Below are 57671 nucleotides of genomic sequence, written 5' to 3' on the forward strand. Positions count from 1 at the left end.
GAAAGCGGTAGTCGATAACCGATAAACCTGTTGCGGAACGCAACTTAGTTCAAGAGTCGTTACTTGCCGTAATTGAACCAAACTGTTGGTCTAAACCAGCTAATGTCAAGAACAATTGGCAGTATATTAAAAGTAAACATCAATGTTATCATTTTGATTTTTCTTCGAAAATTAAAATATCTGAATGCGGGATAGATCTCGTTAGGCTTTTAGCATGTAGTTATTTCGCAGTTACTCAGGGGCGAATTAGTTGGCTTTCTGCAAACCGAATTTGCGGTCAAAGGATAAACAAACAAACAGTAATTTGGATAATGTCTTTCTTGATTATGTTGCGTGTCGTAAGTTCCTCGGAAACTTGGCAATGCGAACATAGAACTCGGGATGATGTTCCCGAAATGCTCAATTACCTATCTGAGACATTATCAGTGTACGGAATAATTCATTGGACAAAACCATACATTCGAGGTCAGTTTTTAGAAGAATCGCATGCGCTCAACCCAGATGAATTTGGTTGGGTCGACATCGAAGACTTACGGCAACGCTTACTCATTTCTACTTCTGGTTTGCAAGCTTGGGGGAGACATGAGGGTTCCTCCGAGTATGATTCCCCTGATATTGAAAACGAAGACTCGTATGGTGACATTGTTGATGATTTGATTAATGAAAAGAAACGAACGGAAATTGACAATACCTTGGATTCCTTAATTACTGGTCGTAACTGAAATCAAATACTGATGAAGTCAAATACTGAGTTTTACGCATCAATTCGCGATCAATATCGTTCAGGTACTCACAATATTGGTAAAGACTTCTTTGTCCCGTGTATGTCGAGATGCACTGAATATTGCCGAGCGGTTGGATTCTTCTCGAGCACTGCATTAACAAATTGGTGTGCGTTGCTTGACAAACTTTTTAACAACGAAAAAATTCCGCTTCGTCTAATAATATCACCAGAATTATCACCTACTGACGCTGCTGTTTTACGGGATGTTGTAACTGATGAAGGTCGAAAACGAGCACAGAATTTGATTGTCGAAAGACTTATATCTGGGATTCTAAATTTGGAACACGGTAGCTTGCAAGATGAATATCGGGTAAAGATTTTTAGTTGGTTGATTGCTACAGAAACCCTTGAATTGAAATTTGCTTTTGCTAACCATGCGAAAGTTTCTGGGATCTTTCATGATAAGCTAGGTCTTTTCAAATTCAGTGATGGTGAGAAGATAGCGTTTTCTGGCTCAGCTAACGAAACCATTTACGGTCACGAAATAAACTACGAATCCATTGATGTATACCGAAGTTGGGTACCAGAGGATAAAAGTAGAGTTCTGAATAAAGAAAGAGATTTTGAAGAGGCGTGGTCAAATACCGCGAGTGGCTTAATTGTAAAACCATTAAGCGAAGATACCATTAGAATGATTAAGGTGCGCGCACCGTCACACAAACCAATTCCGCCTGATAAACCGAAATTAGATGTTCGTCCACGTTCGGTTACCTCGCCAGTCGAGTCAGCCTCAAGCAAAACAGATATTAGATGGTTGCATCAGTCTGAAGCTGTCGAAAGGGTTATTCAACTGCGGTCAGGAATTATTGAAATGGCGACCGGAACAGGGAAAACACACACAGCTTTACAAATCTTTTCGGTGCTTTTGGACAGAGATCAAATAGACAGTGCTATTGTCACTACCATAGGAAATGATCTCTTAGACCAGTGGAGTAGTGAAATATCAAGTTGGCTCCTAAACGAAAACAGAGACCTGGCTATTGTCAAGCATTACGATACTCACAAAAATTACGATACATTTGTGCTTGATCCGAGTGATTGCATACTTTTGATTTCTTTGAATCAATTAGGTGATCTATTTCAACGTTTGTCACCTGATAAACGCCACAGAACCATCATAGTACACGATGAAGTGCACGGGTTAGGAGTTCCTACAGCCCAAGAGCGACTACATGGTCAACACAAGTATTTTCCGTATCGATTGGGACTTAGCGCGACTCCTGAACGAGAATATGATGAACAAGGAAACAATTTTATAGAAAGTGAAATTGGTGAGATAATTTTTAGTTTTCCAATTGAGGCTGCAATTGCGCGCGGTACTCTCTGCGAATTTGATTACGTTGCCCTTGATTATGACTTAACACCGAACGATCAAGAACGTATTCAAATGGTATACAGGAAACAGGCAGCGAGAAAACACGCAGGCAATCCGATGACTAAGGAAGAACTGTGGATTGATATTGCCAGAGTACACAAAACGGCGGAAATGAAACCTGTAGTTTTTCGAGAATACTTACAAACACACCCAAATGTCTTAAACCGTACGATAATTTTTGTAGATACCAAAGAGTATGGTGAAAAAATATTGTCAAATCTACAGGAATACACACACCTTTATAGAACTTATTATGCAGAGGATGACCGTGACAATCTGGTTGCATTTTCCAAAGGTGAAATAGACTGTTTGATTACTTGCCATCGAATCTCACAAGGTATAGACATTCAGTCTCTTAAAAATATTGTTCTGCTTTCTTCTGCTCGAGCAAAACTTGAAACAATACAAAGAATTGGACGCTGTCTCCGGACCGAACCTTTAAATCCAAACAAAAAGGCAACAGTTATTGATTTTGTTCGTATCACTATTCCTGCATCTGACGTTCTTAGCGCAGATCAAACTAGGTGCGAATGGCTAAGTGAATTGTCTAAAGTAAAGAGAGGAGATCAAATTGAACATTAGCGATGAACTTATTGATTCGATTTACGAAGCAGTTGAATCTGTTGACCAACCTGAAACAGTAGCAAAACGGTTGGTTGCTTGGCTCAATGAAATGAGTTATCGAGAACTTTCTGCTGAAGAAGAAAGGGAATATTTGGAGAATTTAAAATCAGCAATTAGTGATTCTATGTCGAGTTAGGAGGTAATGCGATGCGCGTTCAAGTTATAGGATGGTCTTGTAGCGGGTTACGGTGCCCTGATTTTGACATTGATCTTGCTAGAAATGGCGATCCATCACAAATTTCATTAATACAAATGCCTAATGGAACAGGTAAAACTACAACGCTGGATATGCTGACGGCCACTTTAAATGGCGAGGCTCGTAACTGGTCACCTGAAGATATACGCGAACTAAAAGGAAGGGAATCTCAAACATCGATTGGGTCATTTAAAATCAATCTCAAAGCGGATAACGTTCCGATAACAATTGAACTTAGATTAGATTTCGATACTGGAACAGCACAGTATCGTACTACATCCCCTCAATCCGGGGGAGTGGAACCTGGTTGGGTACCTCCTGCCAATCTGTACCCTTTCCTTTCTTCTGAATTCATTCGACTGTTTGTTTTTAATGGAGAGTTTGCTAATCGATTACTAGATGATTCGGCATCAGAAGCCGAGAAAGCGATTGATGCTTTATGCCACCTGTATTTGCTGGAAAATGTTGCAAATGTCGCTACAAAGGATTGGGAGATGGCTTCCAAAAACTCAACTGGCAAGTCCAAAGCAAATTTAAGGACTTGGCAAAACAAACTTGATACAGTGAAAGATCGAATTAACAAAATTGAGCAAGCGAAGAACAAGGCGATTTTCGAATGTGAAAAACTACGGGAGCACAACAAAGAGCTGCATAACAAAATTTCATCAAGATTGAAGTCAGATGATTCAGTGAGGGATCAATTCCACGAAGCCGAAAAGAAAAGAAAAGACGCTCTAGAAAACTTGGAAACTTATAGAGACCGCTTGCTTGATAAACTTCGACAACCTCAACAGATTCACACGACTTTCGAGAAAAGTCTCGTTCAACTCAAGTCTAACCTTGACAGACTAAAGTTGCCTGACTCCACGTCAAGTACTTTTTTTAAGGAATTGTCGGAAGAGCTTTCTTGTATTTGCGGGCGGTATATTGGGCCCGCGGAGCGCCAAGAAATCCTAAAGCGATCGGAAAGTTATCTTGATGTTGATGAAACTGGAGTAATTAATACTATTAAACAGTCTATCGCCGATGCTGTTGAAAACCAAAATGACCAATTTGATGCGGTTCAACAGAAATTGACTCAGTCGATAAAGTCACTGAGAGTTGCGGAGACGCAAGTGGAGGCGTTAGAGAAAAAGAGCGAAAGTCAAGGTGATGATGAAATCTCATTGTGGCGGAATAGCATTCAAAAGAATGAAGACAGATTACGTAATCTTACGAATCTACTTGACGAAATAAATGGAATTGGAGATGGTATGGACGATAAGAATCAAAAAAGTCTCAAGGCTCTCAACAAAATCAGAATGAATTCTGAAACAAGAGTTTCAGAGATTACCGGAACAATACAACTGCGAGAGCAAAAAGAAATTATCACAAAGTTGTGTGAGAGTGTGCGTAGTAATGCAAGACAACGAATTAGAGCGAAAGTATTACGTGAGTGCAACAGTAGACTGCTAACTATTCTTGGGTCTGACCCGTTGCAACTCAAGAGTATCGATAAATGTCTAAAATTGAAAGGGCAGTCCAGTGGTTCTGTAGGACAAGTATTGTCTGTAGGATACGCATTCCTTCTAACAGCCTTACGCTACGGTGATAACGATTTTCCATTAATTGTAGATAGTCCCGCAGGTTCACTTGACGATAGTCGTAGAACTGAAATTGGTAGTCTGATTCCAGATAATTGTAACCAATTCATCGCATTTATGATTTCTACGGAACGAAACTATTTCTTGGACGCAATAGAAAGTGGCACAAGTGAAGCTATTCGGTATATTACAGCATTTAGGAAAACCTCAGGAGTTAAGCACTTAATTAATAGTCTTCCTAGTGGGAATGAAACGAAACAAACGGATAATTCAGTTATCGTTGAAGGGCGTGACTACTTCGTAAATTTTACTGCAGTAGAAGAGAAATAGGATTATGTTTAGACTAAGACAAGATGCGGAAGATTGGCTAAAACATATCGCATCAACTAAACCGCTGAAAACAAAATTTGACCTTAATTATTTGTGCCTTATAGTAGGCTTGGCTAGTGGATTTAAATCTGAACCTCAAAAGAACGGGAAAGTTGCCCAAGAATTTGTGGATTATTTCGTTGAAGATTACAAGGATGCTCAATATTTAATAATAGGGTTACTTGTCGTAGCTGAACTAGGAAAAAACGGAATTGATTTAGATGAAAAAAAATCTGTACGAGATCAGATAAGGAAATTGGTTAATCCCGAATCCCAGACTAAACTGACGTCTAAAGGAATTGATGAACTAAACCGGTACGCGAGCGGCGGATTCGATTTTCTCCGGCAGCAATATGGCATTTCAAAGCCTTACCATACGGCTGAATTTCTCTTGTTTATAGCTACGTTAACTAAGCAGACATTAGATGAGAGCCAAATTTGGAATTCAATGATAGGTTCCGAATAGTTGATAGCGTTATCGTCTAACCACGTCATAATGATGGGTTACGTGGAGTTTTACCTTAGGAGTCGGAACTGATTAGCGATGGCGTCCCAATCTACGTTTGGGATGTCATGAAACCATGATATTCTTACGGCGCCAGAAATTCGATTATCATCAAGCCCCATAGCATTTAGGACATGGCTTGGTTTATAGGATGAAGAAGTACAAGCTGAGCCGTTGGAAATTGCTGCTACTCCTTTTAGAGCAACCATCACCGCTTCTGCATCCAAACCCGGAAAGGAAACATTAAGTATGTGAGGTAGAGCAAGGGATTGGTCTCCGTTTGTTTTCGGATTAAGGTCGGAAAAAGCCTCATAAACTCTGTCCTTTATTTTGCTGCAATCTTGTTGTCGCTCGGCATGTTCATAGCTGGCAAGTTCCGCGGCCAATCCTAACCCGGCGATTAGAGGAACTGGCAACGTGCCAGGACGCAACCCTAATTCTTGTCCGCCGCCAAATAACAGCGGTTTCAAGGGCGGTAATTTATAACCTCGTCGCCTTGTAATCAAGGCTCCTATACCTTTTGGTCCGAAAATTTTGTGACCGCTAATACTCAGAAGATCGATTCTGTTTGATTTCAGTGTGTTTATCACCTTGCCAAACCCTTGAGCAGCATCGACGTGAAAATAAGCTTCATGATCACGTAGCGCCTCCGTAATCGTCTTAATCGGTTGTTGCACCCCAGTTTCATTGTTAACGTGCATTATTGAAACTAAGCCCGTATCCTCGCGAAGACTATTGTTGATAGAATCTATGTTTACAACTCCTCTGCGACAGACCGGAAGAAAATCGACATCAAAACCACGATTGTTTAATATTTGAACTGGTGCTAAAACCGACTTGTGCTCGATTGCACTTGTGATAATGTGCTTGCGGCCTGATTCCCTTAAATATTCCTCCAATCCAAGAATCGCTAAATTATTACTTTCTGTTGCTCCGGATGTGAAGACTACTTCCAGGGGGTCCGATTCAACTACATCAGCGATTTGAGTTCTCGCTTTCTGAACAGCACTCTTGGCACGCATTCCATATTCATGAGTGCGACTACCAGAATTGCCATATTCTTCCATAAGATAAAATCTCATGATTTCAAATACTCTACGGTCTAGGGGGGTAGTCGCCGCTGTGTCAAGATAGATCGTCATGTTTGATAAGTGATATTGATTAGCGAATATTGTTTGTATTATGGGTATATTGGTATGTAATTAATATAACAAACAATATATAATTGTATACTATACAATCAGATTAATAAATGGATTAAATCTAGTTTTGGTATGGAACAACATAATTTCGGATATTCATTTCCTGCAATTAAGGGATTTCAAGCTGGAAAGTCATATTTTATTACCATGTGCCCCTTGGGAGTCATTCCCAAAATTTTCCTATTTGACGAAGAGGAATTAGTTGCTGAAGTGCGCGCGCAGAGAACACTAAACCGTTCTAGAGTCCCTGAGATAGCTGACTACATTCTTGAAAAAAGAAATTCGTATGTCTTTTCTGCACTTACAGCATCGGTCGATGGGCCAGTGCACTTTGAACCAGTGAGCAACGTCAATGGTAACGATCAAATTGGAACACTACATATTCCAATGACCGCCAATTTTGTTATTAACGATGGTCAACATCGACGAGCGGCTATAGAAACTGCTTTAAAGGTTCAGCCAGATCTTGCCGATGAAACTATAGCTGTAGTTCTTTTCCGTGATTCAGGTCTGAAGCGGAGTCAACAAATGTTTGCGGATCTTAACCGATATGCCGTAAAACCTTCTCGCTCGCTTGGGTTGTTATACGACCATGGTGATGAAGGTGCCGAAGTGACTCGAAATTTAGTGTCGGGTTGTGTAGCATTTCGTGACGTTGTAGAAATGGAGAAGACCGCACTCGCTTCTCGTTCGCGTCGATTATTTACCTTTAGCGCAATATACGGGGCTACTAAACTTCTCCTAATCGAATTCAAAGAAGAGACTCTGGACGAGCGCACGAATAGAGCGATTCGTTTTTGGAGTGCTGTTGAAAGAGCGTTTCCAGAGTGGAAACGCGTTCGTGAGGGACGGTTAACCTCGGGTGAAGTCAGACAGGACTATATTCATTCACATGGTGTAGTACTCTCAGCGATTGGTCGAGCCGGTAGTGCTTTAATGACTGCTCATGATAAAGACTGGCCTTCAAAAATCGCGCCTCTAAAAAAACTTGACTGGTCTCGGAGTAATTTCAAACTTTGGGAAGGTCGCGCTATGCGCAATGGAAAACTCTCCAAAGCGAATGACAACATTGTCCTTACATCCAATGTCATAAAGAAAGTCTGGGGATTGCAATTTACTCCTGAGGAACGACGATTGGAAAATAAAGTACATAAGAGTGATTAGATGACTAAAAGCAATCTATTAAATAGCGTTCAAAATAAACAATTTGGGTTCAAAGCAGCAGTTCAAGAAAAAGTCGATGAGATTAAGAATCTCTACTGTAGCGACATGATTCCTTGGGTTATTGGTTATAGCGGTGGGAAAGACTCCACAGCTGTTACCCAATTGATTTGGATTGCTCTTTCTCAATTACAAAAAACAAAAAGAAAAAAAACGGTGTACGTTATTTCAACTGATACTCTGGTGGAAAACCCTGTAGTCGCACTATGGGTACAGAATTCGCTGAACAAAATGGAGGACTCGGCGAATGAGAATGGGTTGCCAATTGCTACATTTAATCTAACGCCAGATATCAAAGACACATTCTGGGTCAACTTGATTGGACGCGGCTACCCAGCACCTCGCCCTCGTTTTAGATGGTGTACAGAGCGAATGAAAATCAATCCATCGAATACTTTTATCAAACAAACTGTAGCCGAACACAATGAAGCTATAGTTGTATTGGGTACAAGAAAAGCTGAGAGTTCAGAGCGGGCTGCCCGTATCAATCGATTGCAGAAAAATAGTATTCGAGAACATCTAATTCCGCACACCACTATGCCGAATGCGTTTGTTTACGCACCTATATCAGAATGGTCGAATGATGATGTCTGGCTATTTTTGATGCAATTTGCGAATCCTTGGGGATACAACAATAAAGACCTATTGACAATGTACCAAGGAGCATCAACAGATGGTGAGTGCCCCCTTGTTGTCGATACAACCACACCAAGTTGTGGGAATAGCAGATTTGGGTGCTGGGTTTGTACTATGGTTGAGCAAGACAAATCCATGACAGCGATGATACAAAATGATGAAGAAAAGAGATGGATGGAGCCATTGCTAGCCCTTCGTAATGAACTTGATAAACCTGATCATAAAAAACGCGACTTTCGACGTATGGCTGGGCATGTTCAACTTTTTGATTCCAGGAAAAATCTACAAGGTGTCAAAACTGTACCTGGGCCATACACTCAAGAATATCGAGGTATATGGCTAAGGAAACTTCTTGAAGCACAGAAGTTCATTCAAGACAATCCTAACACACCGAAAGATGTCAAGGATATCGAATTAATCAAAGAGCAAGAACTTCATGAAATTCGCAGAATATGGATCCTCGAAAAGCATGAAATCGAAGATCTATTGCCGAAAATCTATTTCGAAGTTTTTGGAAAACAATTTCGAGTACAGATGCTTGATGACAGTCAACCATTTGATGACGCAGTTATGCATATTCTCGGTGAGGTATGTGAAGGCAACGATTTACACTTTGAGATGATGCGTAATCTACTTGATGTTGAGCGACGTTACAGATCAATGTTAAAGCGCACGAACTTGTTTAAGAAAATTGACGATGTAATAAAGCGTACATTTTACGAAGACGCTTCTGACGCAGTAAATTGGGTAACTCGCAAAGCAGAATGGCGCGATGAAATAGTCGACTCATATAGAAGGCTTGATCGTGAATCGACTACAAACAAACGCACCGGAGATCATCATGAGGTTAGCGAAAGTTCCACCTAATTGCTGTTGCTGAAACTTGTGCGAAATGGACAAGTCTAATTTCATTCTAGCAATTTAGGTTGTTAGAGCTCAATGATCATCCATAGACTTAAGCTCCACAACTTTGGAGTGTACATTGGTGAGCACACCTTTAATTTAACTCCTAACAACGAAATCCAGCCGATAGTTCTCATTGGAGCACTTAATGGTTCCGGTAAAACGACATTCCTTAACGCTATACAGTTTGCGCTATACGGTAAACTTGCTCCATTCGTCGTCGAATCAGGAAAAAGCTACGACAATTTTCTCCGAAAGATAATCAATAGACATGTTCCTCAAAATGTAGGAGCATCAATAGAACTAGATTTCTCAGTCGCAATTGAGGGAAAGACCCGACAAATCAGATTGGTAAGAACATGGTTTGTAGCTAAGAACAATAGAATATCCGAATCTTTTGATGTGTCATATCTTGCGGGTGGCACAGAGACATGTGACAAATTACTTGCTGATAGCTGGTTCGATTTCCTAGAAGATATTCTACCCAAACGTATCATGCCTCTTTTCTTTTTCGATGGAGAAAAAATTGAAGAACTAGCGGACGAATCATCGGCATCAAAGATTTTAGCAACAGCTATCAACGCTTTACTTGGTATGGATATCGTCGAACAACTACACCAAGACTTAAACGTGTATGCTAGAAGAAAACTAAATACTATACGCAATGACACAGAAAGGGAGGAATATGACACACTTGACAACGAAGCCAAACAAATTCGTATGGAGATCAACATACTTGAGGAAAGAGAATCCGAAGTTCGAGAATCTATAGCGAAATTACAAAAAGAACTTGACGAATTGCGAGCTAAATTCACTTCAGCTGGGGGAGAAATTTTTGAATCGCATTCAAAACTTGAAGAAGAGCGGAAGGAGTTACTATACCAGGCTCATCAACATTCTGAAAACATGGAGACATTCGTTGCCAAAGATGAAACTCCATTTTTGCTAATTTTACCGCTTCTCAAAAAGATAAGTACCCAGGTTGAAGAGGAGTCGTACGGTAAGCATTCAGAAATAGTATTAGAAATTCTGAGTCAGAGAGATGAGAATTTGATCACGTTACTCAAAACTCTAGATATAACATCGACTAATCATCAAGCTGTCGCCCAGTTTTTAGATCGAAGTCGTAAGGAGTTTGACGTTGCTACAGAACATCCAAGATACCTAAACTTCTCAGATAGAGCCTCGCAGACTTTGTCTATTCTCAATTCTCACTTGATAAGAGATAGAATTTCTGAAGTAGACGCATCTTTGAATGAAAACGCCTCTCTAGCGGCGAAGTTGCTACATATAGAGCGTCAATTAGCTAGCGTTCCTGATAAACATAAAATCCAACCAATTTTGGATAATTTGGAACAGTGTAATCAATCAATAAATGAGTTACACCAAGAGTCTACGCGTTTGTACGACGAAAAGTGCCGAAAAGAACGTGAATACGAAAAATGTTCTCGACAACTTAATCTATTTCTAGAACAGAAATCACTGGAAGAAGTTCGTCAAAGGGAGGTATCGAGATCAATAGAGTATGCGAGTAAAGCGCGAAAAACACTCCTTAATTTTCGAAATGCTGTAATCGCACACCATATAGCAGGAATCGAAAAACTCATCGTTACGTGTTTCGATGAATTGACAAGAAAGAGCTCGCTAATCACTAACGTGAGTATTGACTCCTCAAACTTTTCGATAGGGTTAAAATCGAGGAAACAAGAAATAAAGCCAAAAGACCTTTCAGCGGGTGAAAGACAACTATTAGCTGTTGCAATTCTCTGGGCTTTATCTCGATATTCGAGTCGTCCAATTCCAATGATAATTGATACTCCACTGGGGCGATTGGATTCAAACCATAGATCGAAACTTGTTAATGAGTATTTTCCTAAAGCAAGCCATCAGGTAATTTTGCTATCAACCGATGAAGAAATCTATGGCGAGTATCATAGAGATTTGCAAAGTAGCCTTTCTCGAAGTTATCTGATTGAATTTGACGAAGATAGTGGAGGCAGTAAAATTTCGGAAGGATATTTCAATAAATAGGTTTGTGATTTGGCTATCTCAACTGTTTACATAAACTCCAAAGGCAAGGACAACCTAGCCCGCCTAAAGAGAAACACCGGAGTGAAGAACTGGAACACTCTGTGTCGATGGGCGCTCTGTTATTCTTTATCTGAGGAAACACCGCCACCACCCATAGATAAAGGAGTAGAAATCGAAGGATTAATGACTTGGAAGGTGTTTTCCGGCCAATACGAGGAATTGTACCTTGGATTAATTAAGCTACGTTGCAAAGAGGAGGGGTTAGAACCGACTGATAAGATATGCGCAGAACAATTCAGGCTACATATTCACAGAGGATTGGCTAGACTGATCGAACTGGATGGAATCAAAGTTTCACGGTTACCACACCCTCGTTCACCAGTAGGATTAGTAGAATTGGCAAGTCAATTCGTGTCGTTCAATGGGCGTGACGATTAGCAATCGTCTTTGTTGTAATTTTAGAGTTTGTATAGGCTTTTATTTGGCGTGCTGACGCACATCAAATAAAAGCCTATACATTATGTTGAATTCAACATAAGGCCGGACTAAACGTAAAGTTTTAATCGGAAGTGACAAGGGCCGTTGCAGTGGCGGTGGTGCTCAAGCAAGGACGCCGGTCGTCGGACAGGGAGTTATCGAGTTTTGCGAAAGACAGCTCAGTAGGCTGATTCCCGAGCAGGCATGGGATGCAATAATTGCGCTCAACCAGTCTTCAGTTTTCCATGCAACAACGCCGGTGCCGCCAACGATGGTCAAACAGCGTTGGGCCGCATCGCCAACAACGATTCTGCAATTTCGATTGACTGCGGATGCTCTGCCCAGCAAGCCTGCCGTGCTTAGATTCATTCAGGAAAATATTGCGACTGCCAGGTGGCCGCTTTCAGACTCCGGATCGTTTTGTGGTTTCAGCATTATGGGCCGAGTACCTTATTGGAGTGTCTGTTCAGTCGAAGTTGAGGTGCTTGGTCCGGAATCTGGTGAAAAGATCGAAATCCCGGTCTTCTGTCAGTAGAGCGGTAACGCCATTGCCTCGACACACGGCAACAATTTGAGCATCATGTACAAGATTTCCAGTTGCATTGACTTCCGTCATGGCGACTGAAAGCAGTGACAGGTAGTCGGAAGTCGGATAGAGTAACTTTAGGCTCGGGGATTCAAGCAGTCGATTGAGAGCGGTGACTGCCTCATCGACAGTAAATGGGTTCTCAAAAACTTTGCGATGCGTTATTACACGAAGAAATTCCCCTATGCAATGCAACGGAATACCCCAACGAATCGATGATTCGGCGAGGAAGCATATCTCAGCCTTTGCTGTTTCGTGATATTTCGAAAACTTATTGTGAGCGTACACCAATATATTGGTGTCGACAGCAATCAATCTTTCGACTCCATTACGTCGTACAGCATGTTTCTGTCACTTACAACCAGGTCCGTGTTGCGCCCACAATTTTTCGTCAGCAAATTCAACTGAAAAGTTTCATTCGGGGTGTTTGCCGCATCCAGATAATCGCGAACTGACAACTCAATTAACTTGGTTAATGAAATACCTTTCTCGAGAGCTGCACTTTTAGCGTCTCGCATCAGTTCAGGGTTTAGATACAGTGTTGTTTTCATATGAGATTAACTATTGATATTTGATTTATGCACTATATGACAGAATTCTGTCATATTATATATTGTTTTGATTCAGCCAATGCTTCTTTAATTTCGATTGGCTGGCAGTGACGAGTGATTTCGGTTCCATCGCATGGTCCGCGAATCCAATGTGAGTAATCGCACGATAATTGAACATCGATCCACAGAACTATAAGGTTCGGCTTATGAAGCGTAAACTTTCTTGCCGTCCCGTTGGTCGCGAAAACTTCATCGTGCCAATGTTCGACTAGACGTGACACCCGGTCAGTTGGCTGAAGGTGGAGCATCGACGCGAGGAGAATCACAAGCGACAATAACAGTTCACGGAATAAAATCGTCTTCTGTTCGATCGGCAATATTCAATGAAAGATTCAGCACAGGTAGTGGTCATCGGAGGCGGCATTGTCGGGTGTTCTGTCGCTTACCACCTGGCAAAATACGGCTGGACCGATGTCGTCCTTGTAGAGCGGCAGGAACTGACGTCGGGATCAAGCTGGCATGCCGCCGGCGGACTGTTTACTGTCGTCCGGCCCAATGCTCCGGCCCGGATTCACAAGTACACGTTTGAGACCTATCGGGAGATCGAGTCGGAAAGCGGTCAGTCCTGTGGGTTCCATTTCACCGGAGGGATGAACATCTGTCGAACCATCGAGGAAGTCGACAGCAACCGGATGTTGCAAAGCGCTTGTCGGATTCTCGACATCGAAAGTTACTTCATCTCGCCCGAAGAAGCTCGTCGCAAAGCCCCAATTCTTGATACAACTGATGTGATTGCATGCCTTTGGGAAACCGACGGCGGACACGTAGACCCGGCGTCTGCGACCCAGGCATTCGCTCGCGCAGCCAGGAAGCTCGGGGTTGAGATTTATCGTCATACTCCGGTGATACAGACTGAACAGCGATCTGACGGGTCCTGGATGGTCGGAACCGAAAAAGGCAACATCATCGCCGAGTATGTCGTCAATGCGGCCGGTCTGTGGGGACGGGAAGTCGGCCGGCTGGCTGGAATCGAACTGCCACTGATGCCGGTTGAGCATCACTATCTGGTTACCGAAAGCATTCCCGAAATTGAACGTCTTGAATTTGAGTTACCGCAGATCAACGACAACGAAACGGGATGCTATGCGAGACAGGAAGGGCAGGGTTTGCTGCTTGGCGCATACGAAAAAGTCTGTACACATTGGGCCATAGACGGAACACCGCAGGACTTCGGGCACGAGTTGCTGCCGGATGATCTTTCTCGCATGGACTGGAATTTCCAGAAGTCCGTCGACATCATGCCATGCCTTGCACAAGCAGGAATCAAGCGGGTAATCAACGGTCCGATGATTTTCTCACCTGACCTGGGCCCCTTGATCGGTCCGCATCCCGAACTGCAAAACTACTTCTGTGCAAATGGGGTGATGGCAGGCTTCAACCAGGGCCCCGGTATCGGCAGAGCGCTTGCCGAATGGATGATTCAGGGGGAGCCGGAGTTTGACCTGTTCTGTTGGGATGTCGCCCGATACGGACATTGGGCAACCAAGTCCTATACACAGGAGACAACCCGGTACTTCTACGAAAACCGATCAGAAAAAATAGTTCCGTATCAGGAATTTGATGCGGGACGTCCGATACACAAACCACCAATCTACGATCAGCTCGAATCAGCCGGTGCTGTTTTTGGCGCGTCATTCGGGCTTGAGCATGTCAATTGGTTCTCACCGACGAAGGTTGGTGCAAGCGACTCCCTTACTTTCCGTCAGCCCAATTGGTGGCAACCTGTAATCGATGAGGGCAAGCGAGTGCGAAATGAAGTCGGGTTGATGGAATATTCCGCTATGGCCAAGTTCGAGGTGAGCGGTCCAGATGCCGAGAGCTGGCTAAACCACATCATGGCGAACCGAATGCCCGATACCGGTCAAGTGAGGTTGACGCCGATGCTGTCGGAACAGGGTCGGTTGATCGGAGATTTTTCGGTTTCCAGAATCGGGGAGGACCGGTTTCTGATACTGGGGGCTGACGTCATGCAACTTTCGTTTATGCGACATTTTGGCCGCTTTCTTCCATCCGATGGAGTCAGCCTGGAAAATCAATCCGCTGACTATGCGGGTCTGCACCTGTGCGGACCCAATGCACAGGAATTGCTGGCCCGCCTGGCGGAAGAGGAAATGGACACCTTGAACTTTCCCTTCTTGCATGCCGCCACAATATCAATTGGTGCAATACCGAATATCATTGCACTTCGAGTCTCGTTCACCGGTGAAACTGGCTACGAACTGTATCTGCCGTTGCGACATCAGCCCATATTGTTCGAGTTGCTGATGAAGGAGGGACGAAATCTCGGCATAGGACTTGTGGGCACACGGTGTCTTATGCAGACCCGCTTGGAGAAGAGTTTTCCGGCCTGGGGCCTGGAGCTATCTCCCGACTACACCGTGGTGGAAGCCGCAATGGAGCGATTTGTAAGACTTGACAAGGGTGAATTCGTCGGGCGCAGTGCGGTGTTGAGGCATGTACCTCCGAAATTGAAACGCGTGACCCTGGTTGTCGACGCCCGAGACTGCGCGATCTGGGGTGATGAGGCGATATTCCTTGATGGGGAACTGGTCGGCGCAGTGTCGTCCGGTGGATACGGACCGGAATCCGAGTGCCACATTGCCATGGGTTATATTGACGTTGATGCCGCGACCGCCAGCGGCCAGTTCAAGGTTGAAGTCCTGGGTGAGTTGTTGCCGGCTGAGCTTTGCAGTGAACCCATAGTTGATCCAACCGGTGCCCGAATGAGAACATAGCAACCGTGTGCTGACAATTTCAAACTTTGGTCTATGAGAATCTTTAATCTCAGATTTTGTGGTTCTGACCGGTGTTGCATTCCGTCAGGTTAGCTGAGTGGGCCGCCGTCAATCCGAAAGAAGAACCCGCCGCATGCTAAGCGGCAACCAGGGATTCGTACAACAGCCTTTCAAGGCGTTGCGAAATCCCTACCCGCCGATGGAAATTATTTCCGCCGATCAGGTTGAATCCATTCATCAAGCCAGTCTCAGGGTTCTGCGTGATGTCGGCATTCGGGTCGAAAGCGAGACTGCCTTGCGATTGCTGAACGATGCAAGAGCGGATGTCGATAAGGACCGCAGGCACGTCCGATTCGACCCCGATCTTGTCGAAGAATTGATCAGCGGCTTGCCTGAAGAATTCACCATCCATGCCAGAAACCCATCCAAGACTGTCACCATGGGTAAGAATTCAATCGTATTTGCGACAGTGACCGGTCCTTCTTTTGTGACTGACATGGACCGCGGGCGCCGGGCAGGCACTCAGCAGGACATGGAAAATTTCGTCAGATTGTCGGGTTCGCTGAATGTCTTCCATCATGAAGGCGGTAGCGGATTGGAGCCCTTGGACCTGCCGCCTGCCACCCGGCACCTGGAAATGATGTACGCCCAAGTCACCTTGACTGACAAGGGTTGGCAGCCATGCTGGATGAACACAGGTGAGCGGGCCAGGGACTGTATCGAAATGGCAAAAATCGCGTTGCAGACGGATGATGATGGGTTGCGAGACAAACCGGCCATCATCGGCGGCATCAACACAAACACACCCTTGTTGCTGGACGAGGGTCAGGCGGACGCCATGCGAGAATTCGCGTTGGCGGGACAGCCTGTACACATCACACCGTTCACATTGGCAGGCGCCATGGCCCCGGCGACGGTCGCAGGGGCGGTCACATTGCAAAATGCCGAAGTCCTCGGTTGTATCGCGCTGACTCAGGCCGCCGCTCCCGGTTCTCCCACATTCTACGGACACTTTACCTCCAATGTGGACATGAGGAGCGGCTCTCCGGCATTCGGCACGCCGGAATATGCGCAATCGCTGATCATGTCCGGTCAGCTTGCGCGCCGATACAAACTGCCGTTGCGCTCATCCAATACGACTGCTTCCGCTTGTGTGGATCTCCAGGCCGTCTACGAGAGTGACATGTCGATCAACGCCTGCATCCAGGCACACGTCAACAATGTCATGCATGCAGGTGGCTGGCTGGAAGGCGGATTGACCTGCTCATTCGAGAAACTGATACTGGATGCTGAATTGCTGCAGATGCAGTCCGCTTTTCTTGAGCCGGTGATTATCGACGAGGATACGCTGGCTTTTGATGCCATTGAGGAAGTCGGAGCCGGCGGACACTACTTTGGTGCCGCGCATACCCTTGAACGGTATCAGGATGCATTCTATCAGCCAATCCTGTCGGATTGGCGTAACTTTGAGACTTGGCGGGACGATGGCGGTCGAACCGCATTGGACCGGGCGAATTCAATCTGGAAGCAACTGTTGCGAGATTATGAGAAGCCTCCGATTGATCCGGCACTTGAAGAGGAGCTGCAGGCATTCATGGCAAAGCGTAAACAGGAGATTCAGTCCAAACGTGCCTGACGAGGCTTTCATCGAGGACGGGAAAGGCGGATCCCGAATTGAGTGAGATCTATGATCGATTGGACGGCACCTACCAGAAAATTCACAATCTCTATCTGGCATTTTCCCTGCAGCCGAAACCGCTGCTCGCCGCAGACCGGCATTTTCGGGACGTCATGCACAATCCGGACAATCAGTTGTCGATGTGGTTTCTGGAGTTATTGGCTTCCCAGGTTGCGATCATCGCCGAATGCCACTATGCATTGACGCATCACGGCGCAAACTTCAAGCATTTGCTCGGTGATGAACAGCTCGGAGAATCCATGCTGCAAGCGGTACGAGAGGATAACTTTGTCGATAACTCCCTGTTCACCCCGAAACACGCCGCCTTGCTGGTTTTCGGCGCAAAGCTGTCGCGTTGTCCACAAGACATGACTGGCGAGGATATTGAGTCACTCAGACAGGTTGGGGTGACCGACACTGAAATACTTGAAGCGGTGCAGGCGACGTCTTGTTTTGCCTACTGGGTGCGATTCATCAATGCTTTGGGCATCAAATCGGTGATGAATGACTTCATTGAAGACGCTGACTCCTCACCCCGATGTCGGTCGAGTGATACGACGACATCGTCTGAGGTCACAGTCTTACCGTTGTGGAACGTTACACCTTCTCGCAATGTGAAGATCCACTCTGAAGGATCCGCACCAGGCTCGTAGGACTCGGCCAGCAGAGGTTTCGTTGCTGTTGTGCCGTTCTTGAGCTGTCAATTCGGAATTTCCCCAACTCGGCAAGTCAAACGGAGATGATGGGCTCAATCAGATAAACGAATAGCCCTGATCAGGTTGCTTCGACAGGCTGCCGGGTTCGCGCATTGAGATATAATTCAGGTACTTCGATCATCGTTGCTTTCGTCTGATGCCAAGTTCCGAACCCCCTGATCCTGAACGTCTTATTGATGATGTAGTGCAACTGTCGATTGAGGCCGGCCAGGAGATTCTGCAACATTATCAGACTGATTACAGTGTTGAGTACAAGTCCAACAATACGCCTGTAACGATCGCCGATGTGCGTGCGAACGGAATCATCGTCTCGGGTCTCAAGCACCTTGAGCCATCCATTCCCATCATTTCAGAAGAGTCACCGCTTCCGGACTACGAAGAACGTTCGATGTGGTCATGCTACTGGCTCGTAGATCCGCTGGATGGAACGAAGTCATTCGTGCGTCAGGAAGATGAATTCACCGTAAATATCGCACTTGTGGACGGGGCATCAGTAATATTGGGTGTGGTGCACAGCCCGTGCGAAAATCGCACCTATTGGGGTGTAAGCGGTAATGGGGCACACTGCCTTGACAGCGAGAACGATGTGGTGCGAAAGATCAGCGTTCGTAACTGCTCGGAAGGTCGGGCGACGGTCATCACCCCGCGGTCCCGAGGGTTTGAGAAATCGAAGGTTTTCATTGATCACCTGGCGAGTGAGTCAATTGAATGTGATGTCGTTCGCGCTTCCAGTTCGATTAAGTTCTGCAGGGTTGCTGAAGGTGTGGCCGATGTCTTTCCCAGTTTTACCAATACATGTGAATGGGATACTGCAGCCGCACAATGTGTATTGGAATGTGCTGGTGGAAAAGTCGTGGACCCCGCCGGGAACACAGTTGTCTATAACAAGCCTGATATGCTGAACCCCAATTTTCTGGCTTCAGGCGATGCCGACATTGATTGGACAAGATTTGTTTGACTCATGCGTTGGTGCTTCGACTGCCTCTTCTCGCCCGGGCAACCCATCCCCAGCGTCTGACGCGGCGGACAAGCAGCTTGATATTGACATATAGGTAGCGGGCAAAACGATAGTCTGCGGACAGTACGATCAATCCCAGAGGAATCATCCAGAAGCCGATAATCGGCAGGAATCCGAGAAATCCAAGCAGGACCAACCCAATACCAATTATCTTGCGCAGCAGTGGCGGGAATGAATGGAGTCTTGTGATGTACTCCCTGATGCGATGTTTGCGCATGTCAGGTAGCACCCGTTGGTGAGATTTTGTCCATGTTCAATTTCACAAAAATGCACTCATTCGGCAATGATTTCGTAATCATTGTAGGTGATGACGGACTTACCGGTTTGACACCGGCTAGAGCGAAATCGATAGCCAACCGGAACAGCGGTATCGGCTGTGATCAGATTTTACTGGTGATTCCAATTTGCACTGAAAAGAACGTCTTCAAGTTTCGAATTTACAACACTGACGGATCTCAAGCCGCGCAGTGTGGGAATGGCGCCCGATGTGTTGCTAGATTTCTGTATGATCGCGGGCTGGCAAACGATGAGGATATTATATTGCGAACCCACGCTGACGACATTCGCTGCAAGATCAATGACGAGTCTACCGTAACTGTGTCGTTGGGCGTCCCCAATTTTGTACCGTCGGAAATTCCATTCGTCGCCGACACAATCGCGGATACATACGAATTGGAAGTTAAGGGGACTTTGCAGACTGCATCAGTCCTGTCGATTGGCAATCCGCATGCTGTCATTGTTGTATCGGATGTGGAATCGGCACCTGTGAGCGAACTGGGCGGTCCGATCGAGTTCCATCCCAGGTTCCCGCAGCGAACCAATGTCGGATTTATGGAAGTTGAATCCTCGGATTCGATTCGCTTGCGGGTGCACGAACGCGGTGTTGGTGAGACTCGTGCCTGCGGCAGCGGCGCGTGTGCCGCTGTCATTGCAGGACAACGCCTTGGGTTGTTGGACGAGTCCGTGACTGTCAATGTCGAGGCCGGACAGCTGTTTGTCGAATGGCATGGCGAAGGCGAACCGGTGTTGCTGACCGGGCCTACAACGTACGTATTCGAGGGCCGGTTGCTGGACTGATCGATTCGGTCCGAAATGGGAATGGGACATGTCAGCCACTGATCTTGTATATCGTTTTGTCAGTCACCTGGAGAACGAACGGAGGCTGTCACCGCACACAGTTTCGAATTACAGGCGGGATCTGCAGCGTCTGAACCTGTACCGAACTGAACATGAGATCAAGAGTTGGTCCCAGTTCACAGTGGTGCTCGCGCGCGGCTTCGTGGGAGATTGTCATCGTAACGGACTGTCCGGCTCGAGCATTGGCAGAATGCTGTCAAGTTCACGTTCGTTCTTCAGGTTCCTCAAGCGCGAGAATCTTGTCTCCTACAACCCGTTTGAGGGCGTATCCGCACCAAAGTCCCCGCGAAAGCTACCGAAAGTCCTGACTGCAGAACAGGCAATCAGTCTTGTGGACCTCAAGGGCGACGATCTGATTACCGTTCGCGATCGGGCAATACTTGAACTCGTTTATTCGACTGGTATCCGGTTGCAGGAACTGATTGGCGCGGACGTTAACGATGTCAACCTGTCAGAGAAGATGATTCGGGTGCTCGGGAAGGGCTCCAAGGAGAGAATTGTTCCGATCGGAACTCATGCATCACGGGCACTTGAGGAGTGGTTGACGAGGCGACACGAGTGGGCAGACACTGACGAGACCGCCCTGTTTGTCACTGCCAGGGGGAAACGCCCCGGCAGTCGGGCAATTCAGAAAAGAATTGAGGTCCGCGCAGTGGAGCAGGGCTTGCCTGTCAATGTGCATCCACACATGCTGCGTCATTCGTTTGCGACGCATGTCCTCGAATCGAGCGGCGACATCCGGGCGATCCAGGAGTTTCTCGGGCACGCCAATCTGTCGACAACCCAGATTTACACTCATCTGGATTTCGGCCATCTGTCGAGAGAGTACGATAGGGCTCATCCGAGGGCGAAAAAGAAACAGTCAACATAGGCCCCTGCACGATTTTGATGGAAGTTATAAATCATGGTGCCGGTGAATATGTAAGGGAGCAAGCACATACCAACGGAATCGAGTCTTTTTGGGCTACTCTGAAACGAGCTCATTTTTGTACATTCCACAAACTTAGCCCCAAACACTTGCAACGCTATGTTGATGAGTTTGCCGGTCGGCACAATGTACGCAGTCAAGACACCACTGCGCAAATTGAATCAATCAGGCGTGGTATGGAAGGCGAACGGCTTACGTACAAAGACCTTATCGCTGGGAATGGGCTTGATTCTTATTTAAGCGTAATGCACGGATATAGGGGTTTTAAAATATTTCATCAATAAAAACAGATAGTTGTTATTTAAGCGCAACATTGCATTGTGCGTATTGATCCGCGATGGGTTGGCCGTCGTCACCTCAACACCCAATACCGTTACGGGCCGATTCTGTCCCCCTCCCACCGTCCGGACTTGATTCATGCGGTCAACGTGTGTCTTCTTCCACATTATCGAGAGTCTCCCTCACCGACTCACATCTTGCCATGTTCCACCGTTCAGTTGTCGGTAAACGACCAGCCATGGCGCCAGTCAAGACTCTGCGACCATACCTGGCGAACAAGAATTGGCGGGGACCGCCGTAATGGCACAGCACCAATACAATAGGCGAACTTCGGTGGGAGGCAATTAAAGGCTGATATCGAAAATGCCTCTATATGAGGCGCTCGTTTATCTAAAAAGCCAACGCCAAACTTGAAGAATTAGCAAAATTTTGAGCCGTTAGGGAGCGAGTCGGCTTTCGGCACTCATCTATAACATTCCCCATTTTGATTGACAATTGAATTGGTGTCTGGTAATGTGGACTCAGACCAACTAATGAAGAGAGAGGAAAAAGGCTATGAAGCGATTTCTGATTCTATTGGCCTTGGCGGGCTCTATGTTTTCCACCGCAGTTTTAGCCGATCAAGCGGTGAAAATGGTTGCCATGGCTCACTTTGTCAACGCAGACGGCGACATGATTGGAGAAGCCAAGATGTGGCAGGGTCCCAAAGGTGTGGTAGTGCTGGTGGAGATTTCCGGGTTGGAGCCCGGTAAGCATGCCATTCACATCCATAGTGTTGGAACCTGCGAACCGGATTTCAAGGCTTCAAAAGGTCACATCAACATTTTAGGCGCTTCTCACGGGCTGTTGAATCCGGATGGCCCGGACAATGGAGACTTGCCGAATATCTATGTAAATTCCGATGGCAGTGCGATGGCGGAAATGTACACGACCGCCGTTCATTTCGGGGGAATGATGGACAATCCGCCCGACACGTCCGCCAACCTGATGGATGAAGATGGCTCCGCGCTCGTTGTACACGCGCAGGGTGATGATCATATTACTCAGCCGATCGGAGGTGCTGGCGGCAGGGTTGCCTGTGGAGTGATTACCGGAATGATGTGAGGTTTCACATAGACTTGTGAAACCGTATGGCTGCGTCCGCTCCTGACTGTGACGGAGTTTTCCGAGTCGCGGGCAACCGCTTCTGATGGTGCGAACTGGCGCATGGCTGAAAAATCGCCTCGGCGATATTTCCTCGTCTTTCAGTATTCTCGTCGACACTGATTTAAGTTACAATTAGCCCTTTTGTTCGATTATCTACGCAACAGATCACCAACTCTCAACTGACTCAAGGTGTCGGGTGGTTGTTGCGGAATTCTAGTCGATGAATTCGTTTTTGTCGCCGCTGTCGAGAGTGCGACTCTTGCCATTAACTCAAAATCAAAGAGTCTTTGAATCAGCGGTAATTTTTCTATGAAGTAAATTCAGGGAGATATACATGGATACAGGGGGTTTGATCCCGGTAAGCCTCGGAATCCTCGGGTTGGTATCTGCGTGGATCGTATTCGGTTTTGTCAAGCGCTTTCCGGAAGGCGAGGGCAAGGTTGTTGAAATATCGGCCGCAATCCATAAAGGCGCAATGGTTTTCATGCGTCGCGAATACACAATTCTGATTATATTTGTTGCGGTCGTTGCTGTTTTTATCGCGATTTCGGATCTTGGCCTGAACACAATGTACGCGTTCTTGCTGGGAGCATTCTGTTCCGGCAGTGCCGGATACATCGGAATGTATACCGCGACAAAGTCAAACGTCCGTACAACCACTGCCGCCCACACGCAAGGCGCATCCGAAGCTCTGACCGTAGCGTTTTTCGGTGGCTCGATCATGGGCTTGACCGTTGCGGCAATGGGACTTTTCGGACTGGGATTGCTCTATCTGTTTTTCGGTTCCGATCCTCATTCCGCCCATGCGATCCATGGCTTCGGGATGGGTGCCTCTTCAGTCGCACTGTTTTCCCGTGTCGGTGGGGGTATCTTTACCAAGAGCGCTGACGTCGGTGCCGATCTGGTTGGAAAAGTTGAAGCTGGGATTCCAGAGGACGATCCCCGCAATCCAGGTGTGATTGCAGATAACGTCGGTGACAACGTCGGTGACGTTGCGGGTATGGGCTCGGACATTTTCGAGTCGTATTGCGGCTCAATGATCGCCAGCATCGCCATCGCCGCAACACTGAGTCAGTCAGATCTTGGCGCACAGGATAGTCTCATGTTCCTGCCGCTCGCCCTGTCGTCGGCAGGAATCCTGTGCTCACTGGCAGGAATCATCCTTGTACGGATATTCACTTCCAGATCGGCGGAGGTTGCGTTACGAATCGGAACGATCGGCGCTTCAGTCATCTTTATCGGTGTTGCCGCGGTCGTTGTGAACTGGGTTGGTGTCGAAATGGCTGTATGGGGTGCCGTGCTGGTCGGCGCGGTCGGAGGAATCGTGATCGGTATGGTCACTGACTACTACACCAGCGGCAATCCAATACGAAAGATTGCCAAGGGTGGTGAAACCGGTCCCGCAACTGTGATGATCACAGGTCTGTCAGTTGGCATGCAGTCCGTAGTGGTGCCGTTGCTCATGCTCTGCACCATCATTGTCGTAGCGAGCTACCTTGCCGGACTGTACGGAGTTGGTGTTGCGGCAGTCGGTATGCTTGCGACTGTCGGTATGACCATGGCAATCGATGCATACGGGCCGGTGGCAGACAATGCCGGTGGTATTGCGGAAATGGCCGGCCTCGGCGAAGAGACGCGTGAAATCACCGACTCTCTCGATGCGCTGGGCAATACTACAGCCGCGATCGGAAAGGGTTTTGCGATCGGGGCGGCCGCGTTGGCAGCGCTTGCGATCATCACCGCGTATATCGAAACAGTGTCACTCAATGATCCTGAATTCTCATTGCAGATCAACGATCCGGTGGTTCTTGCAGGGATGTTCCTGGGCGGCATCTTCCCGTTTCTTGTCAGCAGTATGACGATGACGGCAGTCGGGGACGCGGCATTTGACATGATCAAGGAAATCCGCCGCCAGTTCAAGGAAATCCCCGGACTGCTTGAGGGTAAGGCGGAGCCTGACACCGAGCGTTGTGTGGATATTGCGACCAAGGCCGCATTGCGCAGAATGGTGCCACCCGGCGTACTCGCTGTCGCCGCTCCCGTTGCAGTCGGATTCTCACCACTTGGGCCGGAAGCGCTTGGTGGCATGCTGGGCGGCGCGCTGATTGGTTGCGTTCTGCTGGCATTGACAATGGCCAATGCCGGTGGTGCATGGGACAATGCCAAGAAGTATGTCGAGAGCGGCAATCTTGGCGGCAAGGGTTCTGATGTTCACAAAGCTGTTGTGGTCGGAGATACAGTCGGCGACCCGTTCAAGGACACTTCAGGCCCATCGATGAATATCCTGATCAACGTCATGGCGATTGTAAGCCTGGTCATTGCGCCATTGCTGTAACCGGCGCAAACTCACTTCGATGAGAAAACACTGAAGTTGGCGTCAGGCGCCGAGGCTGCTGGAAAAATCGATTCGTTCTGACTGTCGGGGTGAATTCGCACCTTGACGGGACAGGCGATTCATCGACTTATCCGGCAACAGGATCAGCCTGACTTGTTGTGCTGCCCGAAGCGGATTTCAAGGTTTTTCGATCGCCGCAGCAACCTTCAATTCTTGTGCGTGCTCCAGTCAGCGGGCAGTTTCGGCGCGATTGGAATATTGCGCAATCTGACATATTCCGGCAACCCATTGGAGTATGGCGGATAGCTTTCTCCGGCAATCAGAGGGGACAGATAGTCCCGGGCACTCTGAGTGATTCCGAATCCGTCGTCTGAAATGAAATCGCGCGGCAACATCTTCTCCGTATTCGCTATATCGGCCAGATCCGCTTCAACAATGTCCCAGCGATAAGGTGCATCCGACAGCCGGCGAATTGCCGGCATCAGGCCTGATTTTCCGCTGGCGGCATATTCGACTGCAGCCTTGCCCACCGCATAAGCCTGATCGAAATCAGTCTTTGACGCGATGTGGCGCGCCGATCTTTGCAGGTAGTCTGCGACAGCGTAGTGGTACTTGAATCCAAGGTCATCCCTGACAATCTGTGCAACAACCTGTGCGGCACCACCCAACTGTGCATGACCGAACGCATCGCGGGTGCCCTGTTCAGCCAAAAATCTGCCATCCTCGTAACGAGCGCCTTCGGATACTACGATCGAGACGTATCCATGAGTCTGTACGCAGTGCTTGACCTTGTGAGTGAAACTGGCGCGATCGAACGGCACTTCCGGAAAAAGAATCACGATTGGTATATTGGTTTCAGAATCGGAGGCAAGTCCGCCGGCTGCGGCGATCCACCCCGCATGCCGTCCCATGACTTCGATGATGAAGACTTTGGTCGAGGTGCTGGCCATGGCGGCGACATCGAAGCTGGCCTCTCGGGTAGAAATGGCAATGTATTTGGCGACTGATCCGAATCCGGGACAGCAATCGGTAACTGCCAGATCGTTATCAACAGTTTTGGGTATGTGATTGACCGTGACATCCCCGAGGCGTTTTTCCAGCTGGCGGGCAAGCTTCAGACAGGTATCTGCCGAATCATTGCCGCCGTTATAGAGAAAATGGCGGATGTTGTATTGCTCGAACACATCGACAACCCGGTCAAATTCCCGATGCTGTCTTTCCGGATCCTGAAGCTTGTAGCGACATGAACCGAATGCACCCGAGGGCGTGTGCTTGAGAGCGCGCAGGTTTCCCTCCGGCTCTTCAGTGACGTCGATCAGAGTTTCGTTCAGCACGCCGAGAATTCCGTCTTTTGCGGCGAAAACCCGACCGATTGCATCTGGATGCGCACGGGAGGTCTCTATGACAGCGGCCGCGGAAACGTTAATGACGGAAGTCACTCCACCGGATTGAGCATACAAGAGATTTCCAGAAATTGACATCAGTTGGTCAGGTAGTGTGGATTGAAATCATTATCAAATTGCACTGGTATTTTACGAACTGGCACAATGAGTTTCATGTTGTAAATTTTATAAAGAAGTGAATAATTCGGGTACGATCAATCGAAAACTTCTCCCCGGGCTTTCTTCAGTAGATTTTCGATATCGGCAGGTGGCTTGACGCAGGGAATGCTCAGATAAGCCAAGATTTCGCCGAATTTACGGTACCCATTCGGAGCACTCAATTCGATCCAGAATATATTCGCGCAATTCAACTGATTCTTATTTTGCTGAGACAACTTGTCAGCAACAAAAATCTGAGAAAGTCTCGGATAAACAGAATCTTCGCTCTCTGGATTACCTTTACCCATCAACTTGACTTCGGCAACTTTATTGAAAAACTCTATTGCATATCGGAGAAATTCGGCATCAAGCAGATTGATAATGTCAACTCTATTCTCACCAGCTCGGAACAGTTTTCGGATAATTTCTCGAATTACTTTGTCAGATGGCTGAAAATTTAGCTTGAGCAATTGAGAGAGTACCTGTTGTTGAATAGCAGTACAGTTATGGCTATGTTATACGTTTGATTCGATAACATGCCATTCTACAACATACCAAATGGTGAACGAAAAGTTGTACGAGACCGAGGGTATACGTCAAAGTCTTGGCATTTTTGAGATATAGCAGTTGGCATATTGTTTTGTCGGTCTTATCTGATGGTATATGCTGCCATAAGTCACGAGCCGCACAGGATTTTACCGGCCGGGTAGATTTCGAAGCGATTGAAGCGGCAGGCACCGCGGATCTAGACAAACAGACGGTCTGGGAACTGTCAAAGCTGATCTATGGCCAGGGTATCCTCATCGCCACGCAGTGGGCGGAGAACGCCAATGACATTCTCCCCCGGCTAACTTGGTTGAACCTGACGATTGTCATCGTACATAATCGAGCACACTAAACGATCATGATTAGCGTCAATCACCCCGTATCATGAAAAGTATTTTTCAAGGCAATAGCGGTGGCGGGCGATGATTTTTGATGTATGTTATTATGATTTCGATCCTACAATGGATCACGACACATCGGGTTATTGCGAATTGAGAGGGTATGGATCATGAGATTGGTGTTTCTGGGACCTCCTGGCTCAGGGAAAGGCAGTCAGGCTAAGTTTGTGGTCGAACGATATGGCGTAGCGCATATCTCGACCGGTGATTTGCTTCGAGCGGCAGTCAAAGCGGGCACCGAACTCGGACTGAAGGCGTCCGAGTTAATGCAGAAAGGGAATCTTGTACCGGATGAACTTGTAACTGAACTGATTGCACAGCATTTGGATGCAGGTGATCTTTGGTCTAATTTCCTGCTGGATGGGTTCCCGCGCAGCATAAATCAGGCAGAGGGGCTGGCCGCGATGTTGGAGCAAAGGAATTCGCCCTTGACGATGGTGGTCCATCTGCATGTTGAGCACAGTGCGCTGGTCAAAAGACTGTCCGGGCGCAGAACCTGCATCAAGTGCGGGGAAATCTATAATGTTTATTTCAATCCACCCAAGGTTGCAGGATTGTGTGACTGTGAACGTGCCGGCGAACTGATGCAACGCGATGACGATAACGAGAAATCAATCGTTAATCGTCTCTCGGTATACGATGAGAACACAAAGCCATTGCTTGCCTACTATGAACAGTCGGGTTTGCTTCGAACAGTCGATGCGTCCGGCGAGCTGGCTGGTATAGCACAGCAGGTTGAGCAGGTGCTCGGGAACCAGCAGACAGGAAGTGTCTGAAGCGACTTTGGATTGTTCAGCACCAAATCCATCAGGAAAATGTCCGAAATAGGTTACCCCGCAACTCGAATGCGGCGCCTGCGAAGTTGCGACTTCATACGACGCCTGGTCAGCGAATCCAGTTTGTCAGCGGCCGATCTGATTCAGCCGATATTCGTGTGCGAGGGAGAAAATTATCGGGAACCGATACCATCGATGCCTGGTATCGATCGTCTGAGCATTGATCTTCTGATAGAAAAATGTCGGAGACTGAGCGATCTGGGTGTGCCGGCCATTGCGATTTTTCCTGTAGTTGCGACCACGCGAAAGAGCAAGTGGGCTGAGGAAGCCTACAATCCGGATGGTCTGGCGCAAAGAGCAATATCTGCAGTGCGCGAGTCTGTTCCCGAAATCGGGGTGATGGCCGATGTGGCCCTCGATCCGTTTACCATCGACGGTCACGATGGAATTTCCGATGAGAATGGTTACGTGGACAATGACACAACAATCGACGTGATCGTCAAACAGGCTTTGTCACAGGCGCGTGCAGGTGTGCAGATCATTGCGCCGTCGGAGATGATGGACGGGCGCGTCGGTACCATCCGACAGGTATTGGAAGACGAGGGGTTCCACAATGTATTGATTCTCTCATATGCTGTGAAATACGCGTCGTCATTCTACGGACCCTTTCGAGATGCAGTCGGATCGGCGTCTGAGCTCGGTGGTCGGGACAAGCGCACTTATCAGATGGACCCCGCCAATACTGACGAAGCAATGAGAGAAGTCGCTCTGGACTTGGCCGAAGGGGCGGACATGGTGATTGTAAAACCGGGAATGCCCTATCTGGATGTCCTGAGCCGGGTCAAGTCTGAGTTTGGCGTGCCGACCTTCGCCTATCAGGTCAGCGGCGAATACGCCATGCTGATGGGGGCGATACAAAACGGCTGGCTGGATGAGCGAAAAGTCATTACCGAATCACTGTTGTCGTTCAAGCGGGCCGGGGCAGACGGCGTGCTCAGCTACTTCTCCGAACGTGTGGCTGAGTGGATTGCCTGAGAAGACGGACCTTTATGCCGACGATCGTGGACGACTACTTCACACCCACCGAGATCAAGCTTCGCAAGCAGTCTCGGATTTTGGAAGTCAGTTTCAGGGACGGCAGCACTTACGAGTTGGGTTGCGAATACCTGCGAGTCTATTCGCCGTCAGCTGAAGTCCAAGGGCATGGTCCCGGACAGCAGGTTCTTCAATACGGCAAGGAGCAGGTCAATATCTGGGCAATCGAACCTGTGGGGAACTACGCGGTTGTGCTGAAGTTCGATGACGGTCACGATACCGGGATCTATTCATGGGAACTCTTATACGAACTAGGTGCGAACAAGGACAGATACTGGCAGTCATATCTGGATAGGTTGCAGGATGCCGGATATCAACGAAGAGAATCGACGTAAATCGGACGGCGGCCGCACCGCAAAAACCGAGTTCGGATTTCGCCGGGTGATTGAGTCTGAAAAGGACTCGCTCGTGCACCAGGTCTTCAGCTCGGTTTCAAGTCGCTACGATCTGATGAACGACCTGATGTCGTTTGGCGCTCACAGGCTGTGGAAGCGTCTGGCGATTGCCTACGGTGGTATCCGACCAAACAGTTCTGTACTTGATGTGGCTGGCGGTACTGGAGACATCAGTCTCGCGGTAGCAAGGAAACTGGGAGCCGAAGGCCGTATCGTACTGACGGACATCAACGGCTCGATGCTGAAGCTGGGACAGGATCGAATGTTGGATCATGGATTTGTCGGACGGCTTCAGTGTGTGCAGACCGACGCTGAGAATCTCGCCTTTGCAGACGACTGCTTCGACTGCGTGATCATCTCGTTCGGGCTGCGAAATGTCACACGCATCGACGCCGCGCTGCGGTCCATGTACAGGGTCACTCGCATCGGTGGAAGAATGCTGATTTTGGAATTCTCAAAGCCCGTCATTCCATTGCTTGAAAGGTTATACGATCGGTATTCTTTCAGTGTGATTCCGAGGCTCGGCGAGGCAGTGGCAGGGGATCGTGCAAGTTACCAGTATCTGGTTGAGTCGATTCGTCGACATCCGGATCAGGATACGCTTGCGTCGATGATTGTTTCGGCCGGGTTCGAGCGCGTTGAATATCATAACCTTACCGGTGGAATTGTCGCACTTCATATCGGTTGGAAAGTTTGAGTTGATACGAGTGTCGAATCCATACACAAACTATATTGTCACCTCATTTTCGGATCGCTTGCTGGTCGCGATCGGCGAAGCCGCCCAATCCGATGAAGGCGTTCGAAGTCTGCTGCAAGAGCTGGACAATCGGATAATAAACTTGAGGTTCACCGACCTGAATCAGCAGATCGGCCTCAAGTTTTCAGATGCCGAAGTGTTCGAATGCGATGTGCCGGATGAGGAGGCAGATCTGGTCGTCCAAGGAACCTTGTTCGCTATCATCAAGGCGGTGTTTTCCGAGAATCGCAACCCCGCGAGACTTCAGAATGTGAAAGTCACAGGTGATTTGGGACTGGCGCAGCGTCTGTATCAGGTATTCGACCGGGCGGAATTTGACTTCGAAGAGATACTGGCGCAAAAAACCGGCGACATTCCGGCGCGACAGATCGGTAATCTGCTGCGCTGGGGCAGTCGGAATCTCAGGGGGGAAGACTCCACACTGGCAACTTCGATTCGAGAGACATTGATTGATCGCAAACAGCTATTGCCAACGCGGTCCAGGGTGGAGAAGTTCATGAGTGATGTGGACGGCCTGCAGGCGGATCTCGATCGGCTGGAGAAACGTACCGACCGCCTCAACAGACGTACCGGAAAATGATCACAGTCACACATCTTAAACGACTGCGGGAGATCATCCAGATCATTCGAAAGTATGGTCTGGACGAACCGCTCACCCGTCATCAGGGAATTCCATTGCTTGCGGGTGTCTTGAATATCGTCGGTGGCAAGCCGGCTTTTGATGATCAGCAACCCTATGGTGCCAGACTGCGCGAGGCCTTACAGGAACTGGGGCCGATATTTGTCAAGTTCGGCCAGATCATGTCCACCCGTCCCGATCTTTTCCCCGAAGACGTGATCGGAGACCTGAACGTTCTGCAGGACCAGGTCTCGCCATTCAGTGGCGTACTGGCGCGGAATATTGTTGAGCAGACCCTGAATTCTCCGATTGATGCGGTATTCAGTTCGTTTGATGAGATTCCGATCGCTTCGGCTTCGGTCGCGCAGGCTCACAATGCAGTTCTTCGAAGTGGTGAGGATGTTGTGGTGAAAGTACTTCGCCCGGGCATTCGCGATCAGGTCAACCTTGATATTCAGGTCATGTACTCCCTGGCCCGGCTGTTCAATCTGTTTCGACCGAACGCGGACAACTACCGTCCTCGGGACTTGGTGGGATATTTCGAAAACGTCATGTTGAACAGTCTTGATCTCACCGTCGAGGCGTCCAACGCCAATCGCTTTCGCAATCGCTTTGAGGACGATGACTTCATCTATGTTCCCCAGGTGCATTGGAAATACACGCGCTCGGATGTGATGGTGCTGGAGCGGGTTGGTGGATTGTCGGTTCGGGATGTTGAGGAATTGCACAGTGCCGGGATCGATCTGCAGCTGTTTTCGGAGAATCTGGTCAGGACATTTTTCGTCCAGGCATTTCATGATCGATTCTTTCATGGTGATCTTCACCCGGGCAATATGTTCGTGTCCGAGCTCGGCCAGTTACGCATGGTGGATTTTGGAATCATGGGAATCCTGTCGGAAATTGACTGCAAGTACCTGGTTGAGAACATACTGGCTATTCTTCGACAGGATTATCAGCGGGTGGTGGACCTGCATATCCGCTCCGGCTGGGCACCATCGGATATTTCAGCACAGGATTTTGAGATCTGTATCCGGTCAGTTTGCGAGCAATATGTGAACCAACCGGTTGGTGAGATTTCGTCGGGTCGGCTGATGGGTCGGCTGTTCCGGGTATTCCGGGAGTTCGGAATCGTTGTCCAGCCTCAACTGCTGCTGTTTCAGAAGACGTATCTCAATCTTGAGGGATTGGTGAAGACATTGTGCCCGGAGCTGGACATTGGTGCGACCGCGCGGCCGATCCTCGAAGACTGGGCCCGCAAACAGACGAGTATCTCGAATCTGAGCGAGAAGATCAGAACCGAGACACCCTATTTGCTGTCGATCGCGCCTGAGATTCCGCGCCTTGCCCACATGGTGCTTTCGTATATCAATGAAAACCAGATGCGGGGGCGGGCAATGGGTTCGGTTCAGGGACCGAGTGGAATCAGCAGCGAACTTTTCTTTACCTTACTCGGCAGCGCCTTGCTGATTGCGGCAGTGGTTGATTGGAGCAACGATGGATTCGGATTCCTGACGCTGATCCTGGGCGGCGCGGCTGCAATCTGTTTGCGTACCGCATGGCCGAACAGGCGCAAGTGATTCTATGGATTGCGGTTGCGCAGCCTGAGTGCGTTGGCGATCACCGAAACTGACGACAGGCTCATTGCCGCGGCGGCAATGACCGGCGAGAGCAGCCATCCGAAAAACGGAAAGAATACCCCGGCGGCAACGGGAACGCTGACAACGTTATAGGCAAAGGCAAAGAAAAGGTTTTGTCTGATATTGGCCATTGTCTTGCGCGCCAGCGAATGCGCCCGGACGATGCACTGCAGGTCGCCGTTGGGGATGGTGATGCCGGCACATTCCAGTGACACATCTGCACCGCCACCCATTGCGATACCGACATCCGCCTGTGCCAGTGCAGGGGCATCGTTGATTCCATCACCAGCCATCGCAATCTTGGCGCCATCGCGTTGCAGCTTCTTGACCAGCCCGAGTTTATTTTCCGGCAGAAGTTCAGCGTGTACGGTATCGATTCCACACTGTGCGGCTACCGCCTTCGCAGTCGCCTGACTGTCGCCGGTTGCCATGATGACTTCGATGCCGCTGGATTGAAGTGCCTGCACCGCGGCCGCGCTGGTAGGTTTCACAGGATCGGAAACTTCGAGCACGCCCGCGCAGGTGTTGTTGACGGCAAGATGGACTACCGTATTTGCACTGGCCGAGGCTTCTTTATGAATCCCCGGGTCCTCGTTTTTGATGCCGCGGTCCTGAAGAAAACGCAGGTTTCCGATCAGGATCCGATGATCGTCCACAGTGCCCTCGATTCCCATCCCGGGTGTCGCCTCAAAATCAACCACCACCCGGGGCTTGATGCCTCTTTCCTCAGCACATCTGACAATTGCTTCCGACAACGGATGCTCGCTTGACCGGGCCAGCGCCGCGACGCAAGACAGCACATCCACATCAAGTCCATCCAATGTCCTGACCTGGTTTACAACAGGCCTCCCTTCTGTCAGCGTCCCGGTCTTGTCGACGACCAGGGTCTGTATTTTCGGCAGAATTTCCAGCGCTTCGGCCTCCTTGACAAGAACACCATGCCTGACCGCCTGTCCCACCGCCACCATGACCGACATCGGTGTCGCCAGTCCAAGCGCGCAGGGACATGCAATAATCATGACCGAGACGAAAGCGATCAGGGCGAATGTGAATTTTGGCTCCGGTCCGATCAGGTTCCAAACCGCAAATGAGATCAAGGCAATCGCGATCACAATGGGAACAAACCAGCCGGCTACGGTATCAGCCAGCCTTTGGATCGGTGCCTGACTTCTTTGGGCCTTGCCAACCATTTGCACGATCTGTGACAGCGTACTGTCGCTGCGGGACCGTGCCACCTTCATCACAAACGAACCGGTACCGTTGAGCGTCCCGGCACGAACCGCATCGCCGACTGCTTTCTCTACAGGAATCGACTCGCCGGTGATTAATGACTCGTCGATGCCTGAGAATCCGCTGTGTATGACACCATCGAGCGGAATGCTGTCACCCGGGCGAATCTGCAGAAGGTCGTCAACCATGACCGTGTCAAGTTCGACCTCTTCGGTTTCACCATTCTCCTTCAGCCTGCTGGCCGTGGGCGGCATCAGACGCATCAATGCCCTGATCGCCCCAGCGGTTTTCTCGCGTCCTTTCAATTCCAGGATCTGACCGATCAGCACGAGCACGATAATCGCCGAAGCGACCTCGAAATACACGCCCAATTGCAATGTTTCCGCACCGACCAACGGCGAGAACACGGTGGGAAAAAGCACAAAGCAGACGCTTGCGATGTAGGCGACTGCCGTACCCAAAGAGATCAGGGTGAACATATTCAGTGAACGGTTGACGATCGAAGCCCAGCCGCGCTTGAAAAAAGGCATCCCGCAAAAAAGAACAACAGGCGTCGATAAGATCATTTGAAGCCAGTTTGATGTCTGGACCGAGATGAAGTCGTGAACTGGTATGCCGAGGTGCGGGCCCATGGCAATGACGATTACCGGCACGACGAACAACAAGCCTACCCGGAGTCTTGTGGTGAAGTCTACAAGCTCGGGATTCGGGCCGTCGTCGACCAGGGGTACATCCATAGGCTCGAGTGACATGCCGCAACTCGGGCAGTCGCCGGGGCCGACCTGAACGACTTCGGGGTGCATGGGACATGTGAACTTTGTACCCGGCGCAGTGTTGTCATGCTCGGCTCCGACCCCCTTGCCGAGACGGTCTCGATCCAGATACTTGGACGGATTTGAGGAGAATTTCGTCAGACAGCCGTTACAGCAAAACCAGTAGACGTGGCCTTCATGCTCAAAGCTGTGACTGGAACTCTCCGGATCGACCGACATGCCACAAACCGGATCCCTTGTAGTGTCAACTTTCACTGATTAGCTGATCAACTCATGCGTGGTATCTGACTGCGATTGAATGATAGCACAGCCACCGCGGAAGAACCTGAACCCCGAGCCCGTATGCCAGGTGTGTGCCGTGCCACTTGACGCACATGGGCGTCCGCAAGGGCTTGACGACTTGCAGCGGACACGAACCCGCCTCTTTTCGTTTGGGAATTATTTGCCGAACTTGACAAACAGCAATAAACCAAGTAAATTGGTTGGTAATTAATTTGCTGATCGGATTGTCTCGATGAAACTGACCACCAAAGGCCGCTACGCGGTGACCGCCATGATGGATCTGGCGTTACACCAGCCCGACCAGGACAGGGTATCGCTTAAGAGTATTGCTGAACACCAGGAAATTTCGATTGCATATCTCGAACAGTTGTTCGCGGGACTGAAAGCCAAGGGTCTTGTGAGTGGCGTACGGGGTCCCGGAGGCGGTTATCGGTTGACGAAACCGGCAGATGAGATTTCAATCTATGAGATAATCAGCGCCGTTGACGAATCGGTTGATGTAACCCGCTGTCACGGGCGGGAGGATTGCCAGGATGGAGAGATCTGTCTGACGCACGAGTTGTGGACTGAACTCAGTTCCCAGATTTCCGGCTTTCTTGATCAGCTGAAACTCGGCGAGATCATTCAGTCACAACGCGTTCGCGAAGTCTCAAGGCGACAATCGGCGCGATGCGAGTCGCTGCGGCACACCCAGCAAGTCGTCTTCAATTGAAACATGTAACAAACCAGATACCAGGGATCAAATCGTGAACGAATCTACTGCGGCCGATATCAGCGGTTTTGTCAAGCGGGAATATAAGGAAGGCTTCGTAACCGAAATTGAGTCGGATACGTTTGCACCAGGCCTCGACGAAGATGTCGTCAAGGCGCTGTCTGCCAAGAAAAATGAGCCTGATTTCATGCTCGAGTGGCGTCTGAAGGCGTATGCGAGATGGAAGAAAATGACCGAGCCGGTCTGGGCTCATGTCAACTACACTCCGATTGACTATCAGTCCATCAGTTATTACTCCGCGCCCAAGACCGATGCTGACCGACCCAAGAGTCTGGATGAGGTTGATCCGAAACTTCTCGAAACCTATGAGAAACTGGGCATCCCCCTGTCTGAACAGAAAATGCTCGCCGGTGTCGCGGTGGATGCTGTATTCGACAGTGTCTCAGTCGCTACGACCTTCAAGAAGACCCTGGCCGATGCAGGTGTGATTTTCTGTTCGTTTTCCGAGGCGGTCCAGGAACATCCGGACATTGTGCAAAAATATCTGGGATCAATCGTGCCATCCGGCGACAACTACTTTGCTGCCCTGAACTCGGCGGTATTCAGTGATGGATCTTTTGTCTATGTGCCGAAAGGTGTCCGCTGTCCGATGGAGTTGTCGACATACTTCCGAATCAACGCGATGAACACCGGACAATTCGAACGAACCCTGATTATTGCTGATGAGGGAAGTCATGTCAGTTATCTTGAGGGATGTACAGCTCCGATGCGGGATGAGAATCAGCTGCATGCCGCAGTGGTGGAACTGATCGCACTGAAGGATGCGGAAATCAAATACTCTACAGTACAGAACTGGTATCCGGGCGATGAGGAAGGTCGCGGCGGCATCTATAACTTCGTGACCAAGCGCGGTGCGTGCCGCGGCGAGAATGCAAAAATCTCGTGGACACAGGTGGAGACGGGATCGGCCATTACCTGGAAATACCCCAGTGTCATGCTTGAGGCTGACAATTCGGTCGGTGAGTTCTATTCGGTGGCTCTGACGAACAATTGCCAGCAGGCTGATACCGGGACAAAAATGGTCCATATCGGACGGAATACGTCCAGCACCATCATCTCCAAAGGCGTATCTGCAGGCCGCGGGCAAAATTCGTATCGCGGGCTGGTACGCATGTTGAAAGGCGCTGAGAATGCCCGCAACTATTCGCAGTGCGATTCGTTGCTGATGGGTGACCGGTGCGGAGCGCATACATTTCCATATATCGAGGTCAAGAATCCGACAGCAAAGGTCGAACATGAGGCGACCACCTCGCGAATCAGTGAGGATCAGATGTTTTACTGCCGCCAGCGCGGGTTGTCGGAAGAGGACTCGGTATCCATGATCGTGAACGGATTCTGCAAGGAGGTATTCAAGGAACTTCCGATGGAGTTTGCGGTCGAGGCGCAGAAACTGCTTGGCATCAGTCTCGAAGGCGCAGTCGGCTGATCGCCGACTGCAAATCAGCCGAACCACCTTTAACCATGTATGCTTAGGGAAAGAGAAATCATGCTCTCAATTGTTGATCTGAACGTTCAGATTGAAGAAAAGAATATTCTTGATGGAATCAATCTTGATGTCGCCGCCGGCGAGGTGCACGCTGTGATGGGCCCCAATGGGTCTGGAAAGAGCACTTTGGCCAACGTGATTACCGGCAAGGTTGAAGATGTGGAGCGGGGCAGCGTCACGTTCAACGGCGTGAACCTGTTGGAGCTCGACCCGGAAGAGCGTGCCCGCGAGGGGATTTTTCTTGCATTCCAGCATCCAATTGAGATTCCAGGGGTCAACAACATCTACCTGATCAAGGCAGCGGTCAACGCGATGCGCAAACATCGGGGAGAATCGGAGCTGGACGCGATCGATTTTCTCAAGGTTGTCCGTGAGAAAATGAAGTTGCTTGAGATCAATGAATCATTTCTGTATCGGTCCGTGAACGAGGGGTTCTCCGGGGGCGAGAAGAAACGAAATGAGATACTTCAGATGATGATGCTCGAGCCAAAGTTGGCGGTGATGGACGAAACCGATTCGGGACTTGATATCGATGCCCTGAAGATTGTTTCGAAAGGAGTCAACTCGCTTGCTGATGCAGGTCGGTCATGCATCATAATCACTCACTTTCCCAGGATTCTCGAGTACATCGTTCCGGATCACGTGCATGTTCTGGTCGGCGGTCGTATTGTGCGTTCCGGCGACAGGAACCTGGCTCACGAACTGGAACAGTTCGGTTACACCTGGGTGGTCGAGGAGACCGCGGCTGAAGTCGCATGAAAATCAGCCCGCTCGCCAACCATTTCGCTGAGCAGGGTCGGCGTCTTGCTCACAAATTACCCGGATCGTCAGTTGATTCGGTCGCCCAGCTGCGCAAGAGCGCGCTTGCCCGCTTCGAACTGACAGGGCTGCCGAGAATTACCGATGAACAGTGGCGATACACCAATATCCGCCTGCTGGAAAAACATCTGTTCGAACTGTCTCAATGTTCGCAGTCCAGTCCAGGCGATGTGGATATCAATCGATGGCGATTACCCGAAGCCGACACCTATCGGGCTGTTTTCCTGAACGGCTGGTTCAGTGCTGAGCTGTCCGATCTTGTGAATCTGCCGGATTCGGTCAGTGTCTTGAGCCTCGCTCAGATTCTGGATTCTTCAACCGATGCGGATTCTCATTGTTTCAAGTTCGCATTGCAGGAGTTGCAAACGATGTCAGCCAATGCGGAGCATGGTTTTGCCGCGTTGGGTGCGGGGTTGTCCGCGGATGGAGCGGTTGTTCGAGTCGATTCGGACGCTTCATTGGACAAACCACTGGAACTATTGTTTCTCAGTCAGGATGATGCCGATTCCCGATTCTGTAACGTCAACAGTTTCATTCACGCAGGCCGGGGTGCAAGACTCCAGTTGATCGAGCGGTATCTGTCGCTGGGCGACACGACCCACCTGACCAATTCCTCGGTTACGTTCAATCTGGAAGGAGACGCTCAGGTTGACCACTATCGGATCCAGAACGAGAGCGAGTCTGCATTCCACATCGGATCGGCGAAAACCCGTCAAAAGGACAGCAGCAGGTATCGGATTTTCTCGATCTCGCTCGGCGCCCGGCTCAATCGTCACGAAGTGACCCAGTCGCTGGACGGGGAACACGCTCACTGCGAACTGAAAGGGCTTTATATCGGCAAAGGCAACCAGCATATAGACAACTACACGACAATTGCACACGAATGCGCGGATGCGACCAGCGAAGAGTTCTATAAGGGCGTACTGGACGATCATGCCCGTTCCGTATTCCATGGACGCATTAAGGTTGCGCCCGGTGCACAGCATACCGACGCACAACAACAGAACAGAAATCTTCTGTTGTCGCGCAATGCTGAAGCCGATACCAAACCGCAACTTGAGATTTACGCCGATGATGTCAAATGCTCACATGGTGCGACAATCGGTCAGTTGGATGAGAATGCGGTCTTTTATCTGCGCTCGCGCGGTCTGACACAACAGCAGGCGAGAACAATGCTGACAGATGCCTTTGCGGCAGAAATCGTGCGAGAAATCGAACTTGACCCGGTACTGACGGAGGTGTCCAATCTGGTTCAGCAAAAGCTCAGCTCCGACCATCCAGTGCAGGAGGCAGCATGACGCAATCGACACTTACAGCTGATCGGGAACGCACAGCAAACGGCACCATTGATCCACACGCGATCCGCGAGCAGTTTCCGATCCTGAGCGAGATCGTCTACGGAAAAAATCTGGTCTATCTGGACAATGCCGCCAGTTCGCAAAAGCCCCTGGCAGTCACTGATGCACTGAATAGATACTATGCGTCGCAACATGCCAATGTCCATCGCGGGGTACATGCGTTGAGCGACCGTGCAACCGAGGCCTATGAAACCGCTCGCAGCCTTGCATGCCAGTTCGTAAACGCAGAGCATGCGAAGGAGATTATCTTTGTCAGAGGGACAACCGAGGGGTTGAATCTGGTTGCTTCCTCCTATGGCCGACAAACGCTCAGACCCGGGGATGAGATCCTGGTCAGCGAAATGGAGCATCACTCGAATATTGTGCCATGGCAGATTATCGCTGAACAGACTGGAAGCCGGGTGCGGATGATTCCGATGGACGACAGCGGGCAGATCATTCAGCAGGAGTATCTCGCCCTACTGAACGAGAATACCGCGATTGTCGCGATCACCTACGTTGCCAACTCTCTCGGAACCGTCAATCCAATCAAGCAGATGACACAGAGCGCTCACGAATTCGGTGCGGTTGTGGTTGTCGACGCCGCACAAGCGGCGCCGCATATTGAAATTGACGTCAGGGAACTGGGATGCGATTTTCTGACTTTATCGGGTCACAAGATGTACGGACCCACAGGAATCGGGATCCTCTATGGACGCGAGGAACTGCTTGAGGCGATGCCGCCCTATCAGGGTGGTGGCGAAATGATCAAGCGTGTGACATTTGCCGGTTCGGAATATGCCGACATTCCACATAAATTTGAAGCTGGAACACCGAATATTGCAGACAGTGTCGGATTTGGTGCGGCCGTGAAGTTTATGTGGAGTATCGGGTTTGATGCAATCGCGTCCCATGAGAACCAGTTGCTTGAATACTGTCACGAGCGTGCCGGGCAACACAGTGATATCCGGATATTCGGCCAGGCACCGCATAAATCCGGAGTATTCGCATTCGAGATGGATGGTATTCATGCGCACGACGTGGGAACCATCGTGGATCGTGATGGCGTTGCAATCCGAGTGGGACATCATTGTGCCATGCCGGTCATGAGGCATTTCAATGTCTCGGCAACCGCCAGGGCATCTTTTGCGGTCTACAATTCAATTGATGATATTGACCTTCTGTTTGACGCTCTGGATAAGGCGAGGGAACTGTTCAGGGGATGATGGACGATCTGAAAGCGCTTTACCAGGAAGTGATCATCGATCACAGCAGGAATCCTCGCAATTTCGGTTGCTTGGAGTCAGCGAATTGCTCAGCCGAAGGTGTCAATCCGCTTTGCGGGGATGAACTCACCTTGCAATGCCTGCTTGATGCGGATGATGTTATCCAGGAAATTCGATTCGTTGGCCACGGCTGTGCGATATCGGTTGCCTCGGCTTCGATCATGACCGAGATGATGCTCGGCATGTCAAAAACTGAAGCAGAGCAGCTCTTTGAAAGGTTTCATGCCAGGGTGACAGGTTGTGCCGATGGCGATTCGGTGGATATCGGGAAATTGGAGGTTCTGAGCGGTGTTCGTGAGTTTCCGACCCGCGTCAAATGTGCGACACTGGCGTGGCACACAGCAATCGCAGCAATCAACAGGACTGATGAACAGGTTACAACTGAGTAGCATGGCCGGCGACTACAACAATCAGACAGTCCGTTCCCAGAAAGTGGATTTCATCTCGGAATTTCTGAAAAGCTCAGACACCGACCGTTCCACTGACTCGGAGTCAACTAAGTCTGGCCAAGTTGAGCCAGTATCCGATGCTGTTTTTGCGGAACAGGTCATTGATGCGCTTCGCGGCGTTTATGATCCCGAGATTCCAGTGAATATTTACGATCTCGGCCTGATCTATGACGTCGATATCAGCGATGACAGGAAGGTGAGCATTCAGATGACCCTGACGACGCCCGGATGCCCCGTTGCGCAGACGTTTCCGGGTACTGTGGAATGTGCGGTCAGATGCGTCGAGGGTGTCGAAGATGCCACTGTCGAATTGGTCTGGGATCCGCCCTGGACCAAGGATCGCATGTCCGAGGATGCTCTGCTCAGTCTGGGGCTCCTATAGCCCGGTATCCTTCTGTTTCAGCCATGAAGGTCGTCCTGATCAGTCCGTACGAGATTGGACGGCAGCCGTTTGCGTTGGCTCAGCCTGCCGCCTGGCTGGCGCGCGACGGATTTGACGTCGATTGCATCGACCTGTCCATTGAACCCTTTCAGGCCGAGTCGGTCAACGGGGCTCAAGTGGTTGCGTTTCACCTTGCCATGCATACAGGTGCGCGGCTGGCAGCCGAACTGATCCCGCAAGTTGTGGCGAACCACTCGGACGCGGCGCTCTGTGTTTATGGTTTGTATGCCCCGGTCAATGACGAGTTTTTTCGTTCGCTTGGTTGTGAGTTTGTATTTGGCGGGGAAGCGGAGTCAGACATTCTGGCGTTGTGTCGGGCAGTGCGGGACACCGGTTCGCTGTCGGAATTGCGCGAGACCCGCAGGTCGCTGGATAAACTGGTTTTTGTCCGCCCGCTTCGTTCCCTGCTCCCCGAATTGGACCAGTATTCCTACCTCACCTGTGCGGACGGTACTGAGAAAACGACGGGTTTTGTCGAGGCCAGTCGAGGATGCAGACATCTTTGTCGTCACTGCCCGGTGGTACCGGTTTACTCAGGCACCTTCCGAGTTGTTTCCACGGATGTGGTGCTTGAGGACATCCGGCAGCAGATCGATGCCGGTGCCCAACACATTTCATTTGGCGATCCGGATTTTCTTAACGGGCCGGGTCACGCCCGAAGAATCATTGATCGATTTCAGCAAGAATATCCGGGCATGACCTGGGATGCGACAGTCAAGATTGAGCATCTGCTTCGATACGAGGATCTCGTTGGCAGATTTTCAGAGCAGAACTGTCTTTTCATCACCAGTGCTGTGGAGTCTGTAGAAAACGATGTACTGGAAAAACTGGACAAGGGTCACACGGCCGAGGACTTTCGAAGCGCACTTCATCTGTTGAGGCGTCTCGGTATCTCCATGCATCCTACGTTCGTACCCTTTACGCCTTGGACCACTTCAGGGGGATACCTGGAATTGCTGCGTCAGATTGTTGAGCTTGAGTTGATCAATGGCGTAGCGCCTGTGCAATTGAGTATCCGTCTGTTACTGCCTCGAGGTTCGAGTCTGGTGGACTCGGAAGATCGGGATGAGTGGCTGGGTCCGTTCAACCCGAAGATGCTTGGATACGATTGGAGGCATCGCGATTCACGTGTGGATGAGCTTCAGGCAATAGTCCAGGAGTGGGTGATTGGCGCTCAGGACGACAACCTGACCCGAATGGATATATTCGCGGGCATCTGGACGGCCGCGCATCAATTCGTTGAGGGAAGGGTGCCGGAACTGATGCGTGCGGCGGGGCGATCTGTCCCACAGATGTCGGAACCTTGGTACTGCTGTGCCGAACCGACAGAGAATCTCAGGAAAAAGACAACGAAGCCCGTTGGTCCCGAATCACTGGACGAATCACGCCTGACTGCGTGAGATGGCACTCGAGTGACAGCTGATTGTCAGCTGCTGAAACTGCCGGAAATTCGAAGTCCCTTGAGTAGATTGAGCGCCTGAAGCAACTGATAGTCGCGTTTGACAGCCGGGTTGACCTGAGTTGACGGCAGCTGGTTGTCAAGTTCATCAGGAGAGACGGCATTTTCGTTCTCCAGTGAATCTTCCAGATTTGATTCACGGAATGTCATTGACTCATTTTGCTCGTCGGGTTCTTCGACCTCGCGCCATTCAACAGTGATGTCGGGAACTATGCCGGAAGCCTGAATCGAGCGATTGTTCGGTGTGTAATACCGATCGGTTGTCAGCTTGAGTGCCGTATCTTCGTTGAGGCGGACGATGGTCTGAACGGAACCCTTGCCGAAAGTATTCTCGCCCATGATGATCGCACGTTTGTGGTCTTGAAGTGCGCCTGCAACAATCTCAGAAGCCGAAGCCGATCCCTCGTTGACCAAAACGACCAGCGGAACCCCCTCGATGGCATCGCCCGGCGTAGAGCGAAACTCACTGACATGCCTGTTGTTTCGACTCCTGGTGCTGACGATCAGTCCATTGTCGATGAAGACATCCGATACGCCGACCGCGCTGTGCAATTCGCCCCCTGGATTGTTGCGCAAATCCATGACCAGACCGTCAAGAGAAATTGAATCGGTGATCAGTTTCTTGATCTGTATTCGTGTCAGTTCCGGTGTAGTAGTCTGAAATTGGGTTATGCGAAGGTAGCCGAATCCGGGTTCAAGAATGAAACTATGGACACTCTTGATTCGTATTACGGCTCGTGTCAGTGTGAATTCCAAAGGTACGTCAACGCCTTGCCGAAGAACAATCAGGGTAATATCGGTTCCCGGCTGGCCTCGCATCGAGTTCACAGCTTCTATCAGATTCATTCGCGATGTCAGATGATCATCGAGCTGGATGATCAGATCACCGGGCAAGATGCCTGCATCAAAAGCTGGTGTTCCGTCTATCGGAGAAATGACCCGGATGCCACCGTTCTCCTTGGTCACCTCTATACCGAGTCCACCATAGCGACCGGTCGTCTCGGTTTCCACATCGGACATTTCCTGTGAGTCCAGCAGCGCGGAATGCGGGTCAAGCCCTTCGACCATTCCCTCAATTGCGTTTCTCAGCAGTTCCTCGTCTGTAACTTCCTCGACATAATTGTTCTTGATCGTCTCGAATACACGGGCGAAAGTGCTGATTGAATCCAAAGGCAGAGGCGAGATACCACTGTGTCCGACTGTGTTCTGGGCTGTTGAAGCCAGTGGCAGCAGCGATAGTGCAAGAACAGTTGCTGTGAGTGGTTTGACTAATTTTTTTCGGATTGTCATGGCACTGTAACGTTGGTGTGGAATTGTGTCACGCGGAGAACAATCGGGCACGCTTTCCCGGGCGGGATGATTATTTGTGAGCAAGTGCATCCATCCTTGTGGCAATCTGTATATAGAATAGCAAATGCTGAATTGTTTGTCAGATTAATTGTTGTCCCTAAATCCGCTTTAGAGAAGTCAAAATCAAGACTGGCCCTGTCGGTATAAAGGCTTAGAAACCAAACCCGTTCCACCCATTGGGTGAAACATAACCAAAACACAGGAGATATTGCTAAAAGGAGTGCGTGAGGGGGCGGCCGTCTTCAAGCATCTGCCTGGCCGGTTGAATTGCAGTTCACCTCGATTCCATTTTTGAACCTTACTCCTTCGATCACCTTGCCCAACTCCCTGAATCTGCGCCGTCGAACGCCGTCTTGGCGAGGGCGGACTGATGCCGCTGAAATCGAAAGACGAGGTCAGGCTGACGAGACCTAGGAGCTGTTTTTCGATCTGGCAGGATTTTCTGAGACCTTCATTTGTTTTGTGAGATGCATTGTGGAGTCCGTGCCCGGTCGCTTGATTTGTGATTGTACCAGGTAGGCTCTTGGCTATAATCAGTGTCCTGATCAAAAGATGGAACCGGCGATACTGCATTCAGCATGAACAGCAAGGCAGCCGCAAATGGTCGCGGATGACTTCAAGAGGTTGGAGTGCCACCAAGATTGGTGGTTTTACTGTCTGAATCGTCCCCGCATCAACCGGACACGGTTCATTGGGCTACTTTCCGAAATGGGATGATCAATGGAATATATTGAGTTTGTCAAAATCAATTGGCACTTGTTTGTCGCACTCGTCGCAGTGGTCGCATTGCTTGCTTTCGAACCGCTTCGTAAACGCACTGCAGGAGTTGCATCTGTGTTGCCCCACGATCTTCCCCGTATCATGAAAAAAGAAAAGGTGATCATCGTTGATGTTTCGGATACAAAGGAGTTTGAGACGGGACGCATTCCCAAAGCAAGGAACATTCCCCTAAGTCGAATCGAATCTGATATCAATACATTGACCAAATTCAGATCGCGTCCCATCGTGGTGGTTTGCCGTATCGGAAATCGAAGCGGTAAAGCCGCAAGCATGCTGAAAAAGCACGATTTTTCGGATGTAAGGACACTGAAAGGTGGTTTTACCGCCTGGGCCAAGGAAAATCTTCCGGTGGAAAAGTGATTCCCCGTTGAACTGTTCTTGATCCCCCACCGTTACAAACCGAATTCTCGCTGAACCTGGAACTTATCGCACCGTCGCGTTGAAACGCTTCCGTATCAATCAAGAATTTACGCTCGACACACCATGCTCGCCAATGTAGGAAACATCCAGATCCACTACGAAATTTCGGGGAATACCCGAGGTCCAGTGGTTGCAGTGAGCCATTCCCTGGCGTCCAGCGGCATCATGTGGAAGACCCAGTTGCCGTTGTTGGAGCCGGATTATCTGGTGATCAGAATCGATACCCGCGGGCACGGAGGTTCTTCTGCACCGGATGCCCAATACGCAATGGATGAACTCGTAGATGATGCCGTAGGACTTCTCGACAAGCTCGAAATTGAGCGATTTCACTGGGTTGGCCTTTCGATGGGCGGGATGATCGGCCAGGGAATCGGCATCCGTCACCCGGACCGGCTTCTGAGTCTGAGTTTGTGCGATACGATGGCACGAGTGCCGCAAGAGATGTTGCCGGTATGGGAGAAGCGAGTCGAAACCAGTGAAAGGTTTGGAATGAAGTCCATGGTTGACCCTGCAATGGAGCGCTGGTTCACCGAGCGATATCGTAACCAGCCCCCGACACGGGAGTTTGAGGAAATCAGACAGCAGGTTCTCGATACACCACTTTCGGGGTTTATCGGGTGCTGTCACGCGATCATGAACTTCAATTTTCTTGACGATCTGAAACATGTCCGAACACCGACGCATATTATCGTAGGTGATCAGGATGCAGCCACCCCGGTCAGCGAATCAAAGGCCATGCACGAACGTATTCAGGATTCGACACTTGAGATTATCGAAGGTGCCGCACATTTTTCCAATGTCGAACAGTCTGGGGCATTTAACCGATCTCTTTCCGCGTTTCTTGCCCAACACTGATCAGAGCATTCATTGTTGATCTTGCAAAACCGCGACACCGTGATGTGTTGTTTTGTGTCTGGAAAATTCTTAAGCCTGGAGCGTCCAGTTCCAAACGTTGATCTTTCGTCGGTCTGGGGTTCACTGACACCGAACCGCAGCCGCGCAGCGGGGTGAGGCAGGATGAAAATAAAAAAGATCTCCGTCTATCAAGTTGATCTTCCAATGAAAGAAGGTGCGTACAGCTGGTCGAACCAATCGTATTCCGCTTTCGATAGCACCATCGTGATCATCGATACCGATGAAGGGATATCAGGTGCCGGTGAAACCTGTCCGCTGGGCGCGGCATATCTTCCCGCCTATGCACAAGGTGCAAGGGCAGGCATTGCACAGTTGGCACCGGATCTCATCGGCGAAAATCCACTGGAACTCGGTGCGATCAATGATCGGATGGACTCGTTGCTGAAAGGACACCCGTACGTAAAGTCTGCGGTTGACATGGCCTGTTGGGACATTTTGGGGAAGGCGACCGATCAACCGGTTTACCGTCTTTTAGGTGGCATGCGTCAGGACAAGGTGAAGCTGTTCAAGGTGGTCAGCCGTCAGCAGCCGGACGCGATGGCGGCGAAGTTGAATGACTACCAGACGCAGGGTTTCACACAGTTTCAGATGAAAGTCGGCGAGGACGCGGATGTGGACATCGAACGAATTTTCGCAGTCTCAGAGCAACTGATCCCAGGCAATGTGCTCAACGCAGATGCAAATACCGGTTGGCGGCAGCACGATGCGATTCGCGTCGTCAGGGCGGTTCGGGATGTTGACCTGTATCTGGAGCAGCCATGCCTGAGCTATGAACAATGCCTTGCGGTTCGCAAGCATTGTGACCATCCGATGATCCTGGATGAGTGTATGGATAGCATGGAGATCGTGATTCGAGGCTGGCAGGAAAGCGCGATGGATGCCATCAATCTGAAGATTAACCGAGTGGGCGGCTTGTGGAAAGCCTCTCAGTTCAGGGACCTGTGTCTGAATCTCGGAATCATCATGACTGTAGAGGACTCCTGGGGTGGTGAGATCGCGACTGCAGCCATCGCGCATCTGGCGCATACGCTTCCGAAAGAGTTTCACTTCCAGTCATCCGCTTTTCACGAGTATACGCATACGCAAATCGCCCAGGGTGCGCCGGTGATGGAGGGTGACTACATGTCTGCCTCGTCCCGACCAGGACTGGGCGTCGAGCCGAATCTGGATGTTCTGGGTGAGCCGATCCATGTCATCGGCGGTTGACGATGCAAAGGATACCGGGTCTATACCCCGTTCCGGGTATTGCTGACTGACTCAGTATAGGCGTACGCCTTCGACATACCAGTTCATATCGTGTAATTCGGTGTCACTGAGCACTTTGGAGTCCGGTACTGCCAAATCGCCCTGAATTCCGTTGATTGGTCCTGCAAAAGGGTGCAGTTTTCCAGACCGGACTTGGTTTTCCATAGTTTGGACGAACTCAATGACATCTGGACTGATCTGTGCCTTGTTGTAGTGGGTCAACTTTGTTGTCGGTCCAAACTTTCCACCCCAGTTTTGAATCGGCTCCCAGGAGCCATCAAGCATCGCATCGACGCGATGGATGTAATACTGACCCCAATCGTTCGCGATGGTTGCCAGATGGGCATTCGGAGCCACGAAAGTCATGTCGGACGCTTTCCCGAATCCCCAGATACCGTGTTGTTCAGCAACAACCAGTGCACGTTGAGCGTTGGTATGGGTGATCAATACGTCGGCACCTTCCGAGATCAGGAATAGCGCGGCGTCTATTTCCAGTTCCGGATCGGACCAAGAGTTGATATAGAGCGCCAGCACTTCGCTGTCCGGACTGACTCGTTTCGCACCCAATGCGACCGAGTTGATGCCGCGGACAACTTCGGGTATCGGGACAGATCCTATGTATCCGATTTTTCCTGTCGACGACATCTTGGCGGCCAATGCTCCAGCGGCGAATCGTCCCTCGTAGAATCGCGCAGAATATGTTGATACGTTTTGCGCGATTGTGCTGCCTGTGCATATTTCAAATGCCACATCCGGATACTGTTTTGCGTAGCGGTGCAGCAGATCGGAGTATTCATATGCCAGGCCGAAAATCATTTTGTATCCGTCTTCGAGCATGTTTTGCAAGACGGCCTCCACAGTTGATTCGTCAGCGTTGTTTTCGGCGTAGACAGCGGTTCGAATTCTTTCGCCGAAATGCTTTTCGAGTTCCATTCGTCCCAGATCGTGACTGTATGTCCAGCCAAACGGCCCGATCTCGCTAGCGGAGATAAACCCAATTTTGAGTGGCTTTTCTGAAGCTTGGACCAGCGGGGACAAACCAAGGAACAATACCGCGGCTAAAACAATGAAGAAGGCGTACCGGACAATTGCGGCGGATGCGAACTCAATCGCGCTGGATAACTTTTTCATGATCTTCCCTAATCTGATGTGGATCTTTACATGATAGACAAAAACTACTCCAGTATCCCCGAAACCCGCTGGGCGGTTTCCCTTCCTGACAGATGCGCACCGGCGACTGACGCGAACATGGTTTGATGACAAGCCTCTCCGGCGAAGAAAATTCGGTCAGCAACAGGTTCACGCAAGACATCTCGCAAATGAAACGCGCCTGGTCGAGCTGAGGCGTAGGACCCTTCAGTCAAGGGATCTGTTGACCAGGAGGATGCGGACCCCTTGACGAACAGCTGATCAATCTCACCACCGAACACTGAGCGCAACCGATCAAGCGCGAAGTCTATCCGGTCTGCCTCCGCTAGACCGGATAGATCACGGGCGAGCCGCCCGCCGACATCAAAATATGTCAGTGCGCTGCCAGACACATTGGCTGACGCACCGAACGTACCATCCTGTCGATCTGCCAGATTCAACACGTACGTGTCCGGACTCAGTCCGGCGATCGGTGTTGAGAACTCAAGCCAGATGTGTTCGTAATTGCCCATGGATATTGAATCAAAAGAATCCTGTTTTTCCGCTGCGAGCGCCGGTCTGAATGCAATCGCACCGGATGCGAGCACACCTGTGGACACTGTAACTATGATTGCCTTTGAGCGCAGTTCTCCCTTGTTCGTGGAGACCCGCAATCGTTTCCCGCTCCAGTCGATCGTGCTGACCGTCGTATCCAGTGCAACGGGAAGTCCGGTGCCGTAGTGTTCAACCAGGGTGCCGAAACCTTCTCGGCAAAACCAGTCCACACTGTCCTTCATTGACACATAATCCAAAACAGACAATCGATCAAGTTCCTTTCCCATGGTCCATGGACCGAGAATGTATCCGGCCATCGAGGTCAAAGGGTGGTCGACGTCTTTGGTCGCGTCACTTAACGAGACATCCATTCCAGCGGCAGCGGACTTCTCAATCGCCCGCTCCATCAATCTCAGAATCTCAGGGATCCGTTCAGTTCCGTTGTCGACCGCATGGCCGCGGTCGTACAAGGCAACGTTCAGATTGTCGCGATAGATGTCGAAACCGTTGCGCTCGCCGTAGTGCTTGTAGAAATTGTCGGATCCGTAGTGCAGCCAGTGCGCACCCATATCGCAGGGGATGCAGAAGGTATCCTGATCGGTCCACACCCGTCCGCCGATTCGACTGGATGCTTCCAGTACTGTGATCTCGTAGCCTTGTGCGATCAGCGCATGGGCCGCTGAGATTCCAGCCGCTCCGGCACCCACGATCACAACGTCGGGACAGTCGATCATGCTGTGTGCTGAACGGATTGCAAAATATCAGAACTTGAGGTTTTGTTACGGATTGGAGGTCTGGGTCTGGTTACGGACTTCCGTGATGAACTTTTCGAGTGTGGCATCGTCCGCCAGATAGAAATGCCGGATCGGAAAAAGATCCGGGTCCAGGTGATACACCAGCGCGATTCCGGTCGGAATATTCAGCGTTGTGATTTCCTCATCGGAGATATTGTCCAGATATTTCACCAGTGCGCGCAAACTGTTTCCGTGCGCCACGATCAAGATTCTCTTTCCTGACAGAATCTGATGCATGACGGAGTTGTTCCAGTATCTTACAACTCTTGTGTAGGTGTCCGCCAGTGACTCTGTTGCGGGTACAGCATCGAGATGAGCGTATTTGGGATCGGCTTTGAGTTCATTCCATTGCGGCTGTGCAAGTTCCGGCGGTCGTATCGAATACCCGCGTCGCCATCGATGTACCTGTTCCGGTCCATGCATCTGCACCATTTCCGCTTTATTGAGCCCCTGCAGTGCACCATAGTGCCGTTCGTTGAGGTGCCAGTCGCGCTGCACCGGGATGTCTGTCTGGCCAAGTTGCTGCAATACCTCGGATAAGGTATCGATCGAGCGGCGAAGGACCGAAGTCAAGGCCAGGTCGAACTGATAATTCTCCTGCTTCAGTGCGATTCCGGCACTACGCGCTTCCTCCACACCCCGCGGTGAGAGGCCTACGTCAACCCATCCTGTAAAGCGGTTCTCAAGATTCCATTCACTTTGTCCGTGACGAAGCAATACGAGTTCAAATGTCATGTCAGTGGTATTCGTTCAGTAGTTGTTCGACCATGCTGCGCAACGCCTTCCCCCGATGACTGATCCGGTTTTTCTCGTTCGGTGCAAGTTCGGCCAGCGTGCACTCAAGCTGTGGAACCCAGACAACCGGGTCGTAGCCGAATCCGTAGTCGCCCTGTGCCCGATCGTGCACGCGGCCGTGCAATGTGCCATCTGCGATCAGGGGGGAGGCGTCAGCAACGTGTCTGACATAGACCATCAGGCAGCGAAATCGGCAGTTCCGATCGTCGCCTTGCATCTGTTTAAGTTTACCCAGAAGTTTGGCTATGTTGCGTTCATCATTTGCGCCGGGATCAGAGTAGCGCGAGGAGATTACACCTGGCTCGCCACGGATTGCATCGACCACGAGGCCGGAGTCATCAGCAATGGCTGGCAGTCCCGCTGCCGCGGATGCATGTCGGGCTTTGATCAGGGCATTTTCGACGAAAGTCGGTTGGTCCTCGACCGCCTCTTCTATGCCGAACTCAGACTGCGAGACAACGTGAATCCTGGTGTCGCGAAGCATGCGGTTTATTTCGTCAATCTTTCCTGGATTGTTGCTCGCCAATACGATTCGGGAGGGGATTGTCACTGCTGCAACGCCTGTTTCTGGGCATCAATCAAAGTGGAGATCCCCGACTTGGCGAGTTCGGACATGGCAATGAGCTGGTGCAGGGAAAAGTCATCCTTCTCCGCAGTGCCTTGAATTTCAATGAAGCATGCGTTCTCATTCATTACGAAATTCATATCGGTCTGAGCGTTTGAATCTTCAGCGTAGTTGAGGTCCAGGCACAGTTCGTCATTGATCATTCCGACTGATACTGCGGCAACATGATTCCGGATGGGATTTTCGAAGATTTTCCGGTGCTCAAGCAATGTTTGAACTGCGTCTGCAAGGGCGATAAATCCACCGGTGATCGAGGCGCAGCGGGTTCCGCCGTCGGCCTGAAGCACATCGCAATCGACGATGATCGATCGTTCCCCGAGCATTTCAAGATCGATGCATGAGCGAAGGCTGCGTCCGATCAGACGTTGAATCTCCTGTGTTCGGCCGCCTTGCCGGCCCCGTGCCGCTTCCCTGGAACTGCGCTCAATGGTTGACCCTGGCAACATGCTGTATTCGCCCGTCACCCAGCCCTGGTTTTTGCCGCGCAAATGAAAGGGTACCCGGTCGTCGATGCTGGCTGTGCACAGTACACGGGTATCACCGGTTTCCATCAGTACTGAACCGGCGGCATGCTTTGTGAATCTCCGCGTAATCCGAACGGGTCGCAGCTGATTGCTGGGTCTTTCGTGTGTTCGTTTCATGTCGGTTGAATTGCAGTACTATCTTTGGGACTGTGAGGCTGAATATGGCAGATTATTGTACCTGTTCCGTCAGGCTCCGTTGCCGCTGTTCAACAAGGGGTTTTGTTGTACAGCCGACGTTGGCGGGTGTAGAATTTGAGTTCCAGCCTTACTGTTGAAAAAACCAGTCAATTCTAGTCTGTAACGCGCACGCCCACCAGTTCAAAGTCCCAAAACAGAATGCCTTTTTGGACGGCGTTCCTGAAACTGATATTGTCCTGAAAATCCCTGGCCTGGCGGGGTGGGACATTGAGCGCGACAAAATCGACCTGCTCACCGATGACCGGGCATTCGTCGGTCACGGTTTCGGTACCGGAGGGGCAGTCGCGCAAGGTTATCTTGACCAGGACATCGGTGATAACCTTGCTGGAAGAATTCGATACGCGCCCCGAATAATCCCAGCTCTCGCCATAAGACTCCTCAGCTTTCACGTCATCAAGCTGAACCAATTCCCTTTCTATCGGAAAACCTGCGGTTGAGGATTCATCCAGGTTCAGAAAGTAAAGCGTTGCGACGAGCGCACCCACTGCACCGAGCAGGCTGAAACCGACTTTTGGAGAATAGTAACTGACTACGACAAGCGCAGTGCACACGATAGCCAATGCGATCCAATGCATAGTTTGGGTTCTTTTCTTGTAACTACTTACCCCTCAATTTTACACCTCCTGAGGGGGCAAGTAGTTACTGCAGGAGTTTATGAATTTTGTAATTGACAGCGACTGCAGCGGATGAAGTATCGCGAAAATCTTCCCGCTGGATGCCCACCCGCAGATGCTGAGAGTATCGAGAATTATCGATTCATCTTCAGACCAGTGCGACAAGAACAGCCAGCAAATGATGATTTCAAATCGCAACGAGCGAAAAATCCAACTGCTGATTTTTATGGGGTATCAGAGTGTCAGGCCTTGGGACTATCAGTTCATACGACAAAAGATGCGTCTGAATAAATGAAAAAACTGCCCAAATTTCGCAAATATATGATTTGTCGTGTGAAATTGAAAAGTGGTGCGGCGAGGATTCAACAAACGGGGTCTTGTTCTTTTCACCATATCTGGTGGCCATTCGTCAAATGCGATATGCGTATTCGCTGGTAAATTGTTTCATGGAAAATCAAATGTTGAATATTCGTTACAAGTCGACTCTATTTGAGTACGACGGTCCGCAAGTTTTTGAAGCGAGAGACCGAATAGGGGGGGGGCGCTATATCGCGGTAGCGGTAGAAGACAATGGGACAGATTGTCAATATTTGGTAGTTGGAACCGAAGTGGAAAAACTCCGCAAATTTCGTACAGGCGAAATGGACTTGCGTTCTTTGATTGTCGACTCCAGTCAGCACGGATGGTATTTGACTCTATCTGATGCAAATAAAGATGAACCGGTAACAATACAGCCACAGTATGGCAGTTTGCACGAACAGGATAATTTACCTGAACCAGATTTTTTCTTGCATGACAGTCCAGCAACAAATACTCTAATTGCAGAGACACGTTCCAGAGACAATTCAGTTGTGCAAGTTGCTTCTTCGGTAATGATCTCCTCGCCTAAGCGAGATCGGGGTTTTGGTTTCGAATGGCTGCAGATGCCAGTAATTGCCGGGCAGTGATATGCCACAATTTGCGCTATAGGTGTCAATAAGCAACGTTGATCCCTTTGCATCCTGGACCGTCAATGCGGCTTTTCCCTCCAGATTGCTGGGTGACTCGGATTTGGGTGTTTATCCTTTCGCGAAGGGCGGGGACATGAGAAATAAGACCAATCAGTTTGCCTTGCGCCTGCAATCCGGTCAGCGTGTCTAAAGCGATATCGAGCGCTTCCTCATCGAGTGTTCCGAATCCTTCATCAAGGAACAGCGAATCGACGCTGACGTTTTGGCTTGCCATGTGTGACAGGCCGAGTGCCAGCGACAGGCTGACAATAAAGCCTTCTCCGCCCGATAAATTTTTCGCGGTTCTGATCTCGCCGGCCTGATAGTTGTCGATGACGTTGATTTCCAATGGCTGGTGTTCCTCGCGAGTCAGCACATAACGATCTGTCATTTTCTTCAGTTGCTCGTTTGCATAGTAGATCATCACTTCAAATGTCAGTCCCTGAACAAAACTGCGATACTTGTTTCCATCGGCCGATCCAATGATGGCGTGCAGGTTATTCCACTTGTCATGCTCTTTTTGCTGGGCGTCCACTTGCTCTTTCTTTATCTTCCAGCCCTCCTTCGCTTTCTCGTTGTCTTCCAAATTCTGTTCGAGTGCGCCGATTCTTTCACTTATTTTTCTTACCACGCACTTGTACTCATCCAATCGCGCTTGAAGATCTTCAAGTGACTTGTCCGTAATTTTCTTGTCTTTTTCCGTCCGTAATTTCGACTCCGCGTCCTTGATTTGAGCCTCAAGGGAAACTTTCCTTTCGTTCAAATCATTAAATTCAGTTTCGAGAATCCCAATCTCGTGCTGAGTCAGCCTGGCATCACAGAAATCCTTCTCATCTGTGAAACCATGCGTCTTAAGCGCGACTTCAAATGCTGGTTCCAGTTCTTGCAGATTTGATTCCTCATTGGCGATCTCTTTTAACAGGGTAGTTTCCTTAGTTCTTGCCTGAAGCAATTCGTTTTCTTTTTCTCTGAATTCTTCTTCGACTTTCTGCTTGGTTTCTTCGGCATGCTTAACAGCTTGTCTCAAGGCCTCTTCTTCCTCATCAGGGTTCTTGTCACCAAACAGATCTTGTCGTTTTCGCTCTTTCGCGGAACACTTTCTTTCTTCTTTATCCAAAGAATCTTGAAGCTCATCGACCGATTGTTTGCGGTCGTTCAATTTGGCTTGCAATCCATCGATCCTGGCCTGTATTTCCGTACGCTGTTCCTGCAATTTGATCTTTCTTTCTACATGGGTTGTCCAAGAGTCTCGCCTCTCGATGAGCTCAACGTAAAGCTCTATGGCATCTTCAGGAATGCTTACAACTCCCAAGGGCTTGAGTTGATCAAGGATGTTCGATTCGATGATTTCATATTCAGTTCGAAGTTCTTCGAGTTTCCGTCGAATTTTCAGCAGACTGCTTTGTTTGGCAGTGATATCCTGCGACGATAGTTTAACCTTGTATTCAGCGGCCGAAACCGCATTGGATGCCTTGGAAGTGATCTCTTCGAGTTTTTTGATTTCTTCCTTAAGTTCCTCACGTTGGTTGATCAAAGAATTGATTTCTTCAGAGTCGAGAACATGACTGGGAAATTCTGGCAGATCTTTCTCATCTTTATGTTCTGTTGATCCGCAAACCGGACAAGGTTCGCCGTCTTTGAGTTTTGCTTGAAGTTCTCCCAAGACAACACTGGTATTGTTTGCGTCAATCTGCACCTGCAACCGGTCAAGCTGAAGTCGATTTTCATCGTAATTGTTCTGTTCTCTTTTCAAAGTCTTCTCAAGAGTGCTTAACGACTCCTTCCTCTCGTGAAGCAATATTTTCGCTTCATCGCAGTCTCCGCGAAGTTCATCGTGTTCACTGATATTGTTTTGGATGTCTCGAGATACTCGGTTCAGGTTGCTTATGTCAGCTTTGACACTCTGTAGATTTTCGACCAGCCATTTATCAGCTTCGTCAGTTCTCAGATACGCGGCGGTCGCTTCAATTTGTTCCTCGATTGAATTGAGCTCCTTTTTTTCTGCATTAAATTGCTTGTCTAACGACTCGATCTCTTCTTGCATGGTGTGGATTTTGCTTATCAAACTTTGAATCGAATCTCGCATGACGCGAATTCTATCGTCGATGAGTCGGACCTCAGTGATCACAGGAGCTATAGTTTCCTGTGTTGCTTTTGCTTTTTCGAATACTTTTATCGCTTCCTTAAGCTTTGCACTCAAATTTTCAACCTGAGGCTCCAAAACTCGAATCTGAGAAGAATTTTCTTCGACAGAATCCCGATGTCCTTGAAGACGTTGACGAGAACCTGAGAGTTTTTGGTATTCAACTGCGAGTCGAAGAGCTTGATTTGCTCTTTTGAGTCTAACCTTTTTCGGAGCGAAGTTATCAATCTCGATTTGCAATTCCTCAAGACTTTGCTTCAACCCGGTTATTACTTTCTCTAACTGGTCGATTGTTTCTCGCCACTGAATCGCCTTGCCGGTTTTGTCGATTTTTGCAGTGACTTTACGGAGTTTTGCTTGTTTCGCTTGAAGTTTACGCCTGATTCTTTTTTCTTCTTTTCGCGTGAGTACATGGATATTCTCTAACTCAAATTTCAACTTTTCGAGTTTAGACCGCTCAATCGTTCTTCGCTCATGCACCGCTATTGAAATGTCGCTATAAACTTCAGTCCCTGTAATTTGCTCCAGAATCGGTGCTCGCTCTTTGGGCTTGGCATTCAGAAACGCAGCGAAATCCCCTTGCGCAAGCATCATTGAGCGAGTGAATCGGCTAAAGTCCATGCCGGTCAAATATTCAACTTTGTTTGCAACCCCAGCTATGCCTGTTACCAGAATCTCGCCGGTATCATGTTTAGAGATTTCATGCTGAGGTGCCTGGAGATTTCCGTCCGGTTTGTTGCCGGCCCGCCTTTGACTCCAGTAGCAGCGGAAGCGGTCTTCTTGGGTTTCGAACGTGACTTCAGAAAAACATTCGCCCGTTTGGCGCGACATGATCTCGTTGGTACTCTTGGTGACCTTGTTCAGACGCGGAGTGCTTCCATAAAGCGACAGACATATCGCATCGAGTATTGTGGATTTGCCGGCCCCGGTGGGACCGATGATCGCGAAGATGCCATCCGCTTCAAATGCCGGGTTTTTAAAGTCGATTGTCCATTCACCGGCCAATGAATTCAGATTCTTGAATCGTATCTGCTGTATTCGCATTTTTGCCTCCTTATACGGACATCGTGTCCTGTTCAACGATAGAAGCAAGAATCTCTTTGTGAGCATCGCGCAAATCACAGATCTGTTCGTCCGGAACTTGATGCGCCTCCAAACATTGTTTGAAAATCTCATTGGGTTCGAGTTCTGGAAGTTTTCCTTCGTTACCTAGGTCAGGTGGTTTAACGCCGATGTTGCGATTGTTTTTCACCCGAAGAATTTCAATTTTGCTGTTGTCTATCTCCTGTTCCAAATCATTGCGCAAGCTGGCGCGGACTTCAGCGCTGTCGTACACCACGTCAAGCCAGACATTTTTTCCAGCAGCCTTGAGATCTGCGATGCCCTGCGAGATGTCATTCCAATTCCCTTTTAGAAGTTTCA

At 49.5% G+C, this 57671-nt stretch carries 49 protein-coding genes and 1 pseudogene (1 of these 50 running past the window's edge); 36 read left to right on the top strand and 14 right to left on the bottom strand.

The annotated features are described in order from the left end of the window. Positions 1-425 precede the first annotated feature (425 nt). Genes OXI60_07735 through OXI60_07755 form a run of 5 tightly spaced genes read left to right on the top strand, consistent with a single transcriptional unit; the run spans position 426 to position 5397 of the window. On the top strand, positions 426-722 hold the full coding sequence (locus OXI60_07735; protein MDE0309702.1) for a hypothetical protein: 297 nt from the start codon (positions 426-428) through the stop codon (positions 720-722). Between the two features lie 12 nt (positions 723-734). Further along, a complete protein-coding gene (locus OXI60_07740) occupies positions 735-2741 on the top strand; it encodes a DEAD/DEAH box helicase family protein (GenBank protein MDE0309703.1) in 2007 nt (668 codons plus the stop codon). Continuing rightward, complete coding sequence (locus OXI60_07745; protein ID MDE0309704.1) at positions 2731-2919, top strand: hypothetical protein; 189 nt, start codon at positions 2731-2733, stop codon at positions 2917-2919. Before OXI60_07740 ends, OXI60_07745 begins: the two co-directional genes overlap by 11 nt. Before the next feature lie 11 nt (positions 2920-2930). Further along, positions 2931-4892, top strand: a complete 1962-nt coding sequence (locus tag OXI60_07750; protein MDE0309705.1) for a hypothetical protein — start codon at positions 2931-2933, stop codon at positions 4890-4892. Between the two features lie 4 nt (positions 4893-4896). Further along, a complete protein-coding gene (locus OXI60_07755; GenBank protein ID MDE0309706.1) occupies positions 4897-5397 on the top strand; it encodes a hypothetical protein in 501 nt (166 codons plus the stop codon). Between the two features lie 50 nt (positions 5398-5447). On the opposite strand, the gene dndA is transcribed toward OXI60_07755, so the two are convergent. Further along, the gene (dndA, locus tag OXI60_07760; protein ID MDE0309707.1) at positions 5448-6578 is read right to left on the bottom strand and encodes a cysteine desulfurase DndA; all 1131 of its coding nucleotides are present in this window, start codon (positions 6576-6578) and stop codon (positions 5448-5450) included. A gap of 132 nt (positions 6579-6710) precedes the next feature. Here dndA and dndB point away from each other — a divergent pair, with 132 nt between their 5' ends. The 3 genes from dndB (at position 6711) to dndD (ending at position 11429) form a co-directional block, all read left to right on the top strand. Further along, entirely contained in the window at positions 6711-7802 is a 1092-nt protein-coding gene (gene dndB, locus OXI60_07765; GenBank protein MDE0309708.1) for a DNA sulfur modification protein DndB, read from the top strand. Beyond that, the gene (gene dndC / locus OXI60_07770; protein MDE0309709.1) at positions 7803-9362 is read left to right on the top strand and encodes a DNA phosphorothioation system sulfurtransferase DndC; all 1560 of its coding nucleotides are present in this window, start codon (positions 7803-7805) and stop codon (positions 9360-9362) included. A gap of 72 nt (positions 9363-9434) precedes the next feature. Then, the gene (gene dndD / locus OXI60_07775) at positions 9435-11429 is read left to right on the top strand and encodes a DNA sulfur modification protein DndD (protein MDE0309710.1); all 1995 of its coding nucleotides are present in this window, start codon (positions 9435-9437) and stop codon (positions 11427-11429) included. Positions 11430-12372: 943 nt separating this feature from the next. Here the strand turns inward: dndD and OXI60_07780 are convergent. Then, positions 12373-12807 carry a PIN domain-containing protein gene (locus OXI60_07780; protein ID MDE0309711.1) on the bottom strand — a complete coding sequence of 145 codons (435 nt, stop codon included), beginning with the start codon at positions 12805-12807 and terminating at the stop codon, positions 12373-12375. A 619-nt stretch (positions 12808-13426) separates the two neighbouring features. Here OXI60_07780 and OXI60_07785 point away from each other — a divergent pair. From OXI60_07785 to cysQ, 4 genes are all read left to right on the top strand, one after another. Continuing rightward, positions 13427-15838, top strand: coding sequence for an FAD-dependent oxidoreductase (locus OXI60_07785; protein MDE0309712.1), 2412 nt, complete (start codon positions 13427-13429; stop codon positions 15836-15838). A gap of 97 nt (positions 15839-15935) precedes the next feature. Further along, complete coding sequence (locus tag OXI60_07790; GenBank protein MDE0309713.1) at positions 15936-17474, top strand: trimethylamine methyltransferase family protein; 1539 nt, start codon at positions 15936-15938, stop codon at positions 17472-17474. A 38-nt stretch (positions 17475-17512) separates the two neighbouring features. Beyond that, on the top strand, positions 17513-18169 hold the full coding sequence (locus tag OXI60_07795; GenBank protein MDE0309714.1) for a hypothetical protein: 657 nt from the start codon (positions 17513-17515) through the stop codon (positions 18167-18169). Positions 18170-18368: 199 nt separating this feature from the next. Beyond that, positions 18369-19190: a 3'(2'),5'-bisphosphate nucleotidase CysQ gene (gene cysQ, locus OXI60_07800; GenBank protein MDE0309715.1), complete on the top strand. Its 822-nt coding sequence runs from the start codon at positions 18369-18371 to the stop codon at positions 19188-19190. A 1-nt stretch (position 19191) separates the two neighbouring features. On the opposite strand, the gene OXI60_07805 is transcribed toward cysQ, so the two are convergent. Beyond that, a complete protein-coding gene (locus OXI60_07805; GenBank protein MDE0309716.1) occupies positions 19192-19467 on the bottom strand; it encodes a hypothetical protein in 276 nt (91 codons plus the stop codon). Positions 19468-19499: 32 nt separating this feature from the next. On the opposite strand from OXI60_07805, the gene dapF reads away from it, so the two are divergent. The 5 genes and pseudogenes from dapF to OXI60_07830 all read left to right on the top strand — a co-directional run bounded on the left by dapF (position 19500) and on the right by OXI60_07830 (position 25075). Then, positions 19500-20327: a diaminopimelate epimerase gene (dapF, locus tag OXI60_07810; GenBank protein ID MDE0309717.1), complete on the top strand. Its 828-nt coding sequence runs from the start codon at positions 19500-19502 to the stop codon at positions 20325-20327. A 28-nt stretch (positions 20328-20355) separates the two neighbouring features. Next, a complete protein-coding gene (gene xerC, locus OXI60_07815; protein MDE0309718.1) occupies positions 20356-21258 on the top strand; it encodes a tyrosine recombinase XerC in 903 nt (300 codons plus the stop codon). Between the two features lie 26 nt (positions 21259-21284). After that, a pseudogene (locus OXI60_07820) lies at positions 21285-21443 on the top strand (transposase). A 706-nt stretch (positions 21444-22149) separates the two neighbouring features. Continuing rightward, the gene (locus tag OXI60_07825; protein ID MDE0309719.1) at positions 22150-22698 is read left to right on the top strand and encodes a superoxide dismutase family protein; all 549 of its coding nucleotides are present in this window, start codon (positions 22150-22152) and stop codon (positions 22696-22698) included. Between the two features lie 376 nt (positions 22699-23074). Further along, positions 23075-25075 (top strand): sodium-translocating pyrophosphatase, encoded by a 2001-nt coding sequence (locus tag OXI60_07830; GenBank protein ID MDE0309720.1) that lies wholly within the window; start codon positions 23075-23077, stop codon positions 25073-25075. Between the two features lie 206 nt (positions 25076-25281). On the opposite strand, the gene OXI60_07835 is transcribed toward OXI60_07830, so the two are convergent. Next, a complete protein-coding gene (locus tag OXI60_07835) occupies positions 25282-26556 on the bottom strand; it encodes a 6-phosphofructokinase (GenBank protein MDE0309721.1) in 1275 nt (424 codons plus the stop codon). A 700-nt stretch (positions 26557-27256) separates the two neighbouring features. Here OXI60_07835 and OXI60_07840 point away from each other — a divergent pair. From OXI60_07840 to ubiB, 7 genes are all read left to right on the top strand, one after another. Next, the gene (locus tag OXI60_07840; protein MDE0309722.1) at positions 27257-27514 is read left to right on the top strand and encodes a hypothetical protein; all 258 of its coding nucleotides are present in this window, start codon (positions 27257-27259) and stop codon (positions 27512-27514) included. 156 nt (positions 27515-27670) lie between these two features. Then, positions 27671-28336, top strand: a complete 666-nt coding sequence (locus OXI60_07845) for an adenylate kinase (protein ID MDE0309723.1) — start codon at positions 27671-27673, stop codon at positions 28334-28336. Between the two features lie 39 nt (positions 28337-28375). Continuing rightward, positions 28376-29371: a porphobilinogen synthase gene (hemB, locus tag OXI60_07850; GenBank protein MDE0309724.1), complete on the top strand. Its 996-nt coding sequence runs from the start codon at positions 28376-28378 to the stop codon at positions 29369-29371. A 14-nt stretch (positions 29372-29385) separates the two neighbouring features. After that, positions 29386-29766 (top strand): DUF971 domain-containing protein, encoded by a 381-nt coding sequence (locus OXI60_07855; GenBank protein MDE0309725.1) that lies wholly within the window; start codon positions 29386-29388, stop codon positions 29764-29766. Further along, entirely contained in the window at positions 29735-30523 is a 789-nt protein-coding gene (locus tag OXI60_07860; protein MDE0309726.1) for a class I SAM-dependent methyltransferase, read from the top strand. Before OXI60_07855 ends, OXI60_07860 begins: the two co-directional genes overlap by 32 nt. 10 nt (positions 30524-30533) lie before the next feature. After that, complete coding sequence (locus OXI60_07865) at positions 30534-31163, top strand: SCP2 sterol-binding domain-containing protein (GenBank protein MDE0309727.1); 630 nt, start codon at positions 30534-30536, stop codon at positions 31161-31163. Further along, positions 31160-32779 (top strand): 2-polyprenylphenol 6-hydroxylase, encoded by a 1620-nt coding sequence (gene ubiB, locus OXI60_07870; GenBank protein ID MDE0309728.1) that lies wholly within the window; start codon positions 31160-31162, stop codon positions 32777-32779. Before OXI60_07865 ends, ubiB begins: the two co-directional genes overlap by 4 nt. Before the next feature lie 2 nt (positions 32780-32781). Here ubiB and OXI60_07875 read toward each other — a convergent pair whose 3' ends face one another. Beyond that, positions 32782-35097, bottom strand: a complete 2316-nt coding sequence (locus OXI60_07875) for a heavy metal translocating P-type ATPase (GenBank protein MDE0309729.1) — start codon at positions 35095-35097, stop codon at positions 32782-32784. A gap of 259 nt (positions 35098-35356) precedes the next feature. On the opposite strand from OXI60_07875, the gene OXI60_07880 reads away from it, so the two are divergent. Genes OXI60_07880 through OXI60_07915 form a run of 8 tightly spaced genes read left to right on the top strand, consistent with a single transcriptional unit; the run spans position 35357 to position 43115 of the window. Continuing rightward, positions 35357-35836, top strand: a complete 480-nt coding sequence (locus tag OXI60_07880) for an Rrf2 family transcriptional regulator (GenBank protein MDE0309730.1) — start codon at positions 35357-35359, stop codon at positions 35834-35836. 34 nt (positions 35837-35870) lie between these two features. Then, positions 35871-37322, top strand: a complete 1452-nt coding sequence (sufB, locus tag OXI60_07885) for a Fe-S cluster assembly protein SufB (GenBank protein MDE0309731.1) — start codon at positions 35871-35873, stop codon at positions 37320-37322. 60 nt (positions 37323-37382) lie between these two features. Further along, positions 37383-38141, top strand: a complete 759-nt coding sequence (gene sufC / locus OXI60_07890) for a Fe-S cluster assembly ATPase SufC (GenBank protein ID MDE0309732.1) — start codon at positions 37383-37385, stop codon at positions 38139-38141. Beyond that, on the top strand, positions 38138-39499 hold the full coding sequence (gene sufD / locus OXI60_07895) for a Fe-S cluster assembly protein SufD (protein ID MDE0309733.1): 1362 nt from the start codon (positions 38138-38140) through the stop codon (positions 39497-39499). The genes sufC and sufD overlap by 4 nt, the downstream gene beginning before the upstream one ends. Continuing rightward, positions 39496-40764, top strand: a complete 1269-nt coding sequence (locus tag OXI60_07900) for a SufS family cysteine desulfurase (protein ID MDE0309734.1) — start codon at positions 39496-39498, stop codon at positions 40762-40764. Before sufD ends, OXI60_07900 begins: the two co-directional genes overlap by 4 nt. Next, complete coding sequence (locus tag OXI60_07905; protein ID MDE0309735.1) at positions 40764-41213, top strand: SUF system NifU family Fe-S cluster assembly protein; 450 nt, start codon at positions 40764-40766, stop codon at positions 41211-41213. The genes OXI60_07900 and OXI60_07905 overlap by 1 nt, the downstream gene beginning before the upstream one ends. Further along, entirely contained in the window at positions 41191-41655 is a 465-nt protein-coding gene (locus OXI60_07910) for an SUF system Fe-S cluster assembly protein (GenBank protein ID MDE0309736.1), read from the top strand. Before OXI60_07905 ends, OXI60_07910 begins: the two co-directional genes overlap by 23 nt. Positions 41656-41678: 23 nt before the next feature. Next, the gene (locus OXI60_07915; GenBank protein MDE0309737.1) at positions 41679-43115 is read left to right on the top strand and encodes a CUAEP/CCAEP-tail radical SAM protein; all 1437 of its coding nucleotides are present in this window, start codon (positions 41679-41681) and stop codon (positions 43113-43115) included. Between the two features lie 26 nt (positions 43116-43141). Here the strand turns inward: OXI60_07915 and OXI60_07920 are convergent, their stop codons facing one another. Next, entirely contained in the window at positions 43142-44548 is a 1407-nt protein-coding gene (locus OXI60_07920) for a S41 family peptidase (GenBank protein ID MDE0309738.1), read from the bottom strand. A 696-nt stretch (positions 44549-45244) separates the two neighbouring features. On the opposite strand from OXI60_07920, the gene OXI60_07925 reads away from it, so the two are divergent. The 3 genes from OXI60_07925 to OXI60_07935 all read left to right on the top strand — a co-directional run bounded on the left by OXI60_07925 (position 45245) and on the right by OXI60_07935 (position 47845). Then, the gene (locus OXI60_07925; protein MDE0309739.1) at positions 45245-45664 is read left to right on the top strand and encodes a rhodanese-like domain-containing protein; all 420 of its coding nucleotides are present in this window, start codon (positions 45245-45247) and stop codon (positions 45662-45664) included. A gap of 123 nt (positions 45665-45787) precedes the next feature. Continuing rightward, positions 45788-46579 (top strand): alpha/beta hydrolase, encoded by a 792-nt coding sequence (locus OXI60_07930; GenBank protein MDE0309740.1) that lies wholly within the window; start codon positions 45788-45790, stop codon positions 46577-46579. A 162-nt stretch (positions 46580-46741) separates the two neighbouring features. After that, positions 46742-47845 (top strand): mandelate racemase/muconate lactonizing enzyme family protein, encoded by a 1104-nt coding sequence (locus OXI60_07935; protein MDE0309741.1) that lies wholly within the window; start codon positions 46742-46744, stop codon positions 47843-47845. 51 nt (positions 47846-47896) lie between these two features. Here OXI60_07935 and OXI60_07940 read toward each other — a convergent pair whose 3' ends face one another. The 6 genes from OXI60_07940 to OXI60_07965 all read right to left on the bottom strand — a co-directional run bounded on the left by OXI60_07940 (position 47897) and on the right by OXI60_07965 (position 53078). Further along, positions 47897-49015 (bottom strand): BMP family ABC transporter substrate-binding protein, encoded by a 1119-nt coding sequence (locus OXI60_07940; protein ID MDE0309742.1) that lies wholly within the window; start codon positions 49013-49015, stop codon positions 47897-47899. A gap of 44 nt (positions 49016-49059) precedes the next feature. Continuing rightward, positions 49060-50301 (bottom strand): NAD(P)/FAD-dependent oxidoreductase, encoded by a 1242-nt coding sequence (locus OXI60_07945; GenBank protein ID MDE0309743.1) that lies wholly within the window; start codon positions 50299-50301, stop codon positions 49060-49062. 45 nt (positions 50302-50346) lie between these two features. Next, positions 50347-51096, bottom strand: a complete 750-nt coding sequence (gene gpmA, locus OXI60_07950) for a 2,3-diphosphoglycerate-dependent phosphoglycerate mutase (protein MDE0309744.1) — start codon at positions 51094-51096, stop codon at positions 50347-50349. Position 51097: 1 nt separating this feature from the next. Then, positions 51098-51706, bottom strand: a complete 609-nt coding sequence (gene rdgB / locus OXI60_07955; protein MDE0309745.1) for an RdgB/HAM1 family non-canonical purine NTP pyrophosphatase — start codon at positions 51704-51706, stop codon at positions 51098-51100. Then, positions 51703-52422 carry a ribonuclease PH gene (rph, locus tag OXI60_07960; protein MDE0309746.1) on the bottom strand — a complete coding sequence of 240 codons (720 nt, stop codon included), beginning with the start codon at positions 52420-52422 and terminating at the stop codon, positions 51703-51705. Before rph ends, rdgB begins: the two co-directional genes overlap by 4 nt. A 173-nt stretch (positions 52423-52595) precedes the next feature. Continuing rightward, a complete protein-coding gene (locus tag OXI60_07965) occupies positions 52596-53078 on the bottom strand; it encodes a hypothetical protein (GenBank protein ID MDE0309747.1) in 483 nt (160 codons plus the stop codon). A gap of 485 nt (positions 53079-53563) precedes the next feature. Between OXI60_07965 and OXI60_07970 the strand changes: the two genes are divergently transcribed. Further along, on the top strand, positions 53564-54064 hold the full coding sequence (locus OXI60_07970; GenBank protein ID MDE0309748.1) for a hypothetical protein: 501 nt from the start codon (positions 53564-53566) through the stop codon (positions 54062-54064). A 25-nt stretch (positions 54065-54089) separates the two neighbouring features. On the opposite strand, the gene OXI60_07975 is transcribed toward OXI60_07970, so the two are convergent. Next, positions 54090-57293, bottom strand: a complete 3204-nt coding sequence (locus tag OXI60_07975) for an AAA family ATPase (GenBank protein ID MDE0309749.1) — start codon at positions 57291-57293, stop codon at positions 54090-54092. A 10-nt stretch (positions 57294-57303) separates the two neighbouring features. After that, on the bottom strand, positions 57304-57671 hold the 3' end of the coding sequence (locus OXI60_07980) for an exonuclease SbcCD subunit D C-terminal domain-containing protein (protein MDE0309750.1). Its footprint extends 871 nt past the window's final position; 368 of the gene's 1239 nt are visible here — the last part of the coding sequence; the start codon falls outside the window, past its right edge; its stop codon occupies positions 57304-57306.

This window comes from Acidiferrobacterales bacterium, assembly GCA_028820695.1.
Taxonomy (GTDB): Bacteria; Pseudomonadota; Gammaproteobacteria; order Arenicellales; family JAJDZL01; genus JAJDZL01.

Bases quoted from the DNA above. Each gene is read 5' to 3' on its own strand.
- OXI60_07835 (MDE0309721.1), bottom strand. From the start codon at position 26,556: ATGTCAATTTCTGGAAATCTCTTGTATGCTCAATCCGGTGGAGTGACT.
- OXI60_07975 (MDE0309749.1), bottom strand. From the start codon at position 57,293: ATGCGAATACAGCAGATACGATTCAAGAATCTGAATTCATTGGCCGGT.
- OXI60_07860 (MDE0309726.1), top strand. From the start codon at position 29,735: ATGCCGGATATCAACGAAGAGAATCGACGTAAATCGGACGGCGGCCGC.
- OXI60_07965 (MDE0309747.1), bottom strand. From the start codon at position 53,078: ATGCATTGGATCGCATTGGCTATCGTGTGCACTGCGCTTGTCGTAGTC.
- xerC (MDE0309718.1), top strand. From the start codon at position 20,356: ATGTCAGCCACTGATCTTGTATATCGTTTTGTCAGTCACCTGGAGAAC.
- ubiB (MDE0309728.1), top strand. From the start codon at position 31,160: ATGATCACAGTCACACATCTTAAACGACTGCGGGAGATCATCCAGATC.
- OXI60_07935 (MDE0309741.1), top strand. From the start codon at position 46,742: ATGAAAATAAAAAAGATCTCCGTCTATCAAGTTGATCTTCCAATGAAA.
- OXI60_07830 (MDE0309720.1), top strand. From the start codon at position 23,075: ATGGATACAGGGGGTTTGATCCCGGTAAGCCTCGGAATCCTCGGGTTG.
- OXI60_07805 (MDE0309716.1), bottom strand. From the start codon at position 19,467: ATGCGCAAACATCGCATCAGGGAGTACATCACAAGACTCCATTCATTC.
- gpmA (MDE0309744.1), bottom strand. From the start codon at position 51,096: ATGACATTTGAACTCGTATTGCTTCGTCACGGACAAAGTGAATGGAAT.
- OXI60_07755 (MDE0309706.1), top strand. From the start codon at position 4,897: ATGTTTAGACTAAGACAAGATGCGGAAGATTGGCTAAAACATATCGCA.
- dndB (MDE0309708.1), top strand. From the start codon at position 6,711: ATGGAACAACATAATTTCGGATATTCATTTCCTGCAATTAAGGGATTT.
- OXI60_07855 (MDE0309725.1), top strand. From the start codon at position 29,386: ATGCCGACGATCGTGGACGACTACTTCACACCCACCGAGATCAAGCTT.
- OXI60_07825 (MDE0309719.1), top strand. From the start codon at position 22,150: ATGAAGCGATTTCTGATTCTATTGGCCTTGGCGGGCTCTATGTTTTCC.
- OXI60_07910 (MDE0309736.1), top strand. From the start codon at position 41,191: ATGAACAGGTTACAACTGAGTAGCATGGCCGGCGACTACAACAATCAG.
- OXI60_07750 (MDE0309705.1), top strand. From the start codon at position 2,931: ATGCGCGTTCAAGTTATAGGATGGTCTTGTAGCGGGTTACGGTGCCCT.
- dapF (MDE0309717.1), top strand. From the start codon at position 19,500: ATGTTCAATTTCACAAAAATGCACTCATTCGGCAATGATTTCGTAATC.
- OXI60_07905 (MDE0309735.1), top strand. From the start codon at position 40,764: ATGGACGATCTGAAAGCGCTTTACCAGGAAGTGATCATCGATCACAGC.
- dndA (MDE0309707.1), bottom strand. From the start codon at position 6,578: ATGACGATCTATCTTGACACAGCGGCGACTACCCCCCTAGACCGTAGA.
- dndC (MDE0309709.1), top strand. From the start codon at position 7,803: ATGACTAAAAGCAATCTATTAAATAGCGTTCAAAATAAACAATTTGGG.
- OXI60_07930 (MDE0309740.1), top strand. From the start codon at position 45,788: ATGCTCGCCAATGTAGGAAACATCCAGATCCACTACGAAATTTCGGGG.
- dndD (MDE0309710.1), top strand. From the start codon at position 9,435: ATGATCATCCATAGACTTAAGCTCCACAACTTTGGAGTGTACATTGGT.
- OXI60_07845 (MDE0309723.1), top strand. From the start codon at position 27,671: ATGAGATTGGTGTTTCTGGGACCTCCTGGCTCAGGGAAAGGCAGTCAG.
- OXI60_07970 (MDE0309748.1), top strand. From the start codon at position 53,564: ATGGAAAATCAAATGTTGAATATTCGTTACAAGTCGACTCTATTTGAG.
- sufC (MDE0309732.1), top strand. From the start codon at position 37,383: ATGCTCTCAATTGTTGATCTGAACGTTCAGATTGAAGAAAAGAATATT.
- hemB (MDE0309724.1), top strand. From the start codon at position 28,376: ATGTCCGAAATAGGTTACCCCGCAACTCGAATGCGGCGCCTGCGAAGT.
- OXI60_07940 (MDE0309742.1), bottom strand. From the start codon at position 49,015: ATGAAAAAGTTATCCAGCGCGATTGAGTTCGCATCCGCCGCAATTGTC.
- sufD (MDE0309733.1), top strand. From the start codon at position 38,138: ATGAAAATCAGCCCGCTCGCCAACCATTTCGCTGAGCAGGGTCGGCGT.
- OXI60_07880 (MDE0309730.1), top strand. From the start codon at position 35,357: ATGAAACTGACCACCAAAGGCCGCTACGCGGTGACCGCCATGATGGAT.
- cysQ (MDE0309715.1), top strand. From the start codon at position 18,369: ATGCCAAGTTCCGAACCCCCTGATCCTGAACGTCTTATTGATGATGTA.
- OXI60_07900 (MDE0309734.1), top strand. From the start codon at position 39,496: ATGACGCAATCGACACTTACAGCTGATCGGGAACGCACAGCAAACGGC.
- OXI60_07925 (MDE0309739.1), top strand. From the start codon at position 45,245: ATGGAATATATTGAGTTTGTCAAAATCAATTGGCACTTGTTTGTCGCA.
- OXI60_07785 (MDE0309712.1), top strand. From the start codon at position 13,427: ATGAAAGATTCAGCACAGGTAGTGGTCATCGGAGGCGGCATTGTCGGG.
- rph (MDE0309746.1), bottom strand. From the start codon at position 52,422: ATGAAACGAACACACGAAAGACCCAGCAATCAGCTGCGACCCGTTCGG.
- OXI60_07740 (MDE0309703.1), top strand. From the start codon at position 735: ATGAAGTCAAATACTGAGTTTTACGCATCAATTCGCGATCAATATCGT.
- OXI60_07945 (MDE0309743.1), bottom strand. From the start codon at position 50,301: ATGATCGACTGTCCCGACGTTGTGATCGTGGGTGCCGGAGCGGCTGGA.
- OXI60_07915 (MDE0309737.1), top strand. From the start codon at position 41,679: ATGAAGGTCGTCCTGATCAGTCCGTACGAGATTGGACGGCAGCCGTTT.